Source organism: Thiospirillum jenense, assembly GCF_014145225.1.
GTDB lineage: Bacteria > Pseudomonadota > Gammaproteobacteria > Chromatiales > Chromatiaceae > Thiospirillum > Thiospirillum jenense.
This window is the reverse complement of sequence record NZ_JABVCQ010000002.1, coordinates 115,343-161,207: the sequence shown is the minus strand read 5'-3', so window position 1 is coordinate 161,207 and position 45,865 is coordinate 115,343. Positions and strand designations below refer to the sequence as shown.

General features: G+C 48.8%; 40 protein-coding genes (1 of these 40 only partly in view). 27 read left to right on the top strand and 13 right to left on the bottom strand.

The genetic code is table 11. The features are described 5' to 3' along the window. Positions 1-240 precede the first annotated feature (240 nt). The 5 genes from HUK38_RS01450 to HUK38_RS01430 form a co-directional block, all read right to left on the bottom strand. Positions 241-804 carry a chemotaxis protein CheW gene (locus tag HUK38_RS01450; protein ID WP_182581997.1) on the bottom strand — a complete coding sequence of 188 codons (564 nt, stop codon included), beginning with the start codon at positions 802-804 and terminating at the stop codon, positions 241-243. Between the two features lie 28 nt (positions 805-832). After that, positions 833-2,818: a HAMP domain-containing methyl-accepting chemotaxis protein gene (locus HUK38_RS01445; protein ID WP_182581996.1), complete on the bottom strand. Its 1,986-nt coding sequence runs from the start codon at positions 2,816-2,818 to the stop codon at positions 833-835. Between the two features lie 232 nt (positions 2,819-3,050). Continuing rightward, the gene (locus HUK38_RS01440; RefSeq protein ID WP_182581995.1) at positions 3,051-5,264 is read right to left on the bottom strand and encodes a chemotaxis protein CheA; all 2,214 of its coding nucleotides are present in this window, start codon (positions 5,262-5,264) and stop codon (positions 3,051-3,053) included. 77 nt (positions 5,265-5,341) lie between these two features. Continuing rightward, complete coding sequence (locus tag HUK38_RS01435; RefSeq protein WP_182581994.1) at positions 5,342-5,662, bottom strand: STAS domain-containing protein; 321 nt, start codon at positions 5,660-5,662, stop codon at positions 5,342-5,344. A gap of 115 nt (positions 5,663-5,777) precedes the next feature. Further along, a complete protein-coding gene (locus HUK38_RS01430; protein ID WP_182581993.1) occupies positions 5,778-6,146 on the bottom strand; it encodes a response regulator in 369 nt (122 codons plus the stop codon). A 211-nt stretch (positions 6,147-6,357) separates the two neighbouring features. On the opposite strand from HUK38_RS01430, the gene uvrB reads away from it, so the two are divergent. The 7 genes from uvrB to HUK38_RS01395 all read left to right on the top strand — a co-directional run bounded on the left by uvrB (position 6,358) and on the right by HUK38_RS01395 (position 12,326). Beyond that, positions 6,358-8,379, top strand: a complete 2,022-nt coding sequence (gene uvrB / locus HUK38_RS01425; protein WP_182581992.1) for an excinuclease ABC subunit UvrB — start codon at positions 6,358-6,360, stop codon at positions 8,377-8,379. Positions 8,380-8,552: 173 nt separating this feature from the next. After that, entirely contained in the window at positions 8,553-8,783 is a 231-nt protein-coding gene (locus tag HUK38_RS01420) for a sulfurtransferase TusA family protein (RefSeq protein ID WP_182581991.1), read from the top strand. A gap of 93 nt (positions 8,784-8,876) precedes the next feature. Beyond that, on the top strand, positions 8,877-9,353 hold the full coding sequence (dsrE2, locus tag HUK38_RS01415; RefSeq protein ID WP_182581990.1) for a sulfur carrier protein DsrE2: 477 nt from the start codon (positions 8,877-8,879) through the stop codon (positions 9,351-9,353). Positions 9,354-9,594: 241 nt separating this feature from the next. Next, a complete protein-coding gene (locus HUK38_RS01410; RefSeq protein ID WP_182581989.1) occupies positions 9,595-10,500 on the top strand; it encodes a LysR family transcriptional regulator in 906 nt (301 codons plus the stop codon). Positions 10,501-10,536: 36 nt separating this feature from the next. Next, the gene (locus tag HUK38_RS01405; RefSeq protein WP_182581988.1) at positions 10,537-10,983 is read left to right on the top strand and encodes a hypothetical protein; all 447 of its coding nucleotides are present in this window, start codon (positions 10,537-10,539) and stop codon (positions 10,981-10,983) included. A gap of 87 nt (positions 10,984-11,070) precedes the next feature. Then, a complete protein-coding gene (locus HUK38_RS01400; RefSeq protein WP_182581987.1) occupies positions 11,071-11,655 on the top strand; it encodes an NnrU family protein in 585 nt (194 codons plus the stop codon). 77 nt (positions 11,656-11,732) lie between these two features. Next, positions 11,733-12,326 carry a hypothetical protein gene (locus HUK38_RS01395; RefSeq protein ID WP_182581986.1) on the top strand — a complete coding sequence of 198 codons (594 nt, stop codon included), beginning with the start codon at positions 11,733-11,735 and terminating at the stop codon, positions 12,324-12,326. 162 nt (positions 12,327-12,488) lie between these two features. Here the strand turns inward: HUK38_RS01395 and HUK38_RS01390 are convergent, their stop codons facing one another. The 4 genes from HUK38_RS01390 to HUK38_RS01375 form a co-directional block, all read right to left on the bottom strand. After that, the gene (locus HUK38_RS01390; protein ID WP_182581985.1) at positions 12,489-13,079 is read right to left on the bottom strand and encodes a hypothetical protein; all 591 of its coding nucleotides are present in this window, start codon (positions 13,077-13,079) and stop codon (positions 12,489-12,491) included. Positions 13,080-13,081: 2 nt separating this feature from the next. After that, positions 13,082-13,696 (bottom strand): cobalt transporter CbiM, encoded by a 615-nt coding sequence (gene cbiM / locus HUK38_RS01385; protein ID WP_182581984.1) that lies wholly within the window; start codon positions 13,694-13,696, stop codon positions 13,082-13,084. A 16-nt stretch (positions 13,697-13,712) separates the two neighbouring features. Continuing rightward, positions 13,713-14,489, bottom strand: a complete 777-nt coding sequence (locus tag HUK38_RS01380) for a DUF4198 domain-containing protein (RefSeq protein ID WP_182581983.1) — start codon at positions 14,487-14,489, stop codon at positions 13,713-13,715. 97 nt (positions 14,490-14,586) lie between these two features. After that, positions 14,587-15,933 carry a DEAD/DEAH box helicase gene (locus tag HUK38_RS01375; RefSeq protein WP_182581982.1) on the bottom strand — a complete coding sequence of 449 codons (1,347 nt, stop codon included), beginning with the start codon at positions 15,931-15,933 and terminating at the stop codon, positions 14,587-14,589. 56 nt (positions 15,934-15,989) lie between these two features. On the opposite strand from HUK38_RS01375, the gene HUK38_RS01370 reads away from it, so the two are divergent. The 8 genes from HUK38_RS01370 to HUK38_RS01335 all read left to right on the top strand — a co-directional run bounded on the left by HUK38_RS01370 (position 15,990) and on the right by HUK38_RS01335 (position 22,936). Continuing rightward, entirely contained in the window at positions 15,990-16,331 is a 342-nt protein-coding gene (locus tag HUK38_RS01370; protein WP_338065338.1) for an acyl carrier protein, read from the top strand. Continuing rightward, on the top strand, positions 16,328-17,176 hold the full coding sequence (locus HUK38_RS01365) for a hydrolase 2, exosortase A system-associated (protein ID WP_182581981.1): 849 nt from the start codon (positions 16,328-16,330) through the stop codon (positions 17,174-17,176). The genes HUK38_RS01370 and HUK38_RS01365 overlap by 4 nt, the downstream gene beginning before the upstream one ends. A 44-nt stretch (positions 17,177-17,220) precedes the next feature. Further along, positions 17,221-17,589 carry a nitrogenase-stabilizing/protective protein NifW gene (locus HUK38_RS01360; protein WP_182581980.1) on the top strand — a complete coding sequence of 123 codons (369 nt, stop codon included), beginning with the start codon at positions 17,221-17,223 and terminating at the stop codon, positions 17,587-17,589. Between the two features lie 29 nt (positions 17,590-17,618). Beyond that, positions 17,619-18,062 carry a nitrogen fixation protein NifZ gene (locus tag HUK38_RS01355; RefSeq protein ID WP_182581979.1) on the top strand — a complete coding sequence of 148 codons (444 nt, stop codon included), beginning with the start codon at positions 17,619-17,621 and terminating at the stop codon, positions 18,060-18,062. Between the two features lie 51 nt (positions 18,063-18,113). Beyond that, positions 18,114-18,872, top strand: coding sequence for an MlaA family lipoprotein (locus HUK38_RS01350; RefSeq protein ID WP_182581978.1), 759 nt, complete (start codon positions 18,114-18,116; stop codon positions 18,870-18,872). A 66-nt stretch (positions 18,873-18,938) separates the two neighbouring features. Then, positions 18,939-19,946, top strand: coding sequence for a hypothetical protein (locus HUK38_RS01345; protein ID WP_182581977.1), 1,008 nt, complete (start codon positions 18,939-18,941; stop codon positions 19,944-19,946). Positions 19,947-19,961: 15 nt separating this feature from the next. After that, positions 19,962-20,243, top strand: a complete 282-nt coding sequence (locus tag HUK38_RS01340; RefSeq protein ID WP_182581976.1) for a MoaD/ThiS family protein — start codon at positions 19,962-19,964, stop codon at positions 20,241-20,243. 236 nt (positions 20,244-20,479) lie between these two features. Continuing rightward, positions 20,480-22,936, top strand: a complete 2,457-nt coding sequence (locus HUK38_RS01335) for a methyl-accepting chemotaxis protein (RefSeq protein ID WP_182581975.1) — start codon at positions 20,480-20,482, stop codon at positions 22,934-22,936. Between the two features lie 62 nt (positions 22,937-22,998). Here HUK38_RS01335 and hisD read toward each other — a convergent pair whose 3' ends face one another. Together hisD and HUK38_RS01325 are read right to left on the bottom strand one after the other, a co-directional pair. Next, complete coding sequence (gene hisD / locus HUK38_RS01330) at positions 22,999-24,294, bottom strand: histidinol dehydrogenase (RefSeq protein ID WP_182581974.1); 1,296 nt, start codon at positions 24,292-24,294, stop codon at positions 22,999-23,001. 83 nt (positions 24,295-24,377) lie between these two features. After that, positions 24,378-25,043 carry a hypothetical protein gene (locus tag HUK38_RS01325; RefSeq protein WP_182581973.1) on the bottom strand — a complete coding sequence of 222 codons (666 nt, stop codon included), beginning with the start codon at positions 25,041-25,043 and terminating at the stop codon, positions 24,378-24,380. 74 nt (positions 25,044-25,117) lie between these two features. Between HUK38_RS01325 and rfaE1 the strand changes: the two genes are divergently transcribed. The 12 genes from rfaE1 to glmM all read left to right on the top strand — a co-directional run bounded on the left by rfaE1 (position 25,118) and on the right by glmM (position 42,841). Next, positions 25,118-26,629, top strand: a complete 1,512-nt coding sequence (rfaE1, locus tag HUK38_RS01320; RefSeq protein WP_182581972.1) for a D-glycero-beta-D-manno-heptose-7-phosphate kinase — start codon at positions 25,118-25,120, stop codon at positions 26,627-26,629. Then, entirely contained in the window at positions 26,626-27,147 is a 522-nt protein-coding gene (locus HUK38_RS01315; protein ID WP_238787349.1) for a DUF4124 domain-containing protein, read from the top strand. The genes rfaE1 and HUK38_RS01315 overlap by 4 nt, the downstream gene beginning before the upstream one ends. Positions 27,148-27,218: 71 nt before the next feature. Further along, positions 27,219-28,136 (top strand): hypothetical protein, encoded by a 918-nt coding sequence (locus HUK38_RS01310; protein ID WP_182581970.1) that lies wholly within the window; start codon positions 27,219-27,221, stop codon positions 28,134-28,136. A 41-nt stretch (positions 28,137-28,177) separates the two neighbouring features. After that, the gene (locus tag HUK38_RS15475; protein WP_182581969.1) at positions 28,178-28,687 is read left to right on the top strand and encodes a PAN domain-containing protein; all 510 of its coding nucleotides are present in this window, start codon (positions 28,178-28,180) and stop codon (positions 28,685-28,687) included. A 355-nt stretch (positions 28,688-29,042) separates the two neighbouring features. Further along, positions 29,043-34,286, top strand: a complete 5,244-nt coding sequence (gene hhe, locus HUK38_RS01300; RefSeq protein WP_182581968.1) for a DUF4011 domain-containing anti-phage protein Hhe — start codon at positions 29,043-29,045, stop codon at positions 34,284-34,286. A 17-nt stretch (positions 34,287-34,303) separates the two neighbouring features. Further along, the gene (locus HUK38_RS01295) at positions 34,304-35,776 is read left to right on the top strand and encodes a DNA methyltransferase (protein ID WP_182581967.1); all 1,473 of its coding nucleotides are present in this window, start codon (positions 34,304-34,306) and stop codon (positions 35,774-35,776) included. An 18-nt stretch (positions 35,777-35,794) separates the two neighbouring features. Next, positions 35,795-37,453 carry a DNA methyltransferase gene (locus HUK38_RS01290; RefSeq protein ID WP_182581966.1) on the top strand — a complete coding sequence of 553 codons (1,659 nt, stop codon included), beginning with the start codon at positions 35,795-35,797 and terminating at the stop codon, positions 37,451-37,453. Between the two features lie 8 nt (positions 37,454-37,461). Beyond that, positions 37,462-38,919: a DNA methyltransferase gene (locus HUK38_RS01285; protein WP_194374824.1), complete on the top strand. Its 1,458-nt coding sequence runs from the start codon at positions 37,462-37,464 to the stop codon at positions 38,917-38,919. A 124-nt stretch (positions 38,920-39,043) separates the two neighbouring features. Beyond that, the gene (locus HUK38_RS01280; protein ID WP_182581965.1) at positions 39,044-39,364 is read left to right on the top strand and encodes a nucleotidyltransferase domain-containing protein; all 321 of its coding nucleotides are present in this window, start codon (positions 39,044-39,046) and stop codon (positions 39,362-39,364) included. Next, positions 39,351-39,749: a HEPN domain-containing protein gene (locus tag HUK38_RS01275; protein WP_182581964.1), complete on the top strand. Its 399-nt coding sequence runs from the start codon at positions 39,351-39,353 to the stop codon at positions 39,747-39,749. Before HUK38_RS01280 ends, HUK38_RS01275 begins: the two co-directional genes overlap by 14 nt. A 68-nt stretch (positions 39,750-39,817) precedes the next feature. Beyond that, on the top strand, positions 39,818-41,305 hold the full coding sequence (locus HUK38_RS01270; protein ID WP_194374823.1) for a DNA methyltransferase: 1,488 nt from the start codon (positions 39,818-39,820) through the stop codon (positions 41,303-41,305). 180 nt (positions 41,306-41,485) lie between these two features. Then, the gene (glmM, locus tag HUK38_RS01265; RefSeq protein WP_182581963.1) at positions 41,486-42,841 is read left to right on the top strand and encodes a phosphoglucosamine mutase; all 1,356 of its coding nucleotides are present in this window, start codon (positions 41,486-41,488) and stop codon (positions 42,839-42,841) included. 84 nt (positions 42,842-42,925) lie between these two features. Here the strand turns inward: glmM and HUK38_RS01260 are convergent, their stop codons facing one another. Then, positions 42,926-43,765 (bottom strand): carbonic anhydrase, encoded by an 840-nt coding sequence (locus HUK38_RS01260; protein ID WP_203218650.1) that lies wholly within the window; start codon positions 43,763-43,765, stop codon positions 42,926-42,928. A 70-nt stretch (positions 43,766-43,835) separates the two neighbouring features. Next, positions 43,836-45,865, bottom strand: the end of a protein-coding gene (locus HUK38_RS01255; protein ID WP_182581962.1) for a DEAD/DEAH box helicase. The gene runs 3,049 nt beyond the window's last position; only the last 2,030 of its 5,079 coding nucleotides appear in the window; the start codon falls outside the window, past its right edge; its stop codon occupies positions 43,836-43,838.

Genomic DNA, 45,865 nt, shown 5'->3' with positions numbered 1-45,865 from the left:
TACAGTGGAAATTGAATGCCTATTCCCAAGTAACGAGCGCCCACCTTCTATAAAAGTGGTAGATGTTGTTTTCCATACAAGCGCCACTTTGCAGTGAGGATAGAATGAGCAACGACATATTGGCCAGGTCACATGATGTTGATGAATCTGCTTTCATGTCACAATAAATACGCAGTCACTACGACCTGCCATAATAACTGTTTTCTCAAATTGAATCATTCAATTTTATCATGCTGACATTTATTTTTTGGTATCAGTGTCTGGCATGTTTTGATCTGCCACATGATGCGTGAGGCATTTTAATGCCGCTAACTCCTGAATTGACAAAACATGATCAATACTGAGAATAATGACAAATACATCATCTACTCGACCCATCGCTTCAATAAAATCTGTCCGAATCTCAGAGCCAAATTCTGGTGCTGGTTTAACATCTTCACTGGGAATATCAAGAATGTTTTTTACTTCATCTACCAACATCCCCAAAACATGACTGTCATTGCCCGAACGTACTTCAACCAATACAATACAACTACGCTTTGATAGCGTTAAAATTCCGCGACCTAATCGAGCACCGAGATCAATCACCGGCACAACATTACCACGCAAATTAATGACCCCCCGAATATAATCGGGAGTCATTGGTACGCGAGTCACCTGCGGCGGTGTTTCAATAATTTCTTTAACCGCGCTTATTGACATTGCCAACCGTTCATCAGCGACGGAAAAGGTCAGATATTGTGTTGTATCGTCAGCAACATCATTGCGATTACTAACGTCTTTACGCATATTACTCTCACTCATTTAATATCCTCCGCTATAATTAGTGAGGTTAAAACCGTTCAAAATCTTGATGAGCAAAATCAGTTTTTTCTGAATGAACTGGGTCATAATTTTCAGTGGATTTCATGCTTTTAGATGAAGAACGGATTGTTTGACTGTGTTGACGTTGAACAAGAGCGATGCGGCGTTGTTGATTCGTTTTATTAGCACCGAGTTTAAAGAATGCCATTGTTTCTTGTAATTGTGCGGCTTGACCACTTAATTCTTGTGCAGTTGCCGCCAATTCTTCTGAAGAAGACGCATTTTGTTGTGTCGCCTTATCCAATTGCCCCATCGCATCATTAATTTGCGCAATACCAGTGGCTTGTTCACCCGATGCTGCCGTGATTTCTTCAATCAAATCGGCGGTTTTAGCAATGTTCGGCACCATTTGCGCTAATACTTGCCCGGCTTGTTCGGCAATTGCAACGCTATTTGTTGCTAAACGATTAATTTCCTGCGCCGTCACAGCACTGTTTTCTGCTAATTTGCGCACTTCAGCGGCCACAACAGTAAAACCTTTACCATGTTCACCAGCGCGAGCGGCTTCAATTGCCGCATTTAATGCTAATAAATTAGTTTTGTAAGCGATTTCTTCAATCATACTAATTTTACTAGCAATTTCTTTCATTGCCGTGACGGTACGGGTGACGGTTTCACCGCCTTGACGTGCTTCTTCCGCAGAACTTTTTGCAATGCTATTAGTCACCCGCGCATTTTCTGTATTCTGCTGCACTGATGCATTTAATTCTTCAATACTCGCCGTTGTTTCTTCAACACTTGCCGCCTGTTGCGTAGCGCCTTGACTTAAGGCTTGCGCGGTTGAACTCACTTCACTCGATGCAGATGATAAATTGTCAGCACCGACGCGCACTTCACTCACAATTTGCCGTAAACGTTCAACCATACCGTGCATGTCTTTATAAACGCCGCATAGGTTATTTGAATCAAATTCAATTGCTAAATTGCCATGCGCAACCTGTCGCGTAATGTCAGCAATAATACCCGGGTCTTGCCCAAGTTGTGCCATCACGACCCGAATAATTAACCACGCGATGAGAACGCCGAATAACAATGCCGCCGCCGATAGAATTGTAATCACTAACACAGCACGTTCATTACTTTTTTGAACACGGGGCCCGATTTCATTTTGCTCGACAATATAGTTTTGCTTAATGTTATCTAACAAATTGGCGAATTCTGGCCCCAACACATCCAGCGTTCCTAAAACAACTTGGTTACGTTCTTCAATCACCTTGGTTAAACGATTGAACGTGATTAAATATTCCGCCTTTAATCTAACAGTTTCTTCAAATAAACGCCGCTGGGTGGCATCTTGCAATAACACGTTTAGCTTTTCAAGATTTTGATCAAATGCAACCCATTCTTTATGCACACGGTTAATTGCTTCTTGCGAGTTTTGATCCACAAACATCCGAACATAGATGCGCCCAATTAATGCGTTGCGTAATGCGAGTGCAGACTGCATTGCCAGCGCCATTTGATTGTTATGGCTTGCTGCTTCCGAAATCTGGGTCAACTGTTTTTCAATATTAACTCCTAATACGCCAAGTGTTTCGTCAACTAATTTGTTACGTTCCGTCATTTGTGTAACAATTACACTAAACGCTTTTTCATAATTAGCGATATTGTCTTGTGCAGTACGCACCTTTTTTGCACGCTCTGGATCATGGATAGTCGGTGCGACTTCGTTTAATTGAAGATGTGTTTTAGCAAGATAATCTAAAACGTCTTGCGTGGCTTTATCATCACCTTTGGTTAAAAGATATTGTTTGACGTTCATGCGCGTTATCAACATTGCGGCCTGTAATTCGCCCATGGCATTGGCTTTACGCGCTTTATCACGATAGAGTGCAAAGTCATTTGATGCACCAGTAATGGTGAAAAAAGCAAAGCCGCCGACTATCATTAATAAAGTCAGGACAATACTAAATCCCCAAATCAATTTTTTTGCCATTGTCATGGAACTAAACATGCGGCTATTCCTCAGAGTGTATTGCAATTATTTCAGGAAACTGGTTAACAGTTTTTTGCCAACTAAGCGCAGTGTGATTGAATTGACAGGCAGCAAGAATCGCATTTACATCAATTCGTTGCGAGCGTATTAAACAATTTTGATTAAAGTGGGGGCGTTTTATATTGCTATGCGCTGTCAAAAAATTGTTTAATACTTGAATAAACACTCGCAATACCACACTCGCGGTTTATTATGAGTGGCGTAAATCAGAATGATGCCGTTTCATTTGCCCTATCATGGCTAATTCACTGACATCAAGAATGAGTGCAATATCACCGGTACCGAGAATGGTTGCACCTGCAATTCCCCGCAATTCCTCAAATAATTTACCTAATGGTTTAATGACAGTTTGTAATTCGCCTAATAAAGTGTCAACGACCAATCCGACTTTATGATGTCCAAAACGGACCACCACTAAGCTTTCCCGATGTTCATGGCGAACGGTGTGCTGGTTATTAAACAATTCAGTTAAACGAATAAACGGCAAGACTTCACCACGCAAATTGATGTAATGCCCGTTGTGAGGTTTGAGCATTTCACCAGCGGCTTTCATTTCAACACATTCGGCGACTTGCGATAATGGAATGACGTATTGATCGCGCCCTGCTCCAACTAAAAAACCGTCAATAATTGCCAACGTTAATGGCAAAATAATGGTGATTTTTGTCCCTTGCCCTAAGACGCTATCCAGTTCTACTGAACCGCGTAATGCTTCAATATTTTGACGCACGACATCCATACCAACGCCGCGGCCAGATAAATTAGTTGCACTGTCTTTTGTCGATAAGCCCGGCGCAAAAATTAAACGCAAAGTTTCTTCATGGCTCAAAGTATCTTCTGGTTTAACCAATCCTTTTGCTTCGGCTTTAGCGCGAATACGTTTGACATCAAGACCGGCACCGTCATCTTCAATTTCAATCACAATATGCCCAGAATCATGATAGGCATTTACCGTGATTGTGCCATTGACTGGTTTGCCAACACGCGCTCGTTCTTCTGGCGATTCAATACCGTGATCCACCGCATTACGAATGAGGTGCATAAATGGATCGGTGATTTTTTCAACCACTGTTTTATCCAGTTCCGTGTCACCACCAGTAATGACCAACTCAATATTTTTACCCAGTTCTTTTGACGTGTCGCGCACTACACGGCGAAATCTTGATAGGCTTTCACCAATTGGCACCATGCGTAATTGTAATGCGTTATCTCGAATTTCAGCGACGAGATAATCCACGCTATCTACCACTTCATTCATATTTTCAACGCCGGCGCGTTCAACCATAATCCGAATAGCGGCGCTGCTGGTGACTAATTCGCCAACGAGGTTAATTAAATGCCCGAGGCGTTCGGCATCAACACGAATGAAGCGAGTTTCATCTTGACGTTTAGCGCGTGCCGCTTCTTGGGTTTTTGCGGCCTGTTCTAATACCGCAGGTTTAATTGAACCTTGTTGAATGAGAATGTCGCCGAGGCGTTGATTGGCGGTATGTTCTGAATGTGTTTCTGATATGGCATCGGTATTGCGTTCATCGGCTTGATGCGCTAATGCCCGGGCTAATTCATTGGGGGTGAGGGCGCCAATACTGACGAGCATTTCACCAATGCGGGTGACTTGGGTATCAGAGAGGGAGGCTAATAAATCTAAATAAGTATCCTGAGCTGAATCGGGGGGGAGAATACGAATATCGCAATCATCTTCGGCGAATTCAAAGACGGCGGCAATAGTGGGTTTATCGGCATCGCTGCGAAAAGCAATACGAAAACTCAAATAACAACTTTCCGGATCGAATTCTTCATTTAGTGGCGGAGGGACGCTGAGTGTTACGACATCTACAATATCGCCCAGTGATCCCAAATAACGCAGAAATGATAATGGATCCATGCCATTGCGCAGCGCGTTGCGGCCGAAATCTAAGGCAATCATCCATACATCACTGACGATTGGGAGATATTTGGGTTGTTCGGGTGTATTGGGTGTGATGTTGGTGGTTTGAAGTGTGCGTTGAGTTAATTGTTTTAATAGATCATGACCAGTTGCGATGAGGTCGGAACTGAGTGGTTTGCCGCTGTCTTCACCCATTTCAACAATGGCTTCAATTAAACGCGAGGTATGATCGCGGCAGGCAAATAGGATGCAGATTAATTGTTCGGACATTGGCTCGCGGCCGGAGCGCACTTCTTCCATGACCGATTCAACTGCATGGGTGAATTCGACCACTGGCATATAGCCAAACACGCCACCGGTGCCTTTAATGGTGTGCATGGCACGAAACACTTCATTTAATGATTCGTTGTCAGCGGGATTGTCTTCTAATGCCAGCAGCGCGTCTTCCATTGATTGGAGTAGTTCAGCAACTTCTTCAATAAAGGCTTGACGTGCCGCATCCATGTTTAAACTCATTGTTCCCTCCGTGCAATTAATAACCGCTCAACTGTGAGATTAACCAGCAGGGGTTGGACTGAATAATAAACAGTGAATTAACTGCCGCTTTTCGGGGCGGTGGTCGTTGGCATGAGTGCGCGTTCCAAACGTAATAGATGAAAGACTTCTTGAACGATTAAACTGGGGTTGTGCAAGCGGAATGGGATGTTGCGACGGGTCGCTTCCGTGTGTGCCATTAGCACCAGTTGTAGTCCGGCGCTGTCCAATTCCGTCACGCCCGACAGGTCAAGCACGAGGCTCGGGTGCGTACTCAGATGCTGCTGGAGGTGCTGGAATTGTTCATTGGCGGTGTAGATGGTCATTTCACCATGAAAGGTGAGTGGCGTATCAGGCGCGCTTGTCAAATTGACGGTCATGTCATGAACTCTCGATTAAACCTGGATTGATTGGTTAGCCGCCTTTTGCCACACTGACCATGACAAACCCTATTATCAATACCCGTGCCAAGCGTCATGCAGCGCATCTAATACCTCAGGGTAAGACTAATTTGGAGACTGCATCTAATAACACCGGCGGTTGAAATGGTTTAACTAACCACGCCTTAGCGCCCGCTTCCTTACCCTGTTGTTTTTTTTCGGGTTGACTTTCAGTGGTCAGCATCATAATTGGCGTGAATTTATAATTAGGCAGCTTTTTCACTTCACGAACCAGCGTAATGCCGTCCATATTCGGCATATTCACATCACTCACAATTAAATGCACCTTTTGCCCGGTGAGTTTGGCTAATGCATCCCGCCCATCACAGGCTTCAATCACATCATACCCCGCGCTTTTAAGCGCAATGCACACCACATTACGCAATGATGCCGAATCATCTACCACCATAATCGTTTTTGCCATCTTGGCCTGCTCCTCATCACACTTGGATTAGTTTCACGCAAAGTTTACCAGAAGCACAGATTAGACAATGACTTATAAATAATCTGTCCTCAGGTTGGCTGAATAACGCCAATCAATTATGCGCCATTACAACCTGTTTATTGAATAAAATATGATGCGTCACTATTTGACATCATCATTCAGCACTAAATAATCAACATCTGGTTTTTTTATGAAAATTGACACCGCCACCCCCGTCTTCATTCTCACCAGTCCTTTTCAACCCGCCGGCGATCAACCCGCGGCAATACGCCAACTTGTCAACGGCTTGAATAACGGCGCCAACAATTTGACGCTGCTGGGCGTCACCGGCTCAGGTAAAACCTTCACCATTGCCAATGTCATCGCCCAAGTACAAAAACCGGCATTGTTATTAGCGCCAAATAAAACTCTCGCCGCCCAATTATACAGTGAAATGCGGCATTTTTTTCCACATAATGCCGTTGAATACTTCGTTTCATATTATGACTACTATCAACCCGAAGCCTACATTGCCGCAACTGATACCTACATTGAAAAAGACTCATCTATTAATACCTACATTGAACAAATGCGCCTGTCAGCCACCAAAGCACTATTAGAGCGCCCCGATGTCATTATTGTCGCCACAGTTTCATCTATTTACGGGTTAGGCGACCCACGCACCTATCTAAGCATGGTATTACATTTAGTATGCGGACTGGTCATAGAACAACGCACTGTATTACATCGTTTAGTTGACTTGCAATACCAACGCAATGACATTGCTTTTGAACGTGGTAATTACCGCGTGCGCGGCGATGTGCTAGATATTTATCCTGCTGAATCAGATAGCGAAGCACTGCGTATTGAATGGTTTGATGATGAAATCACCCGCTTGACACTATTTGATCCACTCACTGGTAGCACAGTGCGCCACCTAAATAAATACACCATTTTTCCTAAAACGCATTATGCCACGCCGCGCTCAATTATTCTTGCGGTGGTAGAACACATTAAAACCGAATTGCGTGAACAATTAGCCATTTTGTACGCAGAACAGCGGTTAATTGAAGCCCAGCGCTTGGAACAGCGCACCCGGTATGATTTAGAAATGTTATTAGAAACTGGGTATTGCACTGGAATTGAAAACTACTCACGTTATTTATCCGGCCGTGCCGCTGGCGAACCACCACCGACCTTGTTTGATTATTTACCTAATCACGCACTGGTCATTATGGATGAAAGCCATCTCATGGTGCCACAGTTAGGCGGCATGTATCGCGGTGATCGAGCGCGTAAAGAAACACTCATTCGCTATGGCTTTCGCCTCCCATCCGCATTAGATAATCGCCCACTGCGCTTTGAAGAGTTTCAAGCGCGGCAATTACCAACGATTTATGTTTCCGCCACCCCGCGTCAATACGAATTAACTCAATCAACCGTCATTGCCGAGCAAGTCGTGCGCCCAACTGGATTAGTTGATCCCGCTATTGAAATCCGCCCGGCCGTTAATCAAATAGACGATTTATTCAACGAAATTCACCAGTGCATTGCCCATCACAGTCGCGTCTTAATTACCACTTTAACCAAACGCATGGCCGAAGATTTAACCGATTATCTCAGCACCCATCAAATCCGTGTGCGCTATCTTCATGCCGATATTGATACGGTTGAACGGGTTGCCATTATTCGTGACCTGCGCCTTGGCGTATTTGACGTGTTAGTCGGTATTAACCTATTGCGCGAAGGATTAGATTTACCCGAGGTGGCATTAGTCGCCATTCTTGATGCGGATAAAGAAGGGTTTTTACGTTCTAGCGGCGCATTAATTCAAACCATTGGGCGGGCAGCGCGGCATTTAAATGGCCGGGCAATTCTTTATGCCGATAACATCACCCATTCAATTCAACATGCCATGACTGAAATGGAACGCCGCCGCACCAAACAATTGGCCTATAATCAACAATATGGCATTACCCCACGCGGGATTCAAAAACACATTGATCTTGTATTAGATGATGCGCCGCCCAACCCGATTGACGCATCCACGGCGCCGGCGCAAATAACCGAATCTCCCGCTGAATATGCAATACTTACGCCAACTCAGTTAATTAAAACCATTCGTCAATTGGAAAAACAAATGCACGCCCACGCCCGCCAATTAGAATTTGAACAAGCAGCAACAATCCGCGATCAAATTCAACGCCTGCGCGAACGCGAGCGACGGCTTTAACGCACCGCACCGACGTAAAACTGTCACCACTACCCGATTGCGCACTTGCCTTTTGTTGCTATTTAGCCTATAAAACCCGATTTTTACCAGTGTCGTGCGCCCTGATCCACAGGTGCCGCCGTTGTTATCATTTTTTCCCTGCAACTCTCTATTCAATCATTCTGGAGTGAAATATGACCGATTTTAATCAAGAACTCGACGCCACCGGTTTGAATTGCCCCTTACCTATTTTGCGCGCTAAGAAAACTTTAACTGGAATGGAATCAGGTCAAGTTTTACACATTATTGCCACTGATCCCGGCTCGGTAAAAGACTTCGACTCCTTTGCTAAACAAACGGGCAATACTCTATTAGAATCGAAAGAAGAGGGCGGCAAATTTCATTTTATGATTAAAAAATCATAAGCCTGTTTTTGCAATGCCGACGGTTGGTGCGGCACTCACGTTCACTCGCCGCCCAACTCAATTGAACAAACATTTTAATCATGCGAGGATACGATGGAAAAAAAATTGGCGATTATCGCAACCAAAGGTTCATTAGACTGGGCCTATCCGCCATTCATTCTAGCCTCCACCGCCGCCGCATTAGGGTATGAAACCCAAATTTTTTTCACCTTTTACGGTCTACAACTCCTCAAGAAAAAACTTGCCCTTGAAGTCACCCCACTCGGCAATCCCGGAATGCCAATGCCATTAGGCATGGATAAATGGTTTCCAGTATTGGGTTTAGCATTACCTGGAATGCAAGCCATGATGACATCCATGATGAAAAGTAAAATGAAAGCAAAGGGCGTGGCCAGCTTAGAAGAATTACGCAGCCTGTGCTTGGAAGCCGAAGTCAAAATGATTGCCTGTCAAATGACAGTAGATTTATTTGACATGAATCGTTCACATTTCATAGATGACGTTGAATACGCCGGCGCTGCTGCATTTTTCGAGTTTGCGGGTGAAAGTGATATTTGTCTTTACATTTAGTCACTCAATGAGCATTTAACGTGTTAAATAAAACCGCCCATTTGAGTATTATCACTGGGCGGTTTTTGTTTCTTGTTATCTATTATTTTGCAGAACATTCAATACCGGAATCACCTGCATTTTAATGTTCAAAGGCAGTTATAGCACAGCCGTCGTTATAATTAATTTCCTCAGTAAAACAGCATGTTAAGCACGTCACCTTCACACACTGGCGTCCACTTTTGGGTAGCGAGGTCATTGCATGGCTGACCGTAGATTACAGGTTTTTCATACCGTTGCGCGGTTGCTGAGTTTCACCAAAGCAGCCGAAACGCTGCACATGACTCAGCCAGCAGTGACATTTCAAATTCGCCAATTAGAAGAATATTTTAATACGCGACTATTTGATCGCACCCACAATCGCATTACATTAACGGAGGCCGGTCAAAAACTATTTGAATTCTCCGACCGTATTTTTGACCTGTATGCCGAAATGGAAAATGCCGTGCGTGAAATCACGGGGTCTATTAACGGCACCCTAACCATTGGTGCCAGCACCACCATTGCCGAATATATGCTGCCGACCCTTTTGGGTGATTTCAAACGGCGCTATCCAGAAGTTGAAATACATCTCCGCGTTTCTAATAGCGACGGTATTGTATCAATGGTAGAAAATAATAGCATTGACTTGGGCGTTGTTGAATCCGCCGTTGCAAATAAAAATCTAGTTGTCGAGCATTGTAAACGCGATCAATTAGTCGCTATTGCCCCGCCGACGCATCCATTAGCCGCATTAGACACCATTACCATTGAGCAGGTTTTAGCCTTCCCATTTATTTGTCGAGAAGAAGGCTCAGGCACTCGCGAAGTCATTAACACCTATCTAGAACAATTACCAACTGCTCGCTCGTCATTAAAAATTGCAATGGAATTAGGCAGCCCCGAGGCAGTAAAATGCGCCGTCGAAGCCAATATGGGCGTGTCAATTGTATCGCTGGCAACCGTGCAAAAAGAATTAAAATTGGGTACATTAGTCACCATTCCACTAGAGCCGCCACTATACCGCCCGTTTTCTTTTGTGCATCAACGGCAGAAGTTTAAATTACGGGTTATGCAAGAATTGCTCAATTTTGCGCGTAGCTATTGCAAAAAACACGATCAATTGTAACCACACCATTTCATTATGACGCTTACCGACTAGCTGATGTTTAATCAACAAAATTTTGGCAATAAAACTAACGAACGTCAATTATTGCGTACCTTTCGTAAATTACCACCAGCGCAGCAAGAAACCTTGAAAAGTTTTGCCGAATTTCTATTTGCACGTCATACAGATGCGATGAAAACCAATTGCACCAGCGCCGAAGTGGCAGGCACTCTGTCGAGTGATGAATTGAATGCGACTGGAATGATTACCGCATCGTCAGAATCCACCCTGCAATTAAACCCTCGTCCAGAAAATGAAACGGTATTAGCAGCAATTAAGCGATTACGGCGGCAATATCCGATGCTCGATGCCGCCGCATTATTGAATGATACTTCATTATTAATGTCAGCGCATTTATTGCAGGGACGCGCCGCACATGACGTGATTACAGAGTTAGAAACTTTATTTGCGGAACACTTTACACGCTGGCGTGACACACGGTGACTTTCATTAACCATTATTTGTTACAACTACATCATTAATTTAATGAAAGATCACAAAGATGAAACCGATCAAATTGAGAGGTGTTAAATGTCAATACTGATTGTCGGCTTGATTTTATTTCTTGGAACACATTCAATCAACATGATCCGACCAACCCTGCGGGACACGATCATTCGCCGTATTGGATTCAACGGTTGGCAAGGATTGTACAGCCTCGTTGCGCTGGCTGGTTTAATTATGATTGGCACGGGCTATAGCGATGTGAGAGACAGCACTAATACGCTACTCATTTATGAATCACCGGTATGGATGCGCCATTTCTCATTATTACTGCTGCTACCAATATTCCCATTGTTATTTGCCACCTATTTGCCCGGACGTATTCAAACAGCCGTGCAACACCCGACATTAATGGCAGTAAAAATTTGGGCATTGGCGCATTTATTAGCCAATGGCACCTTAGCAGATGTATTACTTTTTGGCGGGTTTTTAATTTGGGCGGTGGCAGATCGTATTTCAATCAAACGCCGCACAACTGTCGCGCCCATTAGCGGTGCGCCGGCTGGCCGTTGGAATGATGTGATTGCCATTAGCGGCGGATTATTGATTTACATCGTCTTTCTATTCGGGTTACACACCTGGCTTATTGGCATATCCCCCCTAGGCCGGTGATGCGTAATGTCTTAAACTAAGACAAGGTTAGAGGGCTATTTGTGTTAATAACAACCAAACTGAGGAGGCATTCAACAATGAATCATTCATTCACCCAACGTACTCGTGCGAGTACCGCTACGCAACAGGGCGCTATTGACTTGGGCGCTGCTGCAATCACCGCGATTATTTTATTATCCTTATTAGGGCTAATTTACGTTCTCGGCGATCCTTATAAAGCAACGCATTCAGCCACATCAAATGAAACCATTGCCGACCGATTAGCGCCCATTGGTCATGTCGCGCTGGATCCGAATGCGCCGCCACTCGCAGCACCTGTTGCGCCGGCGGCTACACCTGTGGCAGCAGCACCAGTTGCGGCGCCGCCCCCACCCCCAGCGGCGCCCGTAGTTGTGACATCTCCACCACAACCGTTGCCGTTTGCACCCGCGCCAGGTCAAGCACGGCCGACTATTCCAGTGTTACCCGTTGTACCTGCACCACAATCTGCGCCAGTGGTAGAGAAGCCTCAACCAACGACAGTTGTGGTAGAAACGCCCGCGGCGCCGCCGCCCGTCGCCGTGACGCCACAATTCCAAATGCAAGCACCGCCGCCGGTAATGTATTTCCGTCCGCAACCGTCGTGGATGCCACATAATGCACCGTTACCGCCGTACCATTATGGACGTTAATCGCTGTTTCATTACGCTTCGCCATAACTTGAATTAAAAATAGCGCAGCGTTTTGAATCAAATTCAATCGTGTTTAATTGCAGTTGACGCAGAACATATTTGGTTAAGAATCAACCGATTGCTGCGTCAACTGTCGTAACGGCCATCATCATTTGCGCCCCGTCATTTAATTGACGTGTCACGCCGCCGCCGCCACCACGCGAAATACCCCGTTACCCCGACAATATAGCCAATTCCCGCTAAAATATCATTCAAGCGCAATCGCTCGATGGAGTGCTGCAATTCCACTCGCAGCGGGTTAATACGGCGCGCCACCGCTTCTTCAATTGCGGCAATTAACATCGGATCAAGTTGATTCGCCATCACTGGTGGCGTTGGTAATGCTGTCGGCGCGGTGAAAACCATTGGCGATGACGTGTCTGCGGGCGCGCTCAATTCAGCCGCCGTGATTAACCATTCCGCCCGATGCCCATCGCCACTGTCGGCAATTATTCGCAAATCCATTGCCGCAGGTGCGTGATAATGGAATTGCCCCGCCGCATCCGGTTGTAATTGTGTCAATTGCTTACCCGCCTGATCGCTAATGATAATGTGCGCGCCACTTGCGGCTGCGCCATTCGCAAAATAAGCACGTCCGTCAATCTCCTGACCAATGGCAGTAGCAAATACTTTTAATTGATGCGCTTCACTTGGCGTTGCATAAATGACTGCCATACAACCAAGCAGCGCGCAATAACGCGAGGCTTGAAACATGATTAAACCTGATGCAGCACGGTGCGTGGTAATAATTGCGGTTCTATTTGATGAATAAAGCGTAAGGCGGCGCCGGTCACGACTGCTTCAATCACGGCTAATGGTAATGCGGTTATTAACAAGAGTTGCGCGGTGGGTAAAAAGGCTTGCCCGCTTAAAATCAATTCACCCGCGACGAATGCACTGGTCATTATAATACCGAGTGCGCCAATCACGGCGCCGAGCCAGAATAATGGTGGACGGCGAGGAATGAATAACCGAAATAAACCCGCGCAGATGAGCGCCGGCAGTGCCATGTTAAGTAAGTTGATTCCCAGCGTGGTGACGCCGCCGTGACCGAAAAAAACTAATTGCAATAATAATGCGATGAATAACGCTGGCACGGCTGCCCAGCCAAGAATTACGCCAATTAACCCGTTGAGTAGTAAATGAACACTGCTCGGGCCGAGTGGGATGTTAATTAATGAAACCACGAAAAATGCGGCTGATAAAACGGCGGTTTGTGGCAATTGTTCGTCGGTCAAGTGTTTAATGCTGTAGGTTAATAACCCAAGTGCAACGCCGCCGCCAGTGATTAACAACGGTGCAATTAAAATGCCGTCTGGTAAATGTGCCATATTCAACGCTACTCAATTAAAGATCACGGGTGCGCACCCACAATAATCCGCCCAGTTCAACTGGGACTAATGTGCCGTCGGGATTGGGTAATGATTGTTCCACTGGAATCAATGCCGCAAATCCCCACCAGCCAGCGCGGGGCATGGTAAATGCGAATACGCCATTGGCATCAGTTTTAATGACTTGAGTTATAAACGGATCCGCCGGCGCGGTAATAGAACCATCATTACGCCATTCCACTTCGACCGTTGCAAAGGGCGCCGGTTGACCATTGTATTGAACAACGCCACGCATTAAATGCCCCGTCCATAAACCATAAGGGCGGGTTAATGGAATGATTTCCACCGGCAAACCAATTGGTTGATCCCAACCGCTTTCTTCACCGTAGGCGCTGACAATGACTTTGGTGTAATGAATAATCATCACGCCTTCGGCCTGTTCCCAATAGGGCGCGGGTTCGACAAAAAAGAGATGATCGCCCGGTTGTTTAATGGTGTATTGGGCGGTGAATGCGGGTTGATTGTTCAATTGCACTGGAGTTAATTGCGCCATTAAATCCACTTTTCTATTGCCAATCAATACCCCGAAGTGTTTAGGTTTAGCCATTGGCATGGCCGGCCCGCGTGCCATTGGATGGGTAAAATCAAGCGTGAATTGCAGCGCACGTTCATTAGGCGTGCTGATAATTTCATTAGACGGAATCAATTCTTGGAAATGCGCGGCGGCGGTGCTGGAGATGAGCGCGGTGAATAAAACGGCAATGAATGTTGGACGCGGGATGAGAATAAACATGGGCGGTGGTGGTATTTTAGGATTGCCAAGTATGACAAATCCTAATTTGTTCTTATCACCGCGTCAAACGAAGACCGCGCGAAACGCCGCCCGCCCGTCAGCGCGGCTCGGTGCGCGGCGATTTGGGCGGCGGCTGCCAGCCCGCCTCGGTGTTGACCGCCGTCGCGCTCGGCTGCCGCCGTTTGCCAATCTGTTTGCGATCCCGCCAGCGATCCTTGACACGCGGTTTGTCCGCTTGTTTTATTTGCGCAACAGTGTTGGATTTAGGTTTCGATTTCGGTTTGGCGCCACCTTTGAACTGCGCTTTCAACCCCGGCAGGGCGCGAAACTCGGGCGTTAATGCTAAATACCGCGCAATGCTGTCGGCACGATTCCAGTCAGCCGCGGCAATGAGCGAAATGGCCACACCTGTGGCGCCGGCGCGACCAGTGCGCCCGGTGCGGTGCAAATAATCATCCCCGCTGCGCGGCGGATCAAAGTTGACCACCAACCGCACCGCTGGAATATCCAAGCCCCGCGCGGCCACGTCGGTCGCCACCAGTGTTGCAATCACGCCACGTTGGAATAAACCCATGATGCGATTGCGTTCGCGTTGATCGAGTTCGCCGTGCAACACACCGCTGCGCACGTTGTTATCACGCAACTGTTGCCCAAGTGACTCAGCACGGATGCGCTGGTTGACAAATACGAGACATTGCCCGTCGGCTTCCCCCAGTAACCAGCGCAGTTGTTGCAACTTTTGTGCATCACTGTCGCTTAAAATGTACTGGTGCGTGATGTCGGGATGGCCGCCGCCGTGACGCGGTGAGTCGAGGGTGATGACCTGCGGCTGGTGCAGCGCCGGGTCAATCAATTCGCGCAGGCGGCGGTGATGTAAAGTGGCGGAAAATAACCAGGTTTGGCGCGGTGTGTGACAGCGGTTGACGATGGCCAGCACGTCGTCGGCGAAGCCCAGATCGAGCATTCGGTCGGCCTCGTCGAGTACCAACATTTCCAGATCGCGCAGACTGAGCGCGTTGCCGCTGTTGTGTAAATGGTCAAGTAGCCGCCCGGGTGTGGCAACAATGATGTCGGGGTTTTTACGCAACAGCGGGAGTTGATGACTGCGCGGCGGGCCACCGGTGATGACGCCAATTTGCAGCCGCGTGTAGCTACCTAGTAACAAAAAATGTCGCTCGATTTGCTGCGCCAGCTCGCGGGTTGGCACGAGAATTAACGCCCGCGTGGCGCTGCGCGGGGCGGGATGTGCCAATAATCGCTGCATCAGCGGGAGTAAAAATGCCGCCGTTTTGCCCGAGCCGGTTGCGGCGGAGACGAGTAAATCTGCGCCCGCCTGCGCGGCTGGGATCACTTGCTGTTGCATCGGCGTTGGCGTGACGAAGCCGGCGCGCTCTAAACCGCGCAGCAGCGGGGCGGTTAATTTAAAATCGTCAAATCCTGACATCGTCGTAACCTGTTGATTAGATTGAAACCGCCGCGGCGGGCGGGTGTGCAAATTCTGTGCGCTGGGTCAAACTTGGGTATCATGGCACATCGCAGATTCTTGACCAGCGTTTGGTCAAACCACGAGGTCAATTTTACCGCATGACACCTGACATCCTAGACGACGTGCGGCGCGTCGTGACTCACACGTTGCAATTGGGCAGCCGCGGGGCGCACTTGACGGCTGAATCGCCACTGCTGGGGGCGCTGCCGGAACTGGATTCGTTGGCGGTGGCCAGCCTGATTGTTGCGCTGGAGGAACACTTTGGATTTGCCATCGCTGAGGATGAAATCAGCGCGGCCACGTTCAGTACGCTCGGTGATCTGACGGCGTTTATGGCAGCACAAGGGCATCCGTGACCGCGACCGCCCCGCCATCACCGGCCGATTACACGCTGGAGGCGCTGTTCATTGCTGGCGCTCTCGGGCAATTATTTTGCATTCACACCTTCCCCAGTCACGCACCGCCGCAGGGCGTGATTTTATACGCGCACCCGTTCGGCGAGGAAATGAACAAATCACGGCGTCAGGTGGCACTGCAAGCGCGCAGCTTTGCCGCGAGCGGGTATGCCGTGTTGCAATGCGATTTGAGCGGCTGCGGTGACAGCGCGGGCGAGTTGACCGACGCGGAGGTCAGTCGTTGGTTAGACGATTTGCAGCAGGCGCGGGCGTGGCTGGCGCAGCGGTGGGGGGCGGATCAGCCGTGCGTGTTGTGGGGATTGCGGTTGGGCGCGACGTTGGCGGTGCTGGCGAGCCAGTGCCAGTCACCCGCGCCGCGGCTGTTGTTGTGGCAACCGGTGTTGGACGGGCGGCAATTTTTAAACCAATTTTTGCGGGTGAAATTGGCGACGGACATCTTATCTGGTGCGCATGAACGCACGACGGTTGCGGCGTTATGGCAACAGTGGCAGCGCGGCGACACGATTGAAATTGGCGGGTATTTGCTGACGGCGCGCTTGGCGGATTCGATTGCCGCGTTGGATTTAAGTCAACTCACGCCCGCGGCACCGGTGATTTGGCTGGACGTGGTGGCTGAGGATGCGACCGATTTGACCGCGCCGCGGCTGGCGCTCGTGAACCAGTGGCAGCAGCAGGGCGGGGCGGTGACGGCGCAGGTGGTGACGGGGCCGCCGTTTTGGGCGATGCAGGAAATTGCCGAGTGCGCGGCGCTCATCACGCGCTCGTGTGAGAGGCTGGCGGGTTGAACGGTCGCGCACTGAAAACTGTTGATTTTACGGAGGTTTTATTTATGTCCACCCCAGACCAGCGCAATTTGGCGTTAACCGGTGATGATGACGACGAGGCGGAGGAGTTGGTCAGCGCCGAGGATTTTTTGACCCATTACGGCGTCAGCTTTGACCCGGCGGTGGTACAGGTCAATCGGTTGCACATTTTGCAACGGTTTCACGAGTCATTGGCGGCGGCTGAGGCGGCGGGGGCGTTGTCAGGCGATGCGCCGGCGCGTTATTCGCACGAGGCGGCGTTGCTGCGCTCGGCGTATGAGGATTTTGTCCACTCGGATGCGCTCACTGAAAAGGTGTTTCGCGTGTTCCAGCGCCAGCCGCCGGCGGCCGTGCATGTCAGCGTGGCTGAGTTGCTCAAGTCGCGTTCCGAGTAATCCAGGTTAATAGCAAGTTGAGTTGAATCATGCAGCAACCGCAATTTGATTACGGCGAACAGGTGCGCGTGGTGCGGCATCTGCGCAATGACGGCACTTTTCCCGGGCGCCCGACGGGCAGTTTGTTGATCCGCCGCGGCAGTCTGGGATATGTGCGCGACGTGGGGCATTTTTTACAGGATCAGGTGATTTACGCCGTCCATTTTCTGCCCGAGGACATCGTAATCGGCTGCCGTGAAACTGAGTTGCAACCCGGCACGGCGCCGTGGGTGGTCAGTCAGTTTGAAACCCGCGAGCAGGTACTCGCCCGCATCACGCTCGCCAGCAACGGGCGGGTACTGGTCGAAGCGGGCGTGGCGGGTGAGGTGGTGGACGTGATTCGTGACCGCCCAGATGGCGTGGTGTATCACGTCCAATTTCCCGGCTGCAATGTGCTGGAAGTGCCAGAGTCGGCGTTGGAAAACACCGCGTAGGTGTATCCTTGCGGCATCCGACCGACTGGTAACTCGTTGTGAGACTCCATCATGCACTGCCACCCACACCCACCGCTGCGCCGCTCCGTTCTGCTTGGCATCATCGCCAGCGCCACCTTGATCAGCGGCTGCGCCAGCGTCGCTGATCAATATCAAGACCCCCGCGACCCCTGGCAAGGTTACAACCGCGCCATGTTCCGGTTTAACCACCAATTTGACCGCTGGTTACTCAAACCGCTGGCGAAGGGTTATCAAGCCGTCAGCCCGGCGGTGGTTGATCGTTCCATCAGCAACGTCTTCGCCAACCTAGCCGACGTTCCTTCAGCAATCAACAACTTGCTGCAATTCAAACTCGCCCGCGCCAGCACCGATTTAGGCCGCGTTGCCGTCAACAGCACCGTCGGCGTGGCGGGTATTTTCGATGTCGCCACCAACCTCGGCGTTCCCAGTTACAAAGAAGATTTAGGGCAAACCTTCGGCTACTGGGGCATGGGTACGGGACCGTACCTAGTGCTACCCGTCCTCGGCCCCAGCAACGTCCGCGACAGCATTGGTTTCGCCATCGGCACTCAACTGCACCCGCTCACCTACTTGGACTCCAACTGGCACTGGGGTGGCGTGGCGCTACACACCGTTGATCGCCGCGCTGATTTACTCAGTGCCGACGCCGTGTTTGACTCCGCCGCGCTTGACCGCTACAGCTTTCTGCGCGACGCCTACCTCCAACGGCGAAAAACGCTCGTGTATGACGGCAATCCACCCGAATCCAGCGACGAGGCAATGGATGATGCCGCCGATGACCACGATTAACTGCGCCCCGCACCGTGCGCCCCACCGGCAATTGGCTGACCAATGCGGCGGCGGCGGTGACGTGTTATGAAATCACACTGGGCAGACACGCTCGACCTCGACGCCCATATCGCCATTGGTCAGGTGGCCACCGAAGCCGAAAGTGCCGAAATGCTCAGTTGGCTGCTCAAACTCGAACCCGAGCAACGCTGGTGCCTGTTACTCAGTCGGGATCCGCGCCTGCTGCACCTGGTCGCGGGCGACTACCGCCGGCTGCTGACCTTGATGGTGGAACTGGAAAGCGCGGCGCTGCACACGGCTGCTGCGCCACCGTGTGCAAGTGCGGAATCCAGTCCACCACTGCTGGCGCTCCCCAACCCGTTCACCCCGCCGCCGTCGCACTGGCACTGGCGCAGTATCGCTGTCAGTACCGTCGTGCTAGTGAGCGCCACTGGGTTTTGGCTGACCACGCCCGGCGGTCAAGATCACTGGCAGCAGTGGCGCAGTGCGATCAGTCACATTTGGAACGCGCCGGTCAATCAGTCCACGCCCGCGCCCGCTGTCACCGTTGCAGAACGTCAGCGGCAAGCCCTCGTCGCCTTCGTGCTGGTTGAAACCATTGCGAAAAAATTGGCGGAAGGTCAAGCATTTGCACCCGAATTGGCCGCGCTGCGCACCATTTGGCCAGGTGCTGCGCAACTGGAACCGTTATTGCCATTTGCCGCGCCAGTTGTCCCGACCCCGGCGGCGCTGCGTGACGAGCTGGCGCGGTTGAATGCCAAGTTGACACAACAACACAGCGATTTAATCACCGCGGCGCAAACTGGGCGGCTGAATTGGGCAGATTTTTACGCGCAACTGCCGCTACTTGAACAACGCCGAACGCCGGCGGAGGCGGCGCTCTCCCAGGTGCGCGACGGCAATTGGTCAGCCGCGACCGCGACCTTGGCGGCGCATCCGGATGCCGGCTATCAAGCGTGGCGGGCGCAGGTGACGCGCTGGTTGGATGCCCAGCAGGTGGTGACGCAACTGGTGACGGTGGCGTGGTCGCAGCACGATTGGTCAGCGCCCGCCGCCGCTCCGACTGGCGAGTGACGATCAACCGAGGTCATGTCATTGAATAATCAAGCAAAATTTTACCTGCGTTATTTTGCCAGTCTGCGCGAACAGGTGCAGTGCAGTGATGAAGTGCTGGGCGGCGCGGACGTGGACATGTTGGAAACAGTCGCGGCGCTGCGGGCGCATTTGGCGGGGCGGGGCGGGTGCTGGGCGACGGCATTTGCGCCGGAACATGTTTTGCTGGTTGCCGTCAATCACGCGCTCGGCTCGTCAACAACCCGACTTGCCGACGGTGACGAGGTGGCATTTTTCCCGCCGGTCACGGGTGGTTAATTCGCAAATTGTGAGTTGAGTTATCAATCAGTGACGCGCTGATTTTATGGTCACGTCAATACCGTGCTTGCCAATCACTCGGGCAATTTTCACTCGCCAATCTATTCAATACTGCCGCTTGTAAAATGCCGCAGGTAGATTGATTGTTATTGATTCGTAGCGCGATCATGCGAATTAAATCCATTGACGTATTTTAATGACTTGAGCAAGCCATCACTCATGCCGGGAGAAACTACATGTTGCATTCAGTTCGCACCAAAGTATTTTTACTCATTGCCGGTATTGGCTGTATTTCACTGGTTTTAGGCGTGGTTTATTCGCAAACTGTCAAACACAGCCTCACACAACAAGCTATTAAAAACCACCAACAAAAATTACTTGCCGAAGTCAAGCAACACCTCGCCAAAAAAGAGGATATTGGTTTAACCAATGCGCTGGCCTTTTCGGCTAATCCGGGTATTATTAACGCACTGAGTAGCGCCCACCGCGAGCAAGCACAAACGGTCATTCAGGCAATTAGCAAACTTTACGAACGCAATAGCAATTTCAAAAACATTCAAATCCATTTGCACGATCAACATTTGCATTCTTTTTTTCGCAGTTGGCAACCCAATCTATACGGTGATAATTTAAAACCATCACGCTCCAGCGTTGTACGGGTGCAGCGTGAACAAAAAGGATTTGTCGTCTTTGAATTGGATGAATTGGGATTGATGTTACGCGCACTTGTGCCAATTTTTGATGACAAAGTATTGGTGGGCAGTTTAGAGTTTTTACAAGGATTGGCGAGCGTCAGCCGTGATCTGGAAGCCGAAGGTAAGTTCTATCTAGTGCTATTAAACGAATACACACAGCGCGCCGTGCCAAAAGTAAAAAACAATCATCAAGTTGATCAGTTTGTCGTGATGAACAACCGGTTTTTTAGCGATGCAACATTAGATTTTGCCCGCCATTTGGACTATGAACCATTACTCAGTCAGGGCTACATCGTATCGCCAGAATTCTTTGCCACCTTTTTACCAATTAAAGACATCAACGGCACGTTGGTTGGCTATCACATCGTCGGTGAACCGCGCCGGGTTTTACAAGCTGGTATTGATCAAACCTTAAACATTGTTGTTTCTTATCTCATGTTAATTTTAGGCATGATTATTTTTACAGTCGTTGCCGTTTTTCTAGGGTTGCAAACCATTATTTTACGTCCCTTATTAAAAATTAAAGCCGGGTTGCAAGCGTTTTTCGCCTATTTAAATCACAACCAAACCACAATTGCGCCATTAAACATAAAACAACAGGATGAATTAGGCGACATTGCCAGTATGATTCAAGACAATATCAACCAAACTCAAACCACCTTTGAACATGATCGGCGGTTAATTGCCGAAGTCGAAGAAGTGGTGGAGCATGTTACGGCCGGGTTTTATGCGTATCGCGTACGAGGCTCAACCAGTCATTCGGAATTAGAAAAATTAAAAACCATGCTGAATTCCATGTTGGAATCAGCTAATAGTAATTTTGAAAAAATCTTGGATGCAATTCTCACTTTTGCCGGCTCTGATTTTAGTACCCAAATGAATGTCGAAACGCACAGCGGTAAATTCGGCACATTAATTAGTTCGATTAACACGCTGGGCGTGAGCATTTCAGAGTTAATTGCATTAGTGCAACGCACGGGTGAAACGTTGCAACAGGATGCACAACAACTTTACACCGCCGCGACGCAATTGCGCACCGCCACCGATGCACAAACGCAGGTGGTTAATTCAACCAATTGCACCATTGAAGAAATCACCACTGGTATTCGCCATAGCGATATGCGCATTGTGGAAATGACTAATCAAGTTGCCGGAATGCAAAGTTTAACGCAGGCAATTAGTGACATCGCCGGGCAAACCAATTTATTAGCGCTGAATGCGGCAATTGAAGCGGCGCGGGCGGGTGAACATGGTAAAGGTTTTGGCGTGGTGGCCGATGAAGTGCGGCAATTAGCGGCAAAAACCCAAATGGCATTACAGGAAATTAGTAGTAATGTGGATAATATGCTGACACTTGCAAAAGAAGTGCGGACGTTTTCGCAACAGCAATTAACCCAAATGGCAGCAATGGATGGGGTGACTGAACAATTAGCCGCCACGAATCAAAATAATCATCATGTTGCCGAAAACGTTTATCGGTTAAGCGATCAAATTACTCAGCGCGTGGCCAATTTAGTCAATGTGTCAGCGCAAACCCACGCTTTAAAACGTCCATTAGATCAGGTGTGTAATATTCAATTAGTCTTTGAAATCAATTTCGTGAAATTACAATTCCTGCGCATGAAAGATACCTTTTTAGAAAAACTCAGTCAGCATACGCCATTAAAAGATATGCAATACTTGCCGACGCCATTAGAACAATGGTTATTGCGTTGTCAGGGGCAACCAATGGCACAAAATGCCGCGTGGCAACAATTACAACAAATCAACCACAGTCAGCGTCAAACGATGCAGGCACTACTCACACAACATCTTCAGCAGGTTGGCTTGGCGGGATTGCTTCCACTCATTAACCGCTTTGAAGAAGAAACGCGGGAAATGTTTGATAAAATTGATCGCGTTAAAACTGAAGAATGCCGGCGTTTGAATACGCTATTTGAGCAGCAGTTGCATGATAAACAACCGCTGGCGGGCGGCAAACCGATTAAAAAAGCATGATGTTAGCGCAATGGTTTTATTTACGCCGAAGCGGAAAACGATCAATTAGTCACGCCATGCAATTAACCACGATACTCCGCCGATTGCGCATGGGCAGTTAATCCTTCCCCCCGCGCCAGCACGGATGCAATTGGCGCTAATTGCGCGGCGCTATTGGGTGACGCCATAATTAAACTAGAGCGCTTTTGAAAATCATACACGCCCAATGGTGATGAAAAGCGCGCCGTGCGCGAGGTTGGTAATACATGATTCGCCCCAGCGCAATAATCACCCAATGCCTCGGGCGTATGGCGACCCATGAAAATTGCGCCGGCATGGCGAATACGCGCAGCCACTGCTTGCGGATTATCAACTGATAATTCCAAATGCTCGGCGGCAATGTGATTAGCAATAGAAATCGCCTCGTCCAGATCACGCGCTAGAATAAACCCGCCGCGCCGCTGCAAGGCCGGTTCAATTATTGATCGCCGCTCCATCTGCGGTAATAACCGCTCAATACTCGCCGCCACCTGATCTAAATAATTGTCATCCCACGCAATTAACAACGCCTGCGCATCTTCATCATGTTCGGCTTGCGAAAATAAATCCATCGCAATCCAATCGGGATTAGTTTGACCATCACAGATAATTAAAATCTCCGAGGGACCGGCAATCATGTCAATGCCAACTTGCCCGAATACAGCGCGTTTTGCAGTGGCGACATAACTATTGCCGGGGCCAACAATTTTATCAACCGCCGGCACCCGCTCCGTACCATAGGCCAATGCCGCAATTGCTTGCGCACCGCCAATGGCAAAGGCGCGATCTATTCCCGCAATCGCCGCCGCCGCTAATACCAGTGAATTAACTTCACCATTCGGCGTCGGCACCACCATGATTAACTCCGCCACGCCGGCCACTTTCGCGGGAATAGCATTCATTAATACCGAAGACGGATACGCCGCCTTGCCGCCGGGGACGTATAACCCCACGCGATCCAGCGGCGTCACCTGCTGCCCCAACAGCGTCCCGTCGGTGTCCGTGTACGCCCAACTTGCCAGCCGTTGATGCTCGGCATACGCCCGAATGCGCGCCGCGGCGGTCTCCAACGCGGTGCGCTGGTCGGCGGGAATGGCGGCCAGCGCGGCAGTCCAGCGGCTTTGCGGCAATTCCAACGCAGCGGCATTTTCCGGTGTCCAGCCGTCAAAGCGGGCGGTGTAATCGCACAGCGCAACATCGCCATTGCAGCGCACGTCGGCAATGATGGTGTCAACCACCTGTTGCACGCGGGCGTCGGCAACGCTTTCCCAAGCTAATAATTGATCTAATCGTTGCGTGAAATCAGCGGCAGCGGTGGTGAGGCGAGTTAATTCAAACATGGTGATTCACTTGACGGCGGTTGGGTGATTAAAAATGGGTGGTTGGGTGATTAGATGGAAATGCAGATTGACGTTAAATGGGTTCACGGCTTGACAATATCAACCGAGAAATTCTCGTTCAACGCCTGCGCAATTTTCAATAATAAACGGCGCTTGGCATCCGTACTACTGTGGGTGGTGACAAAACACTGGCCGATGTTGACTTGATTAACAGTATCGAGTTTTTGTTTGCTAATCAAGGGCGCTTTACCGAATGCAAAATTGAGTGCCGCGACGCGCTGCCAACCCAATTTTTTAATTACTTGCGCAAAGGTATCTGATGCTTTCTTTTCATAAATCACCGCGCCATCGGCAAATTTCACCACCAGAATTGTTTTAGGGCTTTTATGATTGAATGGCGTGAGTTGAGTCATTAACGGCCATTCATCGGGTAACTCATCAGCGTTATCATGCTGATCGGCATCATCACCGTCATCTTCATCAATTGATTCGCCCGCTGATTCCACCGCATTTTTCAATTGTACCCGCTGCCGCGTCGCCTCGTCTAATTCCGTGATCCATTCGTGTTTCAGCGCCGCTAATTTATTCCGAAATGCCCCGAGATTTTCACCCGCCGCAATCGCAGTTTTTGCCTGCGCATATTCGTTTTGCCGCAAAAAAGCAGCGCCCTGCGTATTCACATCACCAATCACGCTATCAATCTCATCCAAGATCATATCAAAGGCAATACTAATGCTATCAGCGGGCATGTTACAATTCACTTCAATAAACAACTATCAACGCAACGTCACGGCAATTAACCGTATTATAACAGTAATTGTTCATGTTTAACGACCCCAACCGCTTGATTGACCACATCCGCAGCGGCTTCAACCGGCAGCGCGTGATCGTAATTGGCGACCTGATGCTCGACCGCTACCTGTGGGGCGAGGTCAGCCGCATCTCACCCGAAGCCCCCGTCCCCATCGTGCGCGTACAACGTGACACTGCCGTCGCCGGCGGCGCGGCCAACGTCGCCCGCAATTTAGCCAGCCTCGGCGCGCAGGTGGCAGTCATTGGCATGACTGGAGATGACGCGGCGGCAATCGAACTGCGCCAGCAACTGACCGCGGCCGGCATTGACACGACCGCGTTATTGACCGACGCGACACGTCCAACCACCACCAAAACCCGCGTGATTAGCCAACATCAGCAAATGCTGCGGCTCGATCAGGAAATGACGCAGCCGCTGTCAGCTGCGGCGCTGGCACAAATATTGTCGGCCACTGCGGCCAAGTTGGCAGACTGTGACGCAATAGTGCTGTCAGATTATGCCAAAGGGGTGTTAAATACGGCCATTTGTCAGCAGGTGATTGCTCAAGCGCGGGCGGCCGCGTTGCCGGTGCTGGTTGACCCGAAAGGTACGGATTTTGGGCGGTATCGCGGCGCGACGGTGTTGACGCCAAATCGCGCTGAATTGGCGGCAGCGACGGGCGTGGCGCTGGGCGATCTGGACAAATTATTGAACGCAGCCAAGGGGTTACGGCGCGAATTGGACGTGACGGCGGTGCTGGTCACACTCGGCGAATTGGGCATGGCGTTGTGCGATGCCGACGGGGTGCGGCGCATTCCCGCCCGCGCCCGCGAGGTATTTGACGTGTCCGGCGCGGGCGACACCGTGATCGCCGTGTTCACCATTGCCCACAGCGCCGGCTGGTCGGCATTCGCCAGCGCGCAATTAGCCAATCTCGGCGGCGGCGTGGTGGTCGGTCATTTAGGCACTGCGCAATTAACCCGCCCCGAATTACTCGCCGCCGTGCTGAATGAGATCAATTCAGAAAATCAAATAGATCAAGCGGGCGGCGGGCAAATCAACAAGGTTTGCAGTTTAAATGAATTATTACCGTTGGTGCAACAGTGGCGCCGTCAAGGTGAGCGCATTGTTTTTACTAACGGTTGCTTTGATCTATTACACGCCGGCCACGTCAGTTATTTAGAACAGGCGCGGCAGCATGGCCAGCGGTTAATTATTGGGTTGAATAGCGATCATTCGGTGCAGCAATTAAAAGGTGAGTCGCGTCCAATCGTGACTGAACAAGATCGCGCCCAAGTGCTGGCCGCATTAGCTGTGGTTGATGCCGTTGTCATCTTTAATCAACCCACGCCATTGGAATTGATTGTTGCATTACAACCTGACGTATTAGTCAAGGGTGCGGATTACCGCCCCGAGCAGGTGGTCGGTGCCAACGAAATCAAAGCGTGGAATGGACAATTAGTATTAATTCCATTGCTTGCCGGGCGCAGCAGCAGTGCATTAATTGCACGTCTCAGTCACACTGAAACAGGAATTGAATGATGACAGTTACCATCAGCATTAAAATTACTCGCCAAAAACTTCCACCGCCGCCACCGATAGTCCGTTCGCAGCATTGCTCGCCGGTAGGGCTATTATTACTTATTTTATTCATTTTGCCGGTCTTATTACCTGCCGATACCATGTATCGTTATGTGAATGAACAGGGCGTGGTTGTCTATAGTCAAACGCCGCCCGTTGGGCAACAAGCCGAGCCAATTAACGCCGTGCCGGGGCCGAGTGAAGCGGATAAACAAGCGGCGCAGCAACGCTTGCAACAGTCATTAAAAAACAATAATAAATCGCAAAATTCAGCCAGTTCTGCTGATAAAAAAATGCAAAAATATGCCGATATTTTTGCTAAAAACTGCACGATTGCCCGCGAGAATTTAGAAAAGATCGAGCAACTGGGTGATCGGGCACTGATTATGCCTGATGGTAAAAAAAATTATCCCAGCGCGGCTGAACGTGAGGCGCTCATCACGCAAACGCAGCAACAAATCAATGATAATTGCAAATGACTTGTTTAATTGCGGCGGGTAATTTATGATAGATTTTGTTGAAATTATCTGAACAACAGAGGTTAATGATCATGCAACAAACACGTTACCATCAATTAAGCGTGAAACTACTTTCCATTTTGGCATTAATCACCAGTTCAAGCGCCATTGCGCGGCAATCGCCATTCGATGATGACGCCGTCGTTTGTCCACATGGCGTCACCAATTGCGGTGAACCCATCGCACAACCCAATTATGGTCAAGCGACCTGTGGTAATAATCAAGTACTGGTACAGAGCTATATGATTAATCGGGATGGCTCTGAATCAACTGCACCTAATAATGTGCCGGTACAACAATGGACATTAGCACCCGGCGCGTATCAATTATGGGTGCATGGTGGAATTGGTGGCATAGCGCGTATTGCATTTAATGCAGGTGGGGCGCGTCAAATCATTAGCGCCGGTATTACACCAAATTGTACGCCATCCCCCAGTCCAGTTTTCACTATTCCTAACGGCAGCATTGGCAGCGATTTTTCTGTTGAGCAATTAATTTCTGGCATGACCTGTGGGACACATGCCTTTATTCACGAACGCGGATTTATTATTTGCGCTGCCGCGTCAGCAAATAATACGGTTGGTTATGAACTCTATTTTGACGGCAAATTAGTTTCTAGTCCCGATCCCGGTCCAGATAAGCGTTATACCCGCCAACAAGCACAGGAAAATTGCGATTGGAATATGGAGACTAAACCGCAGTTTCATATTCGCTGTGTTTATAATGGTGAAGTATTAGGTGATCGCCCGGGGCGCACCGCACAACCCGGCGTTGGTTATGAACTTTATTTTGATGGCAAACTAGTTTCTAGTCCCGATCCCGGCCCAAAACATCGCTATACTCGCCAACAAGCGCAGGAAAATTGTAATTGGAATATGGAGACTAAACCACAGTTTCATATTCGGTGTATCTATAATGGTGAAGTATTAGGTGATCGCCGGGGACGGTGAAAATCTATCCATATTCTACGCAACAATCTGAGGCATCAAACGTGATAAATCCAATTGGATTATTAACAATATTCGCTACTGCATCATTAATGACAGCAGTCGCATTTGCGCAATCAACTGCGCCCGCACCGAATGTCGGTTATGCGCTGTATTTTAATGATAAGTTAGTGGTATTACCCGACCAAACGTCTGAGTCTCTTTATACCCGCGAACAAGCAGATCAAAATTGTCACTGGAACATTAAAAATAAACCCTATGTGCATGTGCGCTGTGTGTATAACGGTGAAGTGTTAATGGATCGCCCAGCGGCGACAACCGGGAAGTTTCGTATGGAATTGGATACTGATCGCCCAGATGCAAATTATCGCGTCTTTACCATGTTAAAACCGGATCCAGAAGTCTGTTTTAATACCTGTTCACAAGAACCAAGATGCCAAGCCTGGACCTATTATAAAATCAATAGCGCAAGTCGTTATAATGCCATTTGCGCATTGAAAGATAGCGTTCCTCATCCGATGGCATCCGATTGCTGCATTTCAGGTGTGAAATAAAACACTTTGACATACACAAGTGAAATAACTTTGAGGATGACAGGCTAAAAACTTGGCAAACAACTGACAAAAATTGTATGATATTAATCGTTCCAATGCTCCTGCGTGGAACGATCAACCCCTTGCGTTAATAACAGCAGTTATCTAACTGAATAGTTATTCACCATCCCGCGTTAAATATTTCATCAATGATCAGCGCGTTACCTTAACAGTCCCCGCTCGTCTTCCAAATGTTTCGGTTAATTCAAAACTGAATTGACCAATCTAGTCGTTACTTTTGCTGAATGTTGTATTATCATAGTGGCAGTTTTTCACTGTCCTATGTTGTATTTCATTTGCCTAAAGTAATTATCCCATGACTAATCACCACGCCGCTCGTGCCGACAAGGCATTAGAAACCCTCCGTTTGCGTTTATTAGACCTGACCGCCCGCAATCGCCTCATCAATTTTCGCCATAAAAAAAATACCAGCTTGCGTCTGATAAGCGTCCCCCCGGATCAATTATTAGAAACGCTGTTAACTGAGACTGAATTACGCTTTGCCGCCGTGCCAGAACCGACTGAAACTGAATTGATCGCGGCAGGTTATCGCGGGATTAATTCGGCTACGCAGCAAATTAAACTATTGCGTGACCCGCCAACAGCGGCAGAATGGGCGCAATACTTGGGGCGCGAAACCAATGATGAAATGCCATTACCAACGGCAGTCAAATCAAATAAAACCCCCGCGCCAGATCATAAAACGCTGCACACGCTGTTATTTCCCGCTGAATTAGAAACGCAATTGCGTAAATTGACGCAATTGGCCGAGTCTGCGATTCAAGAAATGGGCGCGAATATTTTATATTTAGCACTCGGGTTTTTAGCCTGGCACGAGGGCGGGCATGAAGATAACCTGCGTCTTGCGCCACTCTTTTTAATTCCGGTGCGTTTGCATAAGGGACGCTTAAATACTAAAACCCAAGTGTATGAATACACGCTCAGTTATTCGGGTGAAGATTTAATTCCCAATTTGTCATTGCGGGAAAAATTGCGCACTGATTTTGCAATGGCATTACCGGATTTAGATGAAAACACCACACCCGAAGCGTATTTCGCAGCGGTGCAAGTGTTAATTCAATCTCAACCGCGCTGGCAATTACGCCGTCAATTGGCATTGGCACTGCTTAATTTCAATAAATTGTTAATGTATTTGGATTTGGATCCCAGCCGTTGGCCGACGGATGCCAATCTTTTAAATCATCCGCTAGTCGCGCAGTTTTTATCCGTCTATCAACCACACTCTAATACTGCTGCTGCGCCAATCGAGCAATGCGGATTTAATGAAGAATACGCGATTGATGAGATTGGCGCTATTCACACCCATTATCCGTTAATTGAAGATGCGGATAGTTCCCAGCATAGTGCGTTAATTGATGCGATTAAAGGTAAAAACTTGGTGATTGAAGGGCCGCCCGGCACGGGTAAATCACAAACCATTACCAATTTAATTGCAGCGGCATTGGCACAGGGTAAAAAAGTGCTATTCGTAGCGGAAAAACTTGCAGCATTGGAGGTGGTGTGGCGGCGACTTGACCGGGCGGGGTTGGGTGAATTCTGTTTGGAATTACACAGTCATAAATCGCAAAAGCATAAGTTATTAACAGAGATTGGTGAACGATTACAACAGCACGGTCAATACCGCAGTCCAAGTGAATTAACATTGGAAATTTCCCGTTATGAAGCGCACGTCACCGCATTAAAAAATTACGCGCTCACCATTAATCAAAGCTGGCAAGAGAGCGGTAAAACGGTGCATGAAATTTTGATGGCGGCGACGCGCTATCGTGAATTATTAGGGATGAATCCCGCCGCATTCCATCCCGCCGGTTATACGCCAAATCAATACACCGCGACTATTCACCGCCGCAATCAAGAACAGGTGACGGCGTATAGCAAAGTGTATCAAGGCATTGCCGCGCAATTGAATCAACCCGGCAATTTACGCACCCATCCATGGTATGGCGTGTGCAATAGTGAGTTGCAATTGTTTGATAATGAACAGGTCTGGGCGGCATTAAATGAGTGGCAATTGGCGTTGCGCAACTTGAATCATCAACGCAATGAACTGGCTGATCTATTTGGAACAACGCCGAATGAAGTGGCGAATACACTGGGTGATGCCGAGCAATTAAAAGTGATTCCAGCCTTGCACGGCGATGAATTGCTGAGTTGTTTGCCGAAATTGCGCGGCGCGGCGTTGATGCAGGCACAGGCGGCGTGCGATCAATTGGTGCAGATCGCCGCACAATCGGCGCAGTTCCCGACCAATTTGGTGTCAGAACTGGTGCGCAACCCGCCGCTGGTGGACGGCATCGCCCGTGCGAGTGCGCATTTAACGCAACGGGTGGGGCGTGAGGTGCGCTTTGAACAATTATTGCTTGCCGGTCAACGACTTGCCGCGTTACCCGCGCACTTAACGCAGTTTGACGAGCCGCGCCACCAGGTGGCGGCGGCGTTGGGCGAGGCGGGGGCGCACTTGACCGTCAGCATCGCCGGTTTGCACGAATTGCAGACGTTGTTGAGTGTGACGGCGGCGTTACCGACGGCGTTGTGGAAATGGCGTAACCCATTGTTTGATAACGAAGAATTGGACGAATTGTTACCGCAACTGCGGCACGAGTTGGCGGCGTTGCAAGCCATTCACGCGCACGTTGAACGGGTGTTGGCGGTGGAGGCGTTGCCCGATGCGGCGGCGGCGCAGCGCCTAGCGGGGCGGTTGGCGGCGGGCGGGGCATGGCGCTGGTTCAAGTCAGATTGGCGGGCGGCGCGGCGGGAGTTACTCAGTTACGCGGCGAGTCCGCACGCAACTTACCCGCAATTACTGGATAGTTTGGCGCAGTTGACGGCATTTAACCGCAAGTTGCGCCAATTGGATCAGCACCCGCAGTACCGCGCTGCGTTGGGTGAACAGGTGCGCGGGTTGGCGACGGATTTGACGGCGTTGGAGACGTTGCGGGCGTGGTATCGGCGGGTGCGGCAGGAATACGGTATCGGTTTTGGCGGTCGCGTGGCGTTGGGCGAGGCGGTGTTGCAATTGCCCGCGCAAGTTGCGGCGGCGCTGCGTTCATTAGATGAGCGCGGGTTGGCGCAACAAGTCAGCACGATCTTGGCCGAGTTGCGCATTTTACAGACCATTTTTGCACCTGCGCCCGAATTGCGCGATCACCACGCGCCGTTGATTGGTGACGCGGGCGTGATTGCGTTGTTGCTGCGGACGTTGAAGGCGGCGCTCAACGGGTGCGCGGCGTTGTTGCCAAATGGTCTCAAAACCGCGCTGACGATTGGTGAATTGGCGGCGCAGGTTGAGCAATTGGTGGCGTTGCGCGAGGCACTGGCGCAGTGGCAGCAGGCGGATGTTGAGCGGCAACTCTTTGATGGACAAGTGAATTTAGTCAACGGGGACGCGCCGGATTTTGTCGCGGCGTTGTCGCAAGTGACGCACACCTGCGCGCTGGCTGAGTGGTTGGCGGGGTTGCCGCAGCCGGCGTTGCGCGAGTATTTGTACCGCGACGCGGCGGCGGCTTTTGCGTATTTGTCAGCAAAAACAACGAGTTGGCAACAGACTTTGGCGGAGCGGGTGCGCACCCACGCCGCCTTTGCCGCGCTGGTCACGTTGGATGATGAGGCGTGGTTGGCGCCGCCGGCGGACTGTCAATTCGATTTATTGCTGGCGCGTAATGAACACGCATTAGCGCAGCGGGAATGGTTGCAAAATTGGATCTATTATTTGCGGCAGCAAGTGCAATTAAATGCGCTCGGATTTGGTCAATTAACGGCGGCGGTGGCGAATGGAGACTTGCCGAGCAATCAGATTGAAAATGCCTATTATGCCGGCGTGTTTGATTATTTAGCCCGCGCTATTTTCCGGGAGATGCCGCAATTAGAACAGTTCTCTGGACTGGCGCAAACGGCATTGCAAGATGAATTCCGCCGCTGCGATCAGCAATTAAAATCGCTGCAATGTGCGCAGATTGCGTGGCGCATTGATCAAACACCAGTGCCGGCCGGTGTGACATCCACTTATGTCAATGAACGCACCGAACGGGCATTATTAGACCATGAATTGAGTAAAAAGCAACGCCATATTCCAGTGCGGGCGTTATTGCAACGCGCTGGTCGAGCATTGGTGGCATTAAAACCCTGTTTTATGATGGGGCCGATGTCAGTGGCGCATTACCTCGCGCCCGGCAATTTTCAATTCGATTTAATTATTATGGACGAGGCTTCGCAAATTAAACCAGAGGATGCGCTTGGTGCGATTGCGCGGGGACGGCAATTAGTGGTTGTGGGCGATCCGAAGCAATTACCGCCGACCAGTTTTTTTGATCGTGCAATTGAAGAACAGAGTGATGAGCCGCTCACCGCTATTGAAGAATCGGAGAGCATTCTCGATGCGACGCTACCCGTGTTTCCAGCGCGGCGGCTGCGGTGGCATTACCGCTCACAACACGAAAGTTTAATTGCCTTTTCTAATGAAGCCTTTTATGACGGTGATTTGATGTTATTTCCATCGCCGCATCATCAAAGCGATGAATACGGCATTCAATACGTCCGCGTGGCGGCGGGGTGTTTTGTGCATCAATGCAATATAGAAGAAGCGCGCTGTATTGCCGAGGCGGTGCAGGCGCATTTTCAATCCAATCCGAATGAAACGCTGGGATTGGTGGCAATGAATGCAAAACAGCAAGCGCAATTGGAGACGGCAATTGAAGCGCTGGCGAAAACGGATCCGGTGTTGCGGCTGCAATTAGAAGAAGATGCCAATCGTGCCGAGCCGTTATTTATTAAAAACTTGGAAAATGTGCAGGGTGATGAGCGCGATGTGATCTTTATTTCCATGACCTATGGACCGCAAACCCCGGGTGGAAAGGTGCCGCAGCGGTTCGGGCCAATTAATCAAGATGTCGGCTGGCGGCGATTAAATGTTTTATTCACCCGTTCGCGCAAACGAATGCACATTTTTAGTTCAATGGATGCCAGCGATATTGTGATTGGTGAGTCGAGTAAAGACGGTGTTAAAGCATTAAAAGACTTTTTGAGCTATTGCGAAACGGGTGTTATTCATCAGACTGAACATGACACCGGCCGCGCCCCCGACAGTGATTTTGAAATTGCTGTAATGACTGCGCTGCGGTCTGAAGGATTTGAATGCCGGCCGCAAGTGGGAGTCGCGGGCTTTTTTATTGATTTAGCCGTATTAGATCCGAATAATCCCGGACGGTATCTAATGGGTATTGAATGCGACGGTGTGAGTTATCATTCAGCTAAATCAGTGCGTGACCGTGATCGTTTGCGGCAAATGATTTTAGAACGCCTCGGCTGGCGTATTCGGCGGATTTGGTCAACCGATTGGTTTAAGAATCCGCGTGGTGAATTGGCACCAATTATTCGTGAATTACATGCACTCAAATCATCCCCAACAGATGCAGCGAATGATTCAGATAATGATTTATCACAACCGCCGGCGTTGACTGAATATGATGCGAATGAAGAGCCGGCATTGTGTGCCGTCGTGGCGTCCAGTTTTCAATGGTCTATTAATCGCATATCTGATTAAAATATTTTCTGGAGTAAATGATGAACCAATTATTTTACGGTGATAACTTAGACGTGTTGCGCAATAAGATCAAAGATGACACGGTGGATTTATGCTACATTGATCCGCCGTTTAATTCCAAACGCAATTATTTCCAGATTTATAATAATGTTGGCAAAGAAGATGCGGCGCAAGCGCAGGCATTTATTGATACATGGACGTGGAATCAATTCGCGGAGAGTGGATTTGCTGACATTTTGACCAATCAACATGACTACACAACTCAAACAATTGAATTGATAAAAGGATTGCGCGCCGTATTAGGTGCGGGCGGGTTGTTGGCGTATTTGATTAGCATGACGCAGCGCATCAATGAGATTTGGCGAGTATTAAAACCAACGGGCAGTTTTTATTTGCACTGTGATCCCACCTGTAGTCATTATTTGAAATTGATTTTGGATAGCGTGTTTTGCCCGAGGGGCGGGGATTTTAGAAATGAAATTGTTTGGTGTTATCGTGGAGGCGGATCACCGAAAAAAGATTTTGGTAAAAGACACGATGTTATTTTTAGATATTCTAAATCAAATCATTATGCTTTTAACTCAGATTTAGTACGGGTACCTTATCAAGCTGAGGGAGTAAGTAGAAAAGATGATGCAATGTGGGGAAAACATAAAGGAACAGACAAGGTATACAAACCTCATCCTTTAGGCAAGATTCCAGAGGATTGGTGGCCAATCAATGTATTGAATTCAAATGATCCTGAACGTCTCGGTTATCCTACCCAAAAACCAGAGACTTTATTAGAACGCATTATTCAAGCCAGCAGCAACGAAGGCGATTTGATATTAGATGCGTATTGCGGCTGCGGCACCACCGTTGCCGTTGCCCAACGCTTAAATCGGCAATGGATTGGCATTGACATTACTTATCAAAGTATTGCACTCATTTTAGAGCGATTTGAAAAACAATTTGGCGTTGAAATTACGAATAGTATTGTATTAAATGGTATTCCGCGTGACATGGAGTCTGCCCATGCTTTAGCGAATAAACAAGATGATCGCTTGCGTAAAGAATTTGAAAAATGGGCGGTATTAACTTATACAAAAAACCGCGCCACAATCAATGATAAAAAGGGCGCAGATAAGGGCGTTGATGGCGTTGCTTATATTGTCACTGGGCAAAAGACAACTGATAAAGTCATTATTCAAGTCAAATCCGGCAAAGTACAGCGCGGTGATATTGCCAAATTGCGCGGTGATATGGTACGCGAGCAGGCGGTGATGGCGCTGTTTATTACCTTAGAAGAACCAACCAAACCAATGCGTGAGGAGGCAATGGTGGCCGGCATTTATCATCATCAATTATTAAATCGGGAGTATCCCTGTATTCAATTAGTGACGGTGCAGGACATGATAGAGGCGGGACGGCGGAGTGATTTACCGCTCAATCTTGACGTATTAAACAGCGCGTCGCCGGTCAATACTGGTCAACAAAGTGATCTATTATAAAAAGAACTGGAGTAAACGATGAACCAATTATTTTACGGTGACAATTTAGACGTGTTGCGCAATAAGATTAAAGATGACACGGTGGATTTATGCTACATTGATCCGCCGTTTAATTCTAAACGCAATTATTTCCAGATTTATAATAATGTTGGCAAAGAAGATGCGGCGCAAGCGCAGGCATTTATTGATACCTGGACGTGGAATCAATTCGCGGAGTCTGGATTTGCTGATATTTTGACCAATCAACATGACTACACTACCCAGACAATTGAATTGATAAAAGGATTGCGCGCTGTATTAGGTGTCGGCGGGTTATTGGCGTATTTGATTAGCATGACGCAGCGGATCAATGAGATTTGGCGAGTATTAAAACCAACGGGCAGTTTTTATCTGCATTGTGATCCCACCTGTAGTCATTATTTGAAATTGATTTTGGATAGCGTGTTTTGCCCGAGGGGCGGGGATTTTAGAAATGAAATTACTTGGAAAAGAACGAATAACCCGAAAGGTTCGCAATTTAAAGATCGAAAGTATGGCGTTTATACAGATGCAATCTTTTTTTATACTAAATCAACAAATTATACTTTTAACTTAGAGCGAATCAGACAACCACTCACGCCTGAAGAGTTATTAGAAAAATATCCAAAAACAGACGAGCGTGGACGATATTTGGAATATCCTATTTTGCGTTCTGCTTCAAAAGGCCCACGTCCTAACTTAGTTTATGAATATAAAGACTTTACACCACCACAATGGGGTTGGGTTGTTAAACGTGAAAAATTGGAAGCAATAGATCAACGCGGTGATTTAGGTTGGCGGAAAAATGGAATGCCTTATCGTAAATATCGCCCCACAGAAGATCGCGGTGCGCCAATCGGTAATTTATGGGATGACATTATTCGTATTCAATCAAAATCTAAAGAAACAATGGGCTATCCCACGCAAAAACCCGAAGCCTTATTAGAACGCATTATTCAAGCCAGCAGCAACGAAGGTGATTTGATATTAGATGCGTATTGCGGGTGCGGCACCACCGTTGCCGTTGCCCAACGCTTGAATCGGCAATGGATTGGCATTGACATTACTTATCAAAGTATTGCACTCATTTTAGAGCGATTTGAAAAACAATTTGGCGTTGAAATTACGAATAGTATTGTATTAAATGGTATTCCGCGTGACATGGAGTCTGCCCATGCTTTAGCGAATAAACAAGATGATCGCTTGCGTAAAGAATTTGAAAAATGGGCGGTATTAACTTATACAAAAAACCGCGCCACAATCAATGATAAAAAGGGCGCAGATAAGGGCGTTGATGGCGTTGCTTATATTGTCACCGGGCAAAAGACAACTGATAAAGTCATTATTCAAGTTAAATCCGGCAAAGTACAGCGCGGTGATATTGCCAAATTGCGCGGTGATATGGCGCGAGAGCAGGCGGTCATGGCGATTTTCATTACATTAGAAGAACCCACTAAATCAATGCGTGAGGAGGCAATGGCGGCGGGTATTTATCATCATCAGTTATTAAATCGGGCGTATCCGTGTATTCAATTAGTCACAGGGCGGGAAATGATTGAAGCGGGGCGGCGGAGTGATTTACCACTCAATCTTGACGTATTAAACAGCGCGGCGCCGGTGAATACCAGTCAGCAAAGTGATTTATTACAAAAGAATTAGAGTGAATAATGAACCAACTATTTTACAGTGACAATTTAAACGTGTTGCGCAATCAGATTAAAGATGACACGGTGGATTTATGCTACATTGATCCGCCGTTTAATTCTAAACGCAATTATTTCCAGATTTATAATAATGTTGGCAAAGAAGATGCGGCGCAAGCGCAGGCATTTATTGATACCTGGACGTGGAATCAATTCGCGGAGAGTGGATTTGCTGACATTTTGACCAATCAACATGACTACACAACTCAAACAATTGAATTGATAAAAGGATTGCGCGCCGTATTAGGTGCGGGCGGGTTATTGGCGTATCTGATTAGCATGACGCAGCGGATCAACGAGATTTGGCGGGTATTAAAACCAACCGGCAGTTTTTATTTGCATTGTGACCCCACCTGTAGTCATTATTTGAAATTGATTTTAGATAGCGTGTTTTGCCCGAGGGGCGGAAATTTTCTGAATGAAATTGTTTGGCGCTATCGAACAGGTGGTGTGAGTAAAAGATGGTTTGGGCGCAAACACGATATTATCTTTTGGTACGTCAAATCAAAACAATACCAGTTTTATCCAGAGCGTGTCACGGTACCGAGAACAAAAGAAGTGCGGCGGCGAATTAAAAGCGGTGTATTGAATGCGACGCGAGCTGTCACATTAGATAAACTCCCAGATGATGTTTTTGAGATTCAAGCACTGAATGCAATGTCTAATGAACGCCTTAATTATCCCACGCAAAAACCCGAGGCATTATTAGAACGCATTATTCAAGCCAGCAGCAATGAAGGTGATTTGATATTAGATGCGTATTGCGGGTGCGGCACCACCGTTGCCGTTGCCCAACGCTTGAATCGGCAATGGATTGGCATTGACATTACTTATCAAAGTATTGCACTCATTTTAGAGCGATTTGAAAAACAATTTGGCGTTGAAATTACGAATAGTATTGTATTAAATGGTATTCCGCGTGATATGGAGTCCGCCCGTGCGTTGGCGAATAAACAAGATGATCGCTTGCGTAAAGAATTTGAAAAATGGGCGGTATTAACTTATACAAAAAACCGTGCCACAATCAATGATAAAAAGGGCGCAGATAAGGGCGTTGATGGCGTTGCTTATATTGTCACTGGGCAAAAGACAACCGATAAAGTCATTATTCAAGTGAAGTCCGGCAAAGTACAGCGCGGTGATATTGCCAAATTGCGCGGTGATATGGCGCGAGAGCAGGCGGTCATGGCGATTTTCATTACATTAGAAGAACCGACTAAACCAATGCGTGAGGAGGCAATGGCGGCGGGTATTTATCATCATCAGTTATTAAATCGGGCGTATCCGTGTATTCAATTAGTCACAGGGCGGGAAATGATTGAAGCGGGGCGGCGGAGTGATTTACCACTCAATCTTAACGTATTAAACAGCGCGGCGCCGGTGAATACCAGTCAGCAAAGTGATTTATTACAAAAGAATTAGAGTGAATAATGAACCAACTATTTTACGGTGACAATTTAAACGTGTTGCGCAATCAGATTAAAGATGACACGGTGGATTTATGTGTCACGACACGCACAATTGTATGATGCTCAGTGAATAAAACATGCTAACAGAAACCACCCTCCGCGAGGCGGCATTGCGGGTTGCGGCTGCCGCCCATCAACCATTAAAAGTAATTGTCTTTGGTTCCTATGCTCGCGGTGATGCAACGGTAGAGTCTGATCTCGATTTATTGGTCATTGAACAAGAAATCCCTGATTACACCCAAGAATATCTAAGATTGCACAGCGCGCTCGATCACCTCGGTATTGGTGTTGATTTATTATTATTGACGGCACAGGAGTTTGAATATAAACGCGATTGGTGGACGACGCCGTTGTATTGGGCTAGTCGTGAAGGGCGGGTATTATATGAACACGCATAGCGCACAAGCGGCGGCACTGATACAAGCCGGAGAACGTGATGAACTGGCGTTCGATTTGCTATGCGAATCCGGTAAAGCACCGCTGGAAATTATTGGATTTCATGCCCAGCAAGCCTGTGAAAAGTTTATTAAAGCGGTATTGGTCATTCATGGCATTGTTTTTGGACGCACCCATGATCTTGCGGCACTTGCCGGATTAAGTTTTGCACACGGTATTCAAGTCCCGATTGATAAAAATGCGCTGCGTGTTTTGAATTGTTTTGCAGTCCAATTTCGTTATGAAAGCCGCCGCATCAGTACGGTTAATCAAGCCGACATGGCAGCAATGATTGCGACGCTTAAATCTTGGGCAGAACAGGAAATACTAGATTGCATCAATCAATAACTGACCGCTCAACTGTGTCTCCTAAATGTTTTTCAAATTGATTTATTACAAAAGAATTAGAGTGAATAATGAACCAATTATTTTACGGTGACAATTTAGACGTGTTGCGCAACAAGATTAAAGATGAAACGGTGGATTTATGCTACATTGATCCGCCGTTCAATTCTAAACGCAATTATTTCCAGATTTATAACAACATTGGTCAAGAAAACGCGGCGCAAGCGCAGGCGTTTATTGATACTTGGACGTGGAATCAATTGGCGGAGAGTGGATTTTCTGACATTTTAACCAATCAACATGACTATACCACCCAGACAATTGAATTGATAAAAGGATTACGCGCCGTATTAGGAGCGGGTGGGTTGTTGGCGTATTTGATTAGCATGACGCAGCGAATCAATGAGATTTGGCGGGTATTAAAACCAACCGGCAGTTTTTATTTGCATTGTGATCCCACCTGTAGTCATTATTTGAAATTGATTTTGGATAGCGTGTTTTGCCCGAGGGGCGGGGATTTTTTGAATGAAATGGTTTGGATTTATTCACGCATGGCTGCAAAAGGTCAAAAACAATTAAGCCGCTGTCACGATATTATTTTGTGGTATTCAGTTGGCAAACACTGGACATTTCAGGTTGATAGGATTCGATTGCCGTATGCAAAAACCAGTCACGCACGCGCTGGTTATAAAAAGACTAATCTCGGTGGTGGTAAACCGAAAAGTGCAATCTGTGAATTAAATGAACAAGGAAAATTTCCTGAAGATTGGATACAAATTCCATTTCTAAGAGGTCAGGAATATCTGGGTTATCCCACGCAAAAACCCGAGGCGTTATTAGAACGCATTATTCAAGCCAGCAGTAATGAAGGCGATTTAATATTAGATGCGTATTGCGGGTGCGGCACCACTATTGCCGTTGCCCAACGCTTGAATCGGCAATGGATTGGCATTGACATTACTTATCAAAGTATTGCACTCATTTTAGAGCGATTTGAAAAACAATTTGGCATTGAAATCACGAATAGCATTGTATTAAATGGCATTCCGCGTGACATGAATTCTGCGCGGGCTTTGGCGAATAAACAAGATGATCGCTTGCGTAAAGAATTTGAAAAATGGGCGGTATTAACCTATACCAAAAACCGCGCTGTGATTAATGATAAAAAGGGTGAAGATAAAGGCATTGATGGCATTGCTTACATTGTCACTGGGCAAAAGACAACCGATAAAGTCATTATTCAAGTGAAGTCCGGCAACGTACAGCGCGGTGATATTGCCAAATTGCGCGGTGATATGGCGCGAGAGCAGGCGGTCATGGCGATTTTCATTACATTAGAAGAACCGACTAAACCAATGCGTGAGGAGGCAATGGCGGCGGGTATTTATCATCATCAGTTATTAAATCGGGCGTATCCGTGTATTCAATTAGTCACGGTGCAGGACATGATTGAAGCGGGGCGGCGGAGTGATTTACCACTCAATCTTGACGTATTAAACAGCGCGGCGCCGGTGAATACCAGTCAACAAAGTGATTTGTTACAAGATCGTTTAGAATAAGTCATCAATCTAAATGTTTTCCCACGCAGGCACATAGATAACAGTTAACCAATCAATCATTTAACATTTGAACTGCATAATTCTTAAAATTGTCTGATTATCAATAACGATGAAGCTGTGCTATCATTAGTCATCACATCAACATTAATCACCTTACCTGAATTAAATACTACACCACTCATGCGTAAATACTTTGGCACCGACGGCATTCGCGGACATCTTGGCGACCCCACCATTAGCCCGGATTTCATTCTCAAACTTGGCTGGGCGGCGGGGCGGGTATTAGCGCGCAGCGGTGGTGATAATCGCACCGTGTTAATTGGTAAAGACACGCGCATTTCCGGCTATCTATTTGAATCAGCATTAGAAGCGGGATTAGTCGCGGCCGGTTGTGATATTCGGTTATTAGGGCCAATGCCAACGCCTGCGGTGGCGTATTTAACCCGCACTTTTCGCGCTCAAGCCGGCATTGTCATTACCGCATCGCACAATCCGTATGATGATAACGGCATTAAGTTCTTTTCCCACGCCGGCGACAAGTTGCCGGATGAATTAGAATTGGCGATTGAAAACGAAATAGAACAGCCGCTGGTTACTGTTCCCGCCAATGCACTCGGTAAAGCGCGGCGGATTGAAGATGCCAGCGGGCGTTATATTGAGTTTTGTAAAAGCACTATTCCCAGCGCCTTATCATTTAAGGGAATGAAAATTGTATTAGATTGTGCGCATGGCGCCACCTACAATGTCGCGCCCTATGTATTCGATGAATTGGGTGCGACCGTCAGCGCAATTGGTGTTGATCCGAATGGTTTTAATATCAATGCACAGGTCGGTTCAACGCATATCAATACGCTTATTACTGCCGTGCGCAATCAAAACGCCGACATTGGTATTGCATTTGATGGCGATGGCGACCGCGTGTTAATGGTGGACGGCGCGGGCGCGGTGGTGGACGGCGACGCATTGTTATATGTGATCGCTAAATCACGCCAAGACATCGGGCAAATGCGCGGGGCGGTGGTCGGAACGGTGATGAGCAATTTGGGATTAGAACAGGCATTACAACGACTTAGCATCAAATTTGAGCGCGTCAAGGTCGGTGATCGCTACATCATGGAGCGGCTAAAACGCGACGACGGGCTGCTTGGCGGCGAGCCGTCGGGGCATCTGATTTGTCGTGATCGCACCACAACGGGCGACGGCATCATCGCGGCGTTGCAGGTGTTGACCGCGCTGGCGCAGTGGCAGTTGCCGTTACGCGACGCTGTGGCGGCGATGGAACACTACCCGCAAGTGTTGTTAAACGTGCGTTTGCCGCTGCGGTGTGACGTGCTGACGTTGCCAACTGTTGTGTCAGCACTACATGACGCGGAAGCGCAACTTGGGGCGAGCGGGCGAATTTCATTGCGGGCGTCCGGCACTGAACCGGTGGTGCGGATAATGGTGGAGGGGCGCGAGGCGGCGCAGGTCAATCAATTAGCGAATGAATTAGCTGATGTGGTGCGGGCGGCGGTGAATGCCGTGTCAATTGAATAAACCGTATTCAGCGTGATCGTTCCCACGCGATAAAATGGGAACGATCAAGGCAAATAGAACCGATCAAGTTGATCGGTTTTTTAATTATTGTTGCACGGTGCGCGCATTTAATGATTGCAGCGGACGATTATTCGGGTGTCCCATGACTTGACTAAACTGTGCAATTTGCGCCGCCGAGGCGGTCATTGGTTGTTTTAATACAATCCAATTGACACCTTCGGTACAGGGCGGCGTGGTTAATGAACCGGTAAAATGATAATAATCATGCGAAGCGGGTAATAACGCGGCGGCGGAGATTTTCGGCGTTAAAGCATGATGTTCATCAGGATGTGTGGGCATCGCCTGCCACGCAGTTTTTAATTCGGTATTCTCCGCGCCTTCTTCAAACATCACCGCCACTACCGCTAAACGCCCTTCGGCATCCGCATGAACTAAATGCGCTTCCATTGGAAATTCATGCCCTTGAATATGATTTTCACTCGGGGTGTGGAAATGAAACTGCTTGAGTTCATAATTGCGGCCGTCCACGGTCAACCAACTGCCGCCTTGATAATTTACTTGAATGGTGTGACCGTTGTTTAATTCGTCATAACCACTCGCCGCGTAATGAAACTCTAATGGTGGCAACGCGACATCTTCAGCGGCTTGAATATCAATTGGCGTTTGATTTTTACCATCTAAACAAGTGTGATAATCGGCACTTAATTCGCCCCAATGCTCTGGGCTTTCAGCGCCAACATAGCCCCAATGCGCGTGATGGCTGTCACCATGTTTATTCGGCGCCGCGGCTGATTGCGCGTGTTCATTATTGGCATGATCGGATGGTGCGGAATGCTCACCAGCCAGCGTGTTATTTGCGGTGATCATTAGGGTTGCACTGGATAAGATCATTGCGCTGGATAATAACTTGGATTTGAATAACATGCGTGATCTCCTATTGTCGTGTCAATGGTGGGGGGGATTGTTCCCATTGGTGGCGGGGGAACGCCGCCGGTTAATTTGTCTTGGGTGAATGATTGGTTAGTTTGCTGCAGATCCAATCTAGTGTCAATTGCCGATTTAATTGGTCTAAATGATGCTGGGTATCATACGTTAATAAACATCCTTGACACGCGGCGTCGCAGTTATTTGGGCAATTGGCGAGTAGAGCGCGGGCGGTGTTTAATAACTCAGGCAAATGCGTTGCGGTTTGACTGACATAACCTGCGCCGCCGGTTGCCACATCATATAAATAGAGTGAATAGGTTTGTTCATTATTCACGCCGCGACTCGGTGCAGTTAATACGCCGATTTCTTCCTCGGCAATGCCTAAATGTTGACATAACGCCCGTCGCAATGCCACTGCTAATGTATAAGCAATGGTTTTATCAATCCTTTGATCCGCGCCAGCATCATTCAATTGCAATTCAAACAATTCGGTTTGCGTGGTGATGCCTAAATACACATTGCGCAATATCGCCCAATCGGCGTCATTACCGGGGCAATACTTTTCACTGTCATTTAAGCGCCCGCCGCGCAGCCGTTTGTGCAGCGCAAGTGGTTGTTTATCAACGGGTTGCGCGTCTGTCGGCATGGCTTCCGCCCGCCCGCAGCGCAGACACAGCGCGTAGCCTTTGCCGTGCAACCCGCCGCTGTAATGCACGAGTTGACCAGTCGGCGTGGTGCGATACCGCCCCGGTAGCGGTTGGGTGAACGGCGTCCAGTCCACGTTTGCCAGCGATACCAGCGGATCGCGTACCGGAATGTATTGCGGGGTGGTGATGTCGTTATTTGGCTGATGGCGCAGGTCAACGGCAAATCCGGCCGGTTGCAGCAGCCGCTGGCAGGTGAGGGCGAGTGCTGTGGCGGGGCAGTGCGGGCAGGTGTCAGGTAACACGCGACTGGTACCGTTGCCACCGCAAGCGCGGCAGTGCCACAGCCACTGTAAATCCTGAATTTCTGGCGCGCTGTCCAGTTCGCTCGGCAAGTGCCAGTTGAGCGTGACGCCATCGCTGCGATACACCCGCCCGTCGAGGACGGTGTCGCTGCCGGGGGCGTAGTCACGGATGGCGAGCGCGAGGTTGCGGCTCGGATAACCGGCGCGGCGGGTGCGGTGATCCTCGCGGTGAGTGGCGCCAGCCGAGTGGCGTTTGTTCAAATCGTCCTGCGTGGTCGTGACCAGCGCGACGACGTCGGTGGGAAAGCCGTAGCCGGGTAAAAAGCCAAGATTCGCCAATTCACCCAGCAGGTACTCGCCGCGCAGACGTTTCAATTGTAAATCAACGGCTTGTTCAGGTTTGCTGTCACCGGCGCTGGTTTGCAATTGACGCCGTTGATCGAGCAGAGCGTCCAATTCACGCCGCCAGCGGTCGCTGATCTGCTGCATTGCGGCGGCGATCTGTGCCAAATGATCGGTTGTCACTCGCCCGGCCAAGCAGGTGCGGTGCGCGAGTGCCGCAAAACCGCTGGTTAAATTCGCGTCGTTTTGCGCATTGGTCACGCACCAGGTGACGAATTGGTCAGCGGGCGCGGTGCTGTGACTGCCACCCGTTTCAAAAAACCCGCCAGTTTGCAAACGCGGGATGTTGTGCAATTGGTGCGCTAAAAACCGCGCCAGCGCCAGCGCGTTCAAATGCCGCTGCACAATCGTGGCGCTGTGCAGCGCAACTCGCGGCAATCCCAATTTGGTCTCGAATGGCCAGAGCGGATTTTGAAACACCGCCTCGCCCTGCGGCGTCGCTTTGCAGAGGGTAAAACTCAACGCCGCCGTTTCACCCCGTCGCCCTGCCCGCCCGGCGCGTTGCAAAAAATTGGCCGGATGCGGCGGGACGTTGTTCATCGCCACCGCCGTCAACCCGCCAATGTCCACGCCCATCTCCATCGTCGTTGAACAACTCAACAAATTGATGTGGCCGGCTTTGAACGCCTGCTCGCGCTGCGTCAATTTGCTACCGGAGATTTGCGCCGAGTGTTCCATCGCACGGAAATAGCGGCGATGACGGGCAAGGCGGTCACTGATGTTTGACCACGCGCCCAGCGTTCTTA

What these genes read in the sequence shown, in the direction of transcription:
- HUK38_RS01440 (WP_182581995.1), bottom strand. Translation starts at nt 5,264, where the DNA reads ATGAGTTTAAACATGGATGCGGCACGTCAAGCCTTTATTGAAGAAGTT.
- hisD (WP_182581974.1), bottom strand. Translation starts at nt 24,294, where the DNA reads ATGTTTGAATTAACTCGCCTCACCACCGCTGCCGCTGATTTCACGCAA.
- HUK38_RS01275 (WP_182581964.1), top strand. Translation starts at nt 39,351, where the DNA reads ATGAACACGCATAGCGCACAAGCGGCGGCACTGATACAAGCCGGAGAA.
- HUK38_RS01315 (WP_238787349.1), top strand. Translation starts at nt 26,626, where the DNA reads ATGATGACAGTTACCATCAGCATTAAAATTACTCGCCAAAAACTTCCA.
- HUK38_RS01340 (WP_182581976.1), top strand. Translation starts at nt 19,962, where the DNA reads ATGTCATTGAATAATCAAGCAAAATTTTACCTGCGTTATTTTGCCAGT.
- cbiM (WP_182581984.1), bottom strand. Translation starts at nt 13,696, where the DNA reads ATGGCACATTTACCAGACGGCATTTTAATTGCACCGTTGTTAATCACT.
- HUK38_RS01375 (WP_182581982.1), bottom strand. Translation starts at nt 15,933, where the DNA reads ATGTCAGGATTTGACGATTTTAAATTAACCGCCCCGCTGCTGCGCGGT.
- HUK38_RS01450 (WP_182581997.1), bottom strand. Translation starts at nt 804, where the DNA reads ATGAGTGAGAGTAATATGCGTAAAGACGTTAGTAATCGCAATGATGTT.
- HUK38_RS01350 (WP_182581978.1), top strand. Translation starts at nt 18,114, where the DNA reads ATGCACTGCCACCCACACCCACCGCTGCGCCGCTCCGTTCTGCTTGGC.
- HUK38_RS01280 (WP_182581965.1), top strand. Translation starts at nt 39,044, where the DNA reads ATGCTAACAGAAACCACCCTCCGCGAGGCGGCATTGCGGGTTGCGGCT.
- HUK38_RS01345 (WP_182581977.1), top strand. Translation starts at nt 18,939, where the DNA reads ATGAAATCACACTGGGCAGACACGCTCGACCTCGACGCCCATATCGCC.
- HUK38_RS01325 (WP_182581973.1), bottom strand. Translation starts at nt 25,043, where the DNA reads ATGCCCGCTGATAGCATTAGTATTGCCTTTGATATGATCTTGGATGAG.
- HUK38_RS01355 (WP_182581979.1), top strand. Translation starts at nt 17,619, where the DNA reads ATGCAGCAACCGCAATTTGATTACGGCGAACAGGTGCGCGTGGTGCGG.
- HUK38_RS01390 (WP_182581985.1), bottom strand. Translation starts at nt 13,079, where the DNA reads ATGTTTCAAGCCTCGCGTTATTGCGCGCTGCTTGGTTGTATGGCAGTC.
- HUK38_RS01430 (WP_182581993.1), bottom strand. Translation starts at nt 6,146, where the DNA reads ATGGCAAAAACGATTATGGTGGTAGATGATTCGGCATCATTGCGTAAT.
- HUK38_RS01435 (WP_182581994.1), bottom strand. Translation starts at nt 5,662, where the DNA reads ATGACCGTCAATTTGACAAGCGCGCCTGATACGCCACTCACCTTTCAT.
- HUK38_RS01285 (WP_194374824.1), top strand. Translation starts at nt 37,462, where the DNA reads ATGAACCAACTATTTTACAGTGACAATTTAAACGTGTTGCGCAATCAG.
- HUK38_RS01420 (WP_182581991.1), top strand. Translation starts at nt 8,553, where the DNA reads ATGACCGATTTTAATCAAGAACTCGACGCCACCGGTTTGAATTGCCCC.
- uvrB (WP_182581992.1), top strand. Translation starts at nt 6,358, where the DNA reads ATGAAAATTGACACCGCCACCCCCGTCTTCATTCTCACCAGTCCTTTT.
- HUK38_RS01295 (WP_182581967.1), top strand. Translation starts at nt 34,304, where the DNA reads ATGATGAACCAATTATTTTACGGTGATAACTTAGACGTGTTGCGCAAT.
- hhe (WP_182581968.1), top strand. Translation starts at nt 29,043, where the DNA reads ATGACTAATCACCACGCCGCTCGTGCCGACAAGGCATTAGAAACCCTC.
- dsrE2 (WP_182581990.1), top strand. Translation starts at nt 8,877, where the DNA reads ATGGAAAAAAAATTGGCGATTATCGCAACCAAAGGTTCATTAGACTGG.
- HUK38_RS01335 (WP_182581975.1), top strand. Translation starts at nt 20,480, where the DNA reads ATGTTGCATTCAGTTCGCACCAAAGTATTTTTACTCATTGCCGGTATT.
- HUK38_RS01290 (WP_182581966.1), top strand. Translation starts at nt 35,795, where the DNA reads ATGAACCAATTATTTTACGGTGACAATTTAGACGTGTTGCGCAATAAG.
- HUK38_RS01360 (WP_182581980.1), top strand. Translation starts at nt 17,221, where the DNA reads ATGTCCACCCCAGACCAGCGCAATTTGGCGTTAACCGGTGATGATGAC.
- rfaE1 (WP_182581972.1), top strand. Translation starts at nt 25,118, where the DNA reads ATGTTTAACGACCCCAACCGCTTGATTGACCACATCCGCAGCGGCTTC.
- HUK38_RS01270 (WP_194374823.1), top strand. Translation starts at nt 39,818, where the DNA reads ATGAACCAATTATTTTACGGTGACAATTTAGACGTGTTGCGCAACAAG.
- HUK38_RS01395 (WP_182581986.1), top strand. Translation starts at nt 11,733, where the DNA reads ATGAATCATTCATTCACCCAACGTACTCGTGCGAGTACCGCTACGCAA.
- HUK38_RS01410 (WP_182581989.1), top strand. Translation starts at nt 9,595, where the DNA reads ATGGCTGACCGTAGATTACAGGTTTTTCATACCGTTGCGCGGTTGCTG.
- glmM (WP_182581963.1), top strand. Translation starts at nt 41,486, where the DNA reads ATGCGTAAATACTTTGGCACCGACGGCATTCGCGGACATCTTGGCGAC.
- HUK38_RS01405 (WP_182581988.1), top strand. Translation starts at nt 10,537, where the DNA reads ATGTTTAATCAACAAAATTTTGGCAATAAAACTAACGAACGTCAATTA.
- HUK38_RS01400 (WP_182581987.1), top strand. Translation starts at nt 11,071, where the DNA reads ATGTCAATACTGATTGTCGGCTTGATTTTATTTCTTGGAACACATTCA.
- HUK38_RS01445 (WP_182581996.1), bottom strand. Translation starts at nt 2,818, where the DNA reads ATGTTTAGTTCCATGACAATGGCAAAAAAATTGATTTGGGGATTTAGT.
- HUK38_RS01380 (WP_182581983.1), bottom strand. Translation starts at nt 14,489, where the DNA reads ATGTTTATTCTCATCCCGCGTCCAACATTCATTGCCGTTTTATTCACC.
- HUK38_RS01310 (WP_182581970.1), top strand. Translation starts at nt 27,219, where the DNA reads ATGCAACAAACACGTTACCATCAATTAAGCGTGAAACTACTTTCCATT.
- HUK38_RS01260 (WP_203218650.1), bottom strand. Translation starts at nt 43,765, where the DNA reads ATGTTATTCAAATCCAAGTTATTATCCAGCGCAATGATCTTATCCAGT.